The following is a 43,214-nucleotide window of genomic DNA, read 5'->3' as shown; positions in this document are numbered from 1 at the left end:
CCTTGTCGGCGGGCGTGATCAGCTTCTGCACCTCGCCATCGGCGAGCGCGGGCAGTGCGAAGCAGACAACGCCTGCGGCAATCAAGAGGCGAGCGATCATCGGTGCGTTTCCCGGTCGACGGCTGGAACAGCCTGTTTTCTCGTTTGGCATAGAACTTACCCGTTCGCGGCGGCCTGTCATCCGTGCTTAACAGCGGTCAGGTTAAAATCGTGGTTTCGCCGATGCGGATATTGCTTACGGGATCGTCAGGCTGGCTGGGCAGCGCCCTCGCGCCTCGCTTGCGAGCCCTTGGCCACGGCGTCATCGGCCTCGATCCTGTCCCATCGGCGCAAACCCAGGTGATCGGCTCGGTCGGCGACCGTGACCTGGTCATGCGGACGGTCAGGGAAAACCGCATCGAGGCGATTGTCCACAGCGGCGCGCTTCATAAGCCTGACATCGAACTCCAACGAAATGAGGATTTCATCGAGACGAATGTGCGCGGCACGCTCAACCTGCTCGACGCGGCAGTGGTATCAGGCGTTCAGCGTTTCGTTTTCACGTCGACGACCTCGCTGATGATCTCGAAAGCCATACGCGCCGGCTTGATCGGCGGTGCGCGCAAGGCCGCCTGGCTGACGGAAGACATGTCGCCCGAGCCGCGCAATATCTACGGCATCACCAAGCTTTCGGCCGAACATCTTTGCCGCCTCTATCATATCCAGTCCGGCCTGCCGGTGATCGTGCTGCGCACTGCGCGGTTCTTTCCCGAGGCAGACGACATGGCGCATGCGATCGAGCAGTCGGACGCCAACACCAAGGCCAATGAGCTGTTGTTCCGCCGGCTGACCGTGGAAGATGCCGCCGAGGCCCATGTCGCGGCGCTGGAGATGGCGCCACGACTGGGCTTCGACATCTTCATCGTCTCGGCGCCAACGCCGTTCCGGCCCGATGATTGCGAGGCGTTGATTGCCGATGCATCGTCCGTCGTCGCGCACTATTTTCCGGAATTTCCGGCGCTTTATGCGCGAAAGGGCTGGACGATGTTTTCCTCGATCGACCGTGTCTACGACGCCTCGCGGGCGCGGGACAGGCTGGGCTTCGTCTGCAAGACAAGCTTTGCCGATGTGCTTGCCGCGCTCGCAGCGGACGAAGGGGCCGCCTGATCGAACGATCAGGCGTGTGCCGCGGCGCTGGCCAGCTCCGTCGTCAGGTCGCCATAGCCGGTCGAGCGGCGCTCATAGGCGAGGCCGAGCATTCTTGCGGCCTTCTCGGCGACCTTGTCGAGTTCCGGGTCGTCGGTCTGGGCGATATAGACCAGCTTCTCGTAATTCCCGAAATAGTCCTTGATCAGCTCCGGATGCCTGTCGAGGCCGAGCGGCTTCATGAAGAAGGCGTCGAACTGCCGGCACAGGAAATCGGTCATGTAGAACGACATCATGTCGTCGTCGGCGACCTTCGCATAGGCATCCATGCCCTGGTAGAAGGCAAAGCAATGCGGCCCGGCCATGCGCTCGACCCCATGCTTCTCGCAGACACGGTCAAGCAGGCCGCCGGTGCCGCAATCGGCGTAGCCGACGAAGATGTTACTGTAGCCGTCTGCCTTGGCCTTTTCGATTGCCTTGTCCATGGCTGGCGCGATGCGGTCCGGGTAGAAATGGAATTCCGCCGGCAGGCAGGTCAGGTCGAGATGGTCGAGCTCCAGCTGCTCCTTGACGGCCAGAACTTCGCGCGCAATCATCCCGCAGGCGATGACAAGCAGCCTGTCGCGTTGATCGGGTTGTAGTTTTCGCGCAATGCTCATGGAACCAGTCTAACCGATTTTCGTTGCTGTCCCACGAATCTATTTGTTGAGGGAGACACCATTCATGAAACCGCTACGCATTGCGCCGATCGCCCTTCTTGCATGCGCCCTGGCTCTTTCGGCCTGCGCCAACACCGTCCGTGGCGTCGGCAGGGACGTCAAATCGACAGCCAACGCGGTTGAGGACACGGTCGAGAACCCCTGATCCGCAGTCTCGCCAAAACGCATCGCTCTCAAGATAGTTCAAGCGATGCGCGTTAAGTCCTTGTAACATCTGGGAAGGAGAAAGTCGTGCTGCAAGGCGTGGGTCGGTTTATTGTCCATGCCGAATTCGCCCAGATGAGGCCGAAACGCGGACGTCGTGTCCGCCTATTGCAATTATTCTCGTTGGGGCGGGCACGAAAAGTTGACTTTTCGAGCGTGGGATATGCCGTTAATCTTTTTCGGTACCCTCACCAACGAAGCAGGAGCCATAGGATGAAGACCGCTCTCTTAGTTGTCGCCGCTCTGGGCCTTTCGGTATCCGGCGCCGCAGCGGAATGTGTTGGCCACAGTAAAACGACGGCTTCCGTAGATCAGCAGACCAAGACGGCAAGCGTAGATCAGCAAACCAAAGTCGCAAGCGTCGCGAACACGCCGACAACTGCCGAGACGCCGATCCTGAAAAAGGAAGAGGCGAAAGAATCAGAATAGGCGCTTCAACCCGCCCGATCCTACCATAAGCACCCTAGCCGCTAGCGCGGGAGGCTGTCATCGCGGCAGCCAGCGACGTTAAACCGTCTACTAACGGTGTCGTTCTTTGGCGTGACACTGGATGCCGAAGGCCAGTCGAGTGGCTGGCAAGCATGCGCAATGGTTGCGGCCATGCAACTGGCGTTAATGCAACAAACACCTACAGCGTACAGGCCTGGGTGGCGGTGTCGTACAGAAATTCGTAAAAAAGGGCCGGCGCGACGAACGCCGACCCTTCTCAGGCAGTAAGAGCGCTGAGTTTTAGCGTGTCAGGTTCCGACGCCCGTTCCCTCGTTGCAGGTGCCGAGCGGCGAGGCTTCCAACGCGGCGCACAGGCCGGTGAAACGCCCTGTGACCCAGCCACCAATCGCCAGGATCGCAAGTATCGCTGCTGCGGCAATGATGCCGACAAGGATCGAATATTCGACCATGGCAGCGCCTGAATCGTCTTGGCAAAACTGCCGGGCCGTCGTCATGAGTGTGTCCATGGAGTTCCCCTTTTAGACCCGACGTGTCGACGTCGGTCCAGCAAAATGCGCGGGAGCTAATGCATCAGCATCATTCGAACGAGGGACTAGAGCCCGCCTAGAACCCAATTCTGATAAACGGCGGGCAGCCAGTCACCGCATAGCTTGGCGTAGTGAACGTCCCTACGCCCGTGAAATAATGGCAGATTAACCCGTCCGTTGGATCCTTTTCATCGTGGTAGAGAACTGCGGTTGACGTAATCAGCAACCCGCCAATCGCCCCCGCCGCTAGAACTGTCAGCACCCCCAGAGAGACGACCGCTTTCCGCATTTTTTTGCCCGCGACTTGCCTTCAATGCGTTTGTTGGAGTGCAGACGCGCGGCCAAGGTCGGCTTTAGGTGGCGCTGCCAAGCCAACGGCTATTCTAAAGCCGATCTGCCCGCGCCTCATGGCGGGAGTGCAGGTTTTAACCTCACTGATCGAAACCGACTTCATCACAATGAACGGCGACAATCTCAAAGAGTCAGGGCATGACCGGCGCATCGGAATTCTGCTGGATCGAATAGATGTGTTGGCTGGGAAATAGCACAATTAGGCGCTCCGCGAAGGCAATCGCTGAGGCTGAGTGCGCCGAACGCGCCGCAAAGACGGCAAGATTGAAATCGCTTCGCATGGCAACTCAGCGTGACCTGACGGTTTCGTTCCCGGAGGAGCTCGATTGCTCGCTGCTTGTCGCGGCACTGACACAAGGCGAATCATCGGGCCAGCCTTTCAACCGCCTCAATGATGGCTTTGGCAAGGGCTTCGCCTTCATGGACAGGCTCGGAACCGAATAGCACAAAACTGCTTCCTCGCTCGGCAACACCCCGGCTGGGCGGGTCTGTTCAATAGTCATACGAACCAGTTTGAGGGCGGCCCAGGCGCTGCGGATGTTCTCTTGGACTCTATGCTAGCCCGCCATGTCACGCAGCGGCTTGTTGCGCTTCTGGGGCCGGTATTTCTCGACCCGTCTGGTTCTCGCGTACCCGCTTTCGCACTGTAGCGGTGACCGCCACCACGTCACAATACCCCTGTGCCCCGCGCCATGAAATTGAGTCTGGAGCGCGCTAGGGCTTGGTCAAGATGTTGCTAACATGCGGGACAACGCTCTTCGCTCTAGCGGGGCCGGCCCAGCGGCTTGGTTGCGAGGGGGACTGGCAGCTGGAGGCCGCTGGGCCTTGACCACCAGCGAGCTTAAGAGGAGGCGCTGTGCTGGCTGACCAAAACTTGCGCTCAAGGCAACGGAATAGCATCATTCGAACGAACACTGTTCGTAAGTATGTTCCTCATGCCGAACATCGGGGGCGCTCAATCTGCTCAACGGCAGGCCAGCGGACGATGAGCAGCCGCATTTTGCCGTCATGTCGAGAGGCTGACGGAATCTATTGTTCGGTCGGCAGCGGCTCATGGTCGAGGAGCGGCACTTCGCCAAGGTTCCGCTTGTCGAACGTCTGGCCACAAACGGGGGCAGGTAGAACAGCCCGATAGCCAATCGGGGGTGACCAGCGGGCCGCCGGGCCTAACCAGCGGGCAATTGGGTCCGTTCGCCGGGAGCAGTGGGCCGGGCGGCGTTGGAGTCTGCCGCACGAATAAGCTAACAGAGGTTGGGACCGTAGGGTTGGCGTGGTCGCGGAAGCACCGTGCGTCCAATAGCTAGCCGGCCGGCGCCATGCCGACGGCATGCCTATGCCGATCGAGAAATCCAGTGGCGAGCTTGCCGCCGAGGTCAATGGGACAAAAGCGCCGAGGGCACCGCGCCAGTCCCTCGGGAAATTGGCTAAAAAGCTCAGGCCGACGCGCGGACGTTGTGCTTGCGCTTCATGAAGTCCTTGGCGGTTTCGACCGCCACGGCCGCGTCGCGGCAATAGGCGTCGGCGCCGACGGCTTTGCCGAATTCCTCGTTGAGTGGCGCGCCGCCGACCAGCACGACATAGTCGTCGCGGATGCCCTTTTCCTTCATCGTGTCGATGACGACCTTCATATAGGGCATGGTCGTCGTCAGCAGCGCCGACATGCCGATAATGTCAGGCTGGTGCTGTTCGATGGCGTCGAGATATTTTTCCACCGCATTGTTGATGCCGAGGTCGATGACGTCGAAGCCGGCGCCTTCCATCATCATGCCGACGAGGTTCTTGCCGATGTCGTGGATATCGCCCTTGACGGTGCCGATCACCATCTTGCCCTGCTTCGGTGCGCCGGTGGCGGCGAGCAGCGGACGCAGGATGAACATGCCGGCCTTCATCGCGTTGGCCGACAGCAGCACTTCGGGAACGAACAGGATGCCGTCGCGAAAATCCTCGCCGACGATGCGCATGCCTTCGACCAGCGCCTCGGTCAGCACCTTGTAGGGCTCCCAGCCGCGTTCGAGCAGGATCTGAGTGCCTTCCTCGATCTCTTCCTTCAGCCCGTCATAAAGGTCGTCGTGCATCTGCTGCACGAGTTCGTCGTCGGAAAGCTCGGAAAGGATGATCTCGTCGTCGGCCATTTTTAATCCAGCTCCTTGCCGCACAGATGCAATTGCGGGGCCTCAAATATCACGCCAATACCTAACCCGCTACAGGCGTACGTCCATAGCTGATTTGCGACTTCCCGCAAAAGGAAAGCGACTGCAAATCTATTGGAATTCTTGTCGATTTTGCGACAGGCGTTGGCGCTGGCGGGCCGTTTCGAATAGGGTGCATGGCTACGATCCGGCCAGAAGCCGCGATATGCGGCCGTAATAATCAGGCCAGAACAAAAGTCAGGGAAGAACGATCATGAGTGAGAACGCGCCGGTCGACCAGGAAGCGTCAAACGCGCGGCGCGGACGCGCCGCCAGCGGTGGTGCCGCTGCCCGACGGGCGGCGCGCTCGGGTGGCGGCCCCGGCGCCCAGCTCACCTACATCAAGCGCAAGATCAACGTCTATGAGGTGCTGGACGAGGAAGGGCTGGCGCTGATCGAGAAGAACACCGACACGGTGCTCGAAGAGATCGGCATCATCTTTCGCGACGACGCCGAGGCGCTGCAGCTGTGGAAAGAGGCCGGCGCCGACGTCAAGGGCGAGCGCGTGCACTTTCCCAAGGGGCTCTGCCGCTCGCTTTTGAAAACCGCGCCGTCCGTCTATACCCAGCATGCCCGCAATGCCGAACGTTCGGTGCAGATCGGTGGCAACGCCACCGTCTTCGCGCCGGTCTACGGCCCGCCCTTCGTGCGCGATCTCGATGGCGTCAGGCGCTATGCGACGATCGAGGATTTCCGGAATTTCGTGAAGCTCGCCTATATGGCGCCGTCGATCCATCATTCGGGCGGCACGGTGTGCGAGCCGGTCGACGTGCCGGTCAACAAGCGCCATCTCGACATGATCTACAGCCACATCAAATATTCGGACAAGCCGTTTATGGGCTCGGTCACCGCGCCCGAGCGCGCCGAAGACACGGTGGCGATGGCCAAGATCGTGTTCGGCGACGATTTCGTCGAAAACAACACGGTGCTAACCAGCCTGATCAACGCCAATTCGCCGATGGTGTTCGACGAGACCATGCTGGGTGCGCTGAAAGTCTATTCGCGTCACAACCAGGCCTGCATCGTCACGCCGTTCATTCTCGCCGGCGCAATGAGCCCGGTGACGGTCGCCGGCACGCTGACCCAGGTTCTGGCCGAAGTGCTGGCCGGCGCGTCGTTCACGCAGCTGATCCGGCCGGGCGCGCCGGTGCTGTTCGGCACCTTCGCCTCGTCGATTTCGATGCAGTCGGGCGCGCCGACCTTCGGCACGCCGGAGCCGTCGCTGGTTTCCTATGGCGCGGCGCAGCTCGCCCGCCGGCTCGACCTGCCGTTCCGCACCGGCGGCTCGCTCTGCGCTTCGAAGATACCGGATGCGCAGGCGGCCTATGAGAGCGCCAACACGCTGAACTCAACGATTCTCGCCGGCACCAATTTCGTGCTGCATTCGGCCGGCTGGCTCGAAGGCGGACTCGCCTCCTGCTACGAAAAATTCATGATGGACATCGACCAGCTCGGCATGACGCAGAAATTCTCCGAAGGCGTCGACCTGTCGGAGAACGGCCAGGCGATGGACGCCATCCGCCAGGTCGGCCCGGGCAGCCACTATCTCGGCTGTGACCACACCCAGGCCAATTTCCAGACCGCCTTCTACCGTTCCAGCATTGCCGACAATAATTCCTACGAGCAGTGGCTGGCCGAGGGCGAAAAAACCGCTCCGCAGCGCGCCAACGAACTCGCCCGTCGCTGGCTGGAAAGCTACGAGGCGCCGCATCTCGATCAGGGTATCGACGATGGGCTGAAGGAGTTCATCGCCACGAAGAAGGCGTCGATGGCCGACGCCTTCACCTGAAAGGAGCCCGAGTCAGGCGGGGCTAAAGTCGCCAACATCATCCATAAGGAAGTCTGGCGGAGCGCCTTCTCCGATCCGGACAGGAAGGGATGATCCTTGAGCGCAGCATGACGGAACCCATCGCGGCGGCACTTTCCGCCCATGGTCTCATGCTTCGCGGCGGTTTCAATTTTGCAGGGGGCGAGGAAACACTTTCCGGCCTCTCTGGCGGTGCCGCCAAATCCGTGCTGCTGGTGGGGCAGGCGGGCGCCGCGCCATGGCCGCATTTCCTGCGCTGGAAAGAAAGCCAATCACAGGCCGTCGCCAATCCGCTCGACAGATGGTCGCGCGAAGTGATCGGCGGGGTGGCGAACGACTTCGGCGCGCGTGCCGTGTGTCCGTCCGACAGACCGTATCTGCCGTTCCAGCAATGGGCGATGCGGGCGGAGGGGTTGCGGCCGTCGCCGCTCGGCATCCTCATGCATCCGCAATACGGACTCTGGCACGCCTATCGCGGCGCGCTGCTGTTCGAGGTCGAAATAGCGCTTCACGAACCCCGCGGCGCGATTCACCTTTGCGACACATGTGTCGACAAACCTTGCCTGAAATCCTGTCCCGTCAACCCGTATTCTGCGGATGGTTTCGCGTATGAAACTTGTCTGGCGCATGTGCGTGGGCAAAACGGCGCGCCTTGCCGAACCGGCGGCTGTCTCGACCGCAACGCCTGTCCCTATGGCGCTGACTACCGCTATCCGCCACAGGTTCAAGCCTTTCACATGGCCGCGTTCGCGGGTCTGTAGCATCGCCGAATGCCGCACGAAATCTTGAAGGAGGTTGCCTCATTGCGCCTTGCCCTGTTGGCCCGCGTGGATATGTATCGCGCGACAACGTCATCACGGGTCTCCTCAGCGGCACGACACAGGACATGACCATCCGCGACAGCGGCGCTTTCCTCGATGCGCTCGATGCCGAAGGCGTGACCGGACCGGTCGGCACCGTCGGCTATTGCATGGGCGGAGCGCGGGCGCTGAACGCCGCCGCGACCTATTCCGGCCGGATCGTTGCCGCGGCCAGTTTCCATGGCGGCAATCTGGCGAGCGATGCCGCCGACAGCCCGCACCGGAAGGCTGCGTCGATCAAGGCGCGGGTCTATGTCGGCACGGCGGGTGTTGACAGAAGTTTTCCGCCGGAGCAGTCGGCACGGCTGGCCGAAGCGCTGCGCACGGCTGAAGCCGACCATGTCATCGAGAACTATGCCGGCATGGTGCATGGCTGGTGCGTGGCGGACCACAGCGCCTTCGACGCAACGGGCGCCGAGCGCCACTCGAAGCGAATGGCGACGCTGTTCAGTGAAACGTTGGGCTAGCTCGCCGGGGCCGGCGACATAGTCTCGAAACATAGCTCCTGAATACCGGCGGCAGTCGTTTGATCAGGGGCTATGATGCGGGTTTCTCTCGGGAGCAAGATTCTAGGCCTTTGCCTGTTGACCAGTGCGATGGTCCAGCCAGCCTTTGCCGATCAAGCAAAATGTTCCTGCCGCAACCTGCGCAGCGTTCAGGAAGAACTGAAGAACGCCGAGTATGAGGCGATGTTCTTCGCCGATATGGCGGCGAAGCTCAAGGCGGTCGAGGATCCGCTGATCGGGGCGCACAAGAACCCGATCCATCCCGATTCAGACGTTAACATCCAGGACCGATCGTCCAGGGCGCGCGCCGACGTCATGCGCACGTTCAAGCTCCCTCACAACCCGGCCTACGGCTATTCGGGTCCTTTGACGGTGGACATGAAGTTTGGCAGCTGCGAGCAGAAGCCGGCCGATCTTGAGGCGCTGCGCGCTGGCTCGCAGTGCAAGGAAATCGCGGACATCACGTTGGCTCACGAGGCCGCGCACAGGGAGAGATGCGCAAGGGAAACCCCTGCGGTCTACTGGGATAGATTGCCCAGTCAGTTCGCCGCCGAAGAAGCCGAACGTTATAGGGAGCAGTCTCACGCCATGCGGGCACAACTCAAGCGCATCGTGGATGAGGGGACAATCACCGTGGAAGCGAAGATGGAGCCCCGAATCAAAGGTCCGCAGTTCGATGCCACTTATTCGTATGTGACGTCCTCGATCGAGATGGAGGGCAAGAGCTCGCCCGGGTCGGACAGTTGGACGGTGAACGGAAAGGGCAAACAATCCGGCAAGATCAAGAACGCGAAGATTGGCGGCATGACGTGCAAATCGAGCGGGCAACTCAACGATGACATCGATCTGGCTCTGGATACAGATGGCTTTGTCATGAGCCTCGAGAGCAAGTCGTCAGGCCGGCCCGGCGACGTAAAGCTTCGCTGCAGGGGCGGTTTCGGCATGTCGATGCGTCCTCAAGGCGAAGTCGGCAGCGGCGAGGTGTTTGCAGCAGAACGCTTTGCGAGCGAGGCGGACATCTCGCAAGATGTCAGCACGATGCCGTTTGCCAAGATCGTGACACAGGGCGGCATGTCGGTCAGCGGCAAGCACACGGTCACCGTGCGCCTGGTCTGTCCCGGAGAGTGAGGAGCACCCATGGTTGGTGTTCTCGAAGGCGGTTTGTCCTTTTCTTTCCACCACCCCAAGGAACCGCCGCTAGCCTTCGTCCAACAGGCAAATGATGGCGATGATGCTGGATGAAAGCGAAGCCTCCGACGCCGAGTTGATCGGGCGGGCGAAGGGCGGAGACAGGCGGGCTTTCGGCAAATTGCTCGAAAGGCACTATGATTTCGTCTATCGCGCCGCATATCGCTGGTGCGGGAAGAAGGCCGACGCCGAGGATATCGCCCAGGAAGTCTGCGTCCGGCTCGGCCGGGCGATCCGCGACTATCATGGCAGCGGCGCCTTCACCACCTGGCTCTACACCATGACGCTGAATGCGGCACGCGACGTGATGCGCAAGACGGTCCGCGAGACGATCAAGATCGAAGCCTACGGAGCTTACGAGCTGATCACGGGAGAAGCCCCGGCCGAGCCCGAAGATCCGGCCGAGGCGCTTTGGGCGGCGGTGCGGATGCTGCCGGACAAGCAGCGCGACGCAGTGCTGCTCGTCTATGGCGAAGGGCTCAGCCACGCAGCCGCCGCCGAGGCGATAGGCATCTCGGAGACGACGGTTTCCTGGCACATCCATGAAGCGAAGAAACGGTTGAAGACGCTCATGCGTTCAGCCGGGGAAGTGTGATCATGGTCGACGACAACGAACTCAACAGACTGCGCGACATCGCAGCACCGGCACCGGGTACCGACGCGAAGGCGCGTGCCTTCGAGGCCGCCATGCGGGCTTACGACCTGGACGAAAAAACCTCACCCGCCGCCCAAGGATCAGCGAAAGGGCTTCGTCTTACAGAGCGAGCACAAAAGCTCTGGAGCGAAATCATGCGAAAGAAACTCTTCGTCACTCCGGCCATTGCCGGGCTCGTCGCCCTACCGATAGCCGGATACGCCACCATCTACATGCTGCAGGAGCAGCCATTCCATTCCGGTGGCGACGAGAAGATCACCGAAACGCTGGCCGACAAACCAGTGGCTAGGAAGAAAGCCGATGCCGACGCCGAAAGCCGCAACGCAGCCGAGGCGCTTGCGCCGGCATCGCCGCCGAAGCCAGAGTCGGCTGGCGCCGGCGGCCTGGCAAGGCAAGGTGCGCTGACCAGCAATGCGCCTCCGCCGGCGCCGGGCGGCGAGTTCGCACAGGACGGCGGCGCAAGCGCCCCACCGGTCAAGCGTATGGCCGGCACAACAGCCGAGTCCAAACTGATGGTACAACCGCCTATGCCGGCCGACCAGATGCCGTTGCCGGAGCAAAATCGCGACCGCGTCGAGGATTTCAAGAGCAATCCGGTGCGTGCCGCGCTCGAAGACCCGGTCTCGACCTTTTCGATCGATGTCGACACCGCTTCCTATTCCTTCGTGCGGCGTTCGCTCAGGGAAGGTATTGTGCCGCGAGCCGACACCGTCCGCGTCGAGGAGATGATCAACTACTTCCCCTATGACTGGAAAGGACCGGACTCTGCCTCGACCCCGTTCAACTCGACCGTCAGCGTCATGCCGACGCCGTGGAACGAGCACACCAGGCTGATGCATGTCGCTATCAAGGGTTTCGACGCCAAGCCGGCCGAGCAGCCCAAAGCCAATCTGGTGTTTCTGATCGACGTGTCGGGCTCGATGAACGAGCAGGACAAGCTGCCGCTCTTGCAATCGGCCTTCCGGCTTCTGGTCAACAGGCTGAGGCCCGACGACACGGTTTCGATCGTCACTTATGCGGGTGATGCCGGCACCGTCCTCGAGCCGACGAAAGTTTCGGAGAAGGACAAGATCCTCAATGCCATCGACACGTTGATGCCCGGCGGCAGCACGGCCGGCGAGGCGGGCATCAAGGAAGCCTATCGGCTGGCGCAGAAATCCTTCGTCAACGACGGGATCAATCGCGTAATGCTGGCCACGGACGGCGATTTCAATGTCGGCCAGACCGACGACGACGATCTGAAGCGGTTGATCGAAAAAGAGCGCAAGATCGGGGTGTTTCTGTCGGTGTTCGGTTTCGGTCGCGGCAATCTGAACGATCAGATGATGCAGACCATCGCCCAGAACGGCAACGGCACCGCCGCCTATATCGACACTTTGGCCGAGGCCGAGAAGGTGCTGGTCGAGGATGCGTCCTCGACATTGTTCACCATCGCCAAGGACGTGAAGATCCAGGTCGAGTTCAATCCGAACAGGGTCTCGGAATACCGGCTGATCGGCTACGAGACCCGGGCCTTGAATCGCGAGGATTTCAACAACGACCGCGTCGATGCCGGCGAGATCGGTTCCGGCCATTCGGTCACCGCGATCTACGAGATCACGCCGCAGGGCAGCGGCGGCGAGCAGATCGATCCGCTGCGCTACGGCCAGGCTTCGGTGAACAATGGCGGCGTCGCCAACGCCGACGAATATGCCTTCGTGAAAATCCGCTATAAGCTGCCGAACGAGGATGCCTCGAAGCTGATCACCACGCCGGTGACATCAGCCAACGAAGTGGCTGATTTCGACCAGGCCAGCACCGACCAGCGGTTCTCCATTGCCGTCGCTGCCTTCGGCCAGAAGCTGCGCGACGAGGATGCGACCGCGAAGTTCGGCTATGACAAGATCATGGGAATTGCCACTACCGCCCGGGGAGCCGACCCGTTTGGGTACCGGTCCGAGTTCCTCTCGCTGGTGCGCCTTGCCTCGGCGCTTGGCGGTAACCGGTAATCGTGATGACGTCCGATTTTCGTCAGACGGGATCGTTCGGATAGTGGAAACCGACCCACGGGCGGGTGAGGCAGGCCGGCAGGGGAAACCTTTCCGGCCTTTTTCAACATTTGTCAGGCGCGGCTGCGCCGGCGCTCGCGGCGGGCTTCGCTGGTCTCGACGGTGTTGACTGTGGCCTGCTTGTTGCGCATCGGGCCAATGCGCTCGACGATTTTTTCGATGCTCGGGCGATCCGACCTTGTATGCGCATCGAGCGCCTTGCGCATGGCGGCGAGGTGGGCGAACGAGGTGCCGCAGCAACCGCCGACGATCTTTGCGCCGGCATCGACGGCCAGCCTGACATAGTCGGCCATCAGCTCGGGCGTGCCGGAATAATGGATCTCGGCGCCGCGAAATTCCGGAATGCCGCAATTGCCCTTGACGATCACCGTTGCCTCCGGCTTCGCCTCCGTCATGTCGAGCAGCGAAGCGAGGATGTCGGAGGCGCCGACGCCGCAGTTGGCGCCGACACCGAGCGGAGCCTGCGACAAGCCATCGGCGACGCCGTGGATGTCCTTCGGCAACAGCCCCATCATGGTGCGGCCGGCGGTGTCGAAGGAGCCGGTGTAGGTATAGGGCAAGCCGACGCGGATCGCGGCTTCGGCTGCCGCGCGGATTTCGTCCGGCGCCGACATGGTCTCGATCCAGGCGACTTCGGCGCCGCCGGCTTTCAGGCCCTCGATCTGTTCGGCAAAGGCCTCGACCGCCTCGTCATAGGTCATCGCGCCGAGCGGCACCAGCAACTCGCCGGTCGGGCCGACCGAGCCCGCCACGATGACCTTGCGGCCGGCTTTATCGGCGACAGCGCGGGCGATCTCGGCGGCGCGCTTGTTCAGCGCATGCACGCGGCCTTGCGCATGGTGCAGCTTCAGCCGGTGGCGGGTGCCGCCGAAGGAGTTGGTCAGGATGATGTCAGCGCCGGCATCGACGAAGTTCTGGTGGAGACTGGTGATGGTGTCCGGCGCCGTCTCGTTCAGCAACTCTGGAGCCTCGCCCGCCTCTAGCCCCATGGCGAACAGATTGGTGCCGGTGGCGCCATCGGCAAGCAGAACGCCCTTTTCAGCAAGCAGCGCGTCAATTGGATTGGTCATTGGAAATACGCCTTCCGGGGATTCTTTGTCGAGATAAGGATATAAAGAAATCTTTATATGGCGTCAATCAAACAAGCCGTCAAAATCGCATCTCCGCCAGCCTTTGCGTGAAGCTGGCCGCCTCATGCGCGTTGATGTCGGCGGCGCGGATCAGATTGTCGAAATGGCTGGTCAGCGTGCGGACTGGCTGGGTCGCGTTCAGCACCAGATACATGTCGCCGACATAGATGGCGGCACGATAGGGCCCGAATATGGTGTAGGGAATCGAGTAGCGCATCCGCCCGTCATAGAGAAACAGGCGGAAGGTGGGATAAAGGTCGTCGAGCAGCGTCGCCATGTGAAGAAGCTGCTGGTGGCGGTCGGCCTCAGGAAAACGGTCCCAGACGCCCAGTCCGCGCGCAAAGATCTCCAGCGTGTGGCGCGGCATGCAGACTTCCATGTCGGTTTCCGGCCGCCGGTTGTAGTCGATGCGGTACTGCGTCTCACCGGCCTGGGCCTCCCGGCTCTTGTTGGCGATACCAGCCTCGTAGTCGACGAGCGCCTCGGTGCGCAGAAGGTCGGGAATGCCGGCCGGCACGTAACGGATTTTCGTACCGGCGGCCTCGGCATGCCATCTGGCCAGCAGCGTGCGGTCGAAACCGTCGGGCGCTTCCTCGATCTCCAGGCTCTCGCGGATTTCACCGGTGACGCCTTCGTCCTGGCTGAGGCCGAGCAGCCAGTCGAGCGACACTTTGAATTCGGCGGCAATGTTGAGCAGCGTTTCGGCGCGGGGAAGGCGTGTCGAGGCGCCGGACAGCAGCTGCGAAAGCGCCGAACGATCGATGCCCACCGCCGTCGCGAAAGCGGACTGGTTCAAGTCGGATCGTGTCAGGAGCATTTTCAGGCGCTCCCGGAAGATCGTCGATAGGTCGCGTTTGTCCATATCGTCATTCCGGCCGTTGGGAGGAAAAAAATCCGCCTAATCCGTTAAAGTGGCAGTTTAGGCGTAAATGAATCCTCCAATTCGTTTACAATATATAACATCTGCGGCTAAAAATGCGCAATCGCAACATTTTGTGCGCCTTGTCGCGTTGCAGCATCTCGATGCTCCTGACACAATGCTGTCAGGAATCAAAACGATTCCGGCGACTGGAAGGGCAGTGGTCGATCCATGACGAGCATGAATAACAGACGACGCAATGCGCCGGCCATCGAATGGCCGACCGTGTTTCTCGCGTTTTTCTGTTACGGCACCTGGCTTGCAGCCGGCCTATTCCTGTGGCCGTCCTATCCGCTGCTGGCGCTCTTGGTTCTGGCCTTGATGGCCGCGCTGCAATCCTCGCTGGCCCACGAAGTCCTGCACGGCCATCCGACTCGCAATGCGCAGCTCAACGAAGCTTTCGTCTTCCTGCCGATCGGTCTCGTCTGGCCGTTCCGTCGGTTCAAGACCATTCATCTGCGCCATCATGCCGACGAACGGCTGACCGATCCGCTTGACGATCCTGAAAGCTACTACAAGGCGCTGTGCCACCATGACGAATTGCCGCCGGCGATGAAGTTCCTGCTGAAGATCAACAACACCATGATCGGCCGTCTCATTCTCGGCCCATGGCTGTCGTGCATCGGCTTCTTCATCGACGATGCCAAGCAGGTGCTCGCCGGCGACAAGATGATCCGAAAGGCATGGCTGCTGCACGCCGTCGGCCTCGCCGTGGTGCTGCCGGTCGTGCAGTTCGGCTTCGGCGTCCCGCTATGGCTCTACATTCTGGTTCCGGTGTGGCTGGGCCAATCACTGATCTCGATCCGCACCTTCGCAGAGCACCAATGGTCGGAGCATCCGGAAGGCCGCACGGTGATCGTCGAGCGTTCGCCGCTGTCGTTCCTGTTCCTCAACAACAATCTGCATTTCGTCCATCACAAGAGCCCGACGGTGGCTTGGTACCGGCTGCCGAAGCTGTTTCGCGAGCGCCGTGACGAGTGGCTGCGGATGAACAATGGCTACGCTTATCCGAACTATTTGGCGCTTCTCAAGGCTTATGCGTTCAAGGCGAAGGAGCCGATCGTCCACCCGGTGCTGCGGCGCACGCCGGAACCGGGCCGGGCGTTCAAGCCGCGCGTCAGAGCGCGCAGCCTCAATGGGCTAGGCAGTGCGCCGGTGCCCGCCGAGCCGCCGAAAGAATGAATTTTGTGGCATCGCCGGCGGCGATGCCCAGGTGCGCGTCGAATGGTCTCGTCAGTTTCTCAGCGTAACGATCAAAATCCCGGCATGAGCGATTTCGTTGCCGCCTTGCCGATGTACGACTGGCCCGAAATGCGGATCGAGGTTGATGCCCAATGGGCACGGCTGCGTGATGCCTTCCGGCAAAAAGGCATAGACGCGCCGCAGACCATCGCTCGCGTCAATGCCGATTTGCGGCCCGTAGAAGGCGGCATCCGCGACGCCGCCGGAGCGGTTATCGCGCCCGATCCGGCGACGCTGCCGCCGGACGAATTGGATTTTCACGGCCTCTGGGTGCATCCGGCGCTGCTGTTCGCACAGACCTGCTGGGGTCCGATGGAACTCGGCCTGTCGAAGCATGTCCAGGTGATCGGCCAGCCGAATTACGATGCCTTCGAGGGCGGGCAGGGCGAACTGTATTCTAGCGCCATCGTGATGCGGGTAGGTGAAGCGCCAACGGTCGGCTCAACGTCCGATGGCAGCCCATTCATCCCGATTGATATCCTGCGTGGCAAGCACTTTACCTTCAACAGCCTCGATTCCATGTCGGGCATCATCGCGCTGACGCGTGACCTAAAGGCGCTGGGCGATAGCCTTGATATCTTCTCAGAGCGCAGTGAAAGCGGTGGCCACCGCGCGTCGATCGTCGCGATCGCCGAGGGCAAGGCCGATGTCGCGGCCATCGACTGCCAGAGCTGGGCGCTGGCGCGGCGCTTCGAGCCTGTAGCGGAAGCGGTGACGGTCGTCGGTTGGACAACGCGGCGCAAGGGCCTGCCGTTCATCACCGCCAAGGCGACACCGGAGAAAATCGTGGTGGCGTTGCGCGAGGCTGTCGCGGCGCTCGCGTAAAAACAATCAGCCGCCGAGCAGCCGCTCGTCGAGCGGATAGGTCGAAAGCTGCTCGTTGCCGGTTTCGGTGATCAGGATCTGTTCCTCGATCTTGACGCCCTCGTGACCGCCAAGCCGGCCGATATAGCTCTCGACGCAAAGCACCATGCCTGACACAAGCACGCCGTCGGGCGTGTCTTCAGTCCAGTCGATCGCATGCGGCAGCGTCGGGTATTCGTCGGCCAGGCCGACGCCGTGATAGAGCACGCCGTAGCGCGTCGGGAAACAATCGCCGGGCGGCACCGCCGAGCGTTCGACAAGGTCGCGGAAGGACATGCCCGGCTGCATCAGGCGGGTGTTGTGGGCGATCTGGTCGGCGGCGATGCGAAACAGGTCGCGTTGCTCGTTGGACGGCTCGGTGTCGCCGCAGAGCCAGGTGCGCGACAGGTCGGCGCAGAAACCATAAGGGCCGATCAGGTCGGTATCGAAAGCGACGAGATCGCCGGCTTCGATCGTTCTCGACGAGCATTCCTGGAACCACGGATTGGTGCGCGGGCCTGACGTCAAAAGGCGGGTTTCGACCCATTCGCCGCCACGCGCAATGTTGCCGCGGTGGAGTTCGGCCCACAATTCGTTTTCGGAAATGCCTGGCCTCAATGCTGCTTCCATCTCGCCCATTGCCGCCTGGCAAGCGACGATCGACCGGCGCATGGCCAGGATTTCGTCGGGCGATTTGATTACACGCGCATTTTCCATCAGCGCTTCGCCATTGCCGATCGAGATGCCGAGGCGGGCGAGCTCTTCGACGCCTTCGGTATTGATGTGATCGACGGCGATACGACTGATACCGCCGCCATGCTCTTTCACCAGATCGGCGATGCCGGCAGCCCAGCGGCGGACCTTTTTCTCGGTCAACTCGCCGCTGTAGAGATACATCCACGACACTGCCGGCCGCACCTCGTCGACCGCGCCGGAGTGGTCGGAAAGGTGCTCGCACGAAAAATAGTCGAACAGCACCACCGGGCCTTCGGTGGCAACGAAACAATGCCTTGTCGGGTTGTGCGCGACCCAGAGCTGCATGTTGGTCGAGTCGGTCGCATAGCGGATGTTAATCGGATCGTAGAGCAGGGCTCCCGCATAGTCGCGGCGCTTCAGCTCGGCGCGGATGCGGTCGAGCCGGTATTGACGCATGGCAGGCAGGTTGGGGGCAGCAATGCCGGCGGCGTGCCACTCGGCTTCCGCCAGTGCGCCATAGCCGAGCATATGCTGGTTGAGCTCAGCGGCCTTCTGCCGCGACTTCAGGCGCAACGCATCGATGGCGCCCGCTTCGTCCGGCTCGAACGGCATGATCTTGCGATGACGAGGAGGTCGATCAGTCGGGTTCCTGTCCACCCTCGGCTCCTTTGCTAACGCCTTCGTCGGGCGCTGGGGCTTTTTCCGCAGCCGTTTTCTTCAATCTTATGTAGGCGCCGGACCGGGCAGGCTTGTCCGTGCCAGGCAACAGCGGAACCATGATTTGCCTTGGTTGGCCGTCCGGCTCATAGCCGGCTTTTTTGAGCTGCTCCAAAATGACCGGCCGCGGATCGTCGCGGTCGAGCCAGACGAGTACAGCCGGCTCTTGCACCAGCCTGTCGAAATTCGGCACTTCCTGGTCAAGCGCGACCAATTTTTCGTCGACCAACCGCAGATTTCCGACCCATGCACCGTCGGATATTGCGGTTTTCACCGGCCCGTCGGCAGTCAGCTGGCGATAGAGGGCCGGGTAATCCACCCGGATCATCCGCGAGAGACCACTGGTCCCGTTTATCTGGAAGTACCAAGTGGCGGGCGCGAGCAGAACGGCGATGACCGCTCCGGCCGCGATCACCAGGAGCTGGGCGTCCCTGCCGCGTGGTGAAAGTCGTTCCATATAGGCGGCCATCGCCAGCGGCAAGATGACGAGGACCGGCACCAGCCAACGGGCCTTGACCTCGGTCACGCCGGTTGCCAGCACAAGTGTCGCCAGCATGGCCAGGCCGAGCGCCAAGGTACGCCACAAGAGAACTTCCCTGGTCGGAGCTTTGGGGTGACGCTCGGAGAAACGAAACCCCGTCAGCGCGAAAGCCAGCGCGGAAACCAACACCGGCAAGACAGCGAAATTGAAGGTCGCCATGATAAACTTGCCGGCGCCGGTGGCTGCGGCCGTCATGCGCGGCTGCTGTAGGTCTATTCCGAACTTCTCGCCTCTCGCCAGCAAATCGGCAGGATGCATGAGGCTCCAATATGTGGTTGGTGCCAGCACCAATATCGCGACGGCAACGCTGATTGCGAATTTCGGATCGAGGATCGCGCCGCGCAACTCGCGCAGCGACAACACCGCCGCAACAAGGGCTAACACCAGGAATACGTCGTTGTATTTGGCAAGAATTGCCGCAGCCGTTGCCAAGCCAAACAGCGCATAGGCGATCACGCTTCGCCGCTCGATCAGATTAGCCATCGCGAGCAGGAGCAGTGCGCAAAAGCCGACAACGGCGACCGAATGCGACAAGGCCCGCTGCGATTCCCAGGCGATTTGCGGGATTGTGAAAAGCCCGAGCATGGCCGCCGCTGCCGTGGCTTTCGTGTAGCCGAACCGCCGCATGGCGGCGAACACACTGCAGGCGGCGAGGAACAGCACGGAGTATTTGACGAGCTTCAGCGTGAAAATATTGGTGCCGAAAATTTGCGCGGCCAGCCAGTTGATCCATGTATAGAGAGGCGGTTGCGAGCCGCCATACCCAGCCCAAAGATATGGAAGATAAATCAGTTGCTCCGCGTCATCGACGCCGACGCCAGTTCCTGCCCAAGTGGCCAGAATGGACAATATGACGGTTTGCAAGGCCAGATAAGCGGCGACCATGACGATCGCCGCCGGGAAGGGGCCGATCCTGCTCTCGGCAAGCCATTCGTCCCATTTCATCGAATACTTCAACGAGTTCTCATCGCCCGTGCCAGTTGCCGCCGGCTCCGCTAGCACGAAGGCCATGCCCCGCACAATGTGGCAGCCCTGATCGCTTCCGGGGCGGCGGGCTTCAAGTCGAATCGTACCGCCCCTCTAGCTTTTTGTCTGGGCATCGGACCTCTCCAAAATCGATCGCACCCCGGGTCGGGCCGGAGGGCAGGCCTTTGGGTGCGGTGCTCTAGGTCCGCATCTTTTCGCCGCTCGGGTCGAAAGGCGGCTCGACATTGATGCGGGCCGGGCGCCGGCTCCCGAGGATTTCGATCTCGAACAGTCCGGCGCTCTCTTCCCCGGCTAACGCGGCTGGCACATAGCCTTGCGCCATCGATTTCTGGACGTAATGGGCATAGCCGCCGGAGGTGACCCAGCCGACCACGCGCCAGTCGCCATCGACGATGCCGCGCACGGCCGAAGCGCCTTCCGCGGCCCTGGAGCCGCGCACTTCCTTGCCGTTCGTATCGAAACGCGGCGCACCATAGCCGTGCGGCTTTTCCACCGTGCCGTAGTCCCTGCCGCCGACCTTGGCCCAGATCGGTTCGTCGCCCATGACATCGGCGTCCGCGGCATCGACGATGAAAGAGACACGGCGCAGTTTTGGCCCTTCTGCCTGCTCCCTGGCTGCCGCTTCGCGTCCGATGAAGTCGTTCTTCTCCAGCTTGACGAAGCGGTCCATCGCGCCTTCGAACGGCCCGTAGATTGGGCGCAGTTCGCGGAACCAGGTCGGGAAATTCTTCTCCAGTCGCATCGACAGCAGGGCGCGCATGCCGAAATCGACGAGGCCAAACTCTTCGCCGGCATCCTTGATCGCCTTGTAGACGAGGCGCTGGTATGCCGGCGCCATCCAGATTTCGTAACCGAGATCGCCGGTATAGGTGATGCGATTGACCATGCAGGGCGCACCGCCAACCGCCATCTCGCGGAAGTCCATGAAGCGGAAAGCCTTGGTCGAAACGTCCACGTCAACAAGCTTCTGCAGCAGATCGCGCGATTTCGGCCCGGCGATCGAGAGGCCGACCAGTGTCTGGTCGAAGCGGTGGATGCGGACGCTACCATCCTTCGGCAGGTGCTTCTCGAACCAGCGCATATGATACTTCTGCGCCGCCGACGAGCTCCAGATCATGAAGCGCTCTTCACCCGCCTTGGCGATGGTGAAGTCGCCGATCAGCCTGCCGAATTCGTTGAGCATCGGGGTGAGCACGATGCGGCCGGTCTTCGGCATGCGGTTGGTCATCAGCCGGTTGAGGAAATCCTCTGCTGCCGGCCCGGAGACTTCGTATTTGGCGAAGTTGGCGATCTCGGTGACGCCGACCTTCTCGCGGGTCGCACGCACTTCCTCGCCGATCGGCCCGAAATCGTTGGAGCGATGGAAGGAAACGATGTCCTTCGGCTCCGAGCCTTTCGGCGCGAACCAGAGCGGGGTTTCGAGGCCCCATGAGTCGCCCATGACGGCATTGTTGGCCAGCATCGTGTCATAGAGCGGGGTGGTCTGAGCCGGCCGGGCGGCCGGCAGTTCCTCGTTGGGGAAGCGGATGGAGAAGCGGCGCGAATAGTTTTCGCGCACCTTGGCATTGGTATAGCGCAGCGTCGCCCATTCGCCGAAGCGCGCCACATCCATGCCCCAGACGTCGAAGCCTGGGTCGCCATGGGCCATCCAGTTCGACAGTGCCAGGCCGACGCCGCCACCCTGGCTGAAGCCGGCCATCACGGCGCAGGCGCACCAGAAGTTGGTCAGGCCCTGCACCGGGCCGACCAGCGGATTGCCGTCGAGCGCGAAGGTGAAGGGACCGTTGATGATCTGCTTGATGCCTGCCTTCTCGATGCCGGGAAAATGCTTGAAGCCGATCTCCAGCGACGGCGCGATGCGGTCGATGTCGGGCTGCAGCAGCTCATGGCCGAAATCCCACGGCGTGTTGACCGGAGACCACGGCTTGCAGGCCTTTTCATAGGTGCCGAGCAGGATGCCGTTGCGTTCCTGGCGGGTGTAGATCTCGCCCTTGAAGTCGAGCACGCCGATCATCTCGCGGCCGGTCGACCTGTTGAATTCCTCGACCGCCGGCATCGGTTCGGTCAAAAGGTACATGTGCTCCATGGCCAGCAGCGGCAGTTCGACACCGACCATGCGGCCGATTTCGCGCGCCCACAGGCCGCCGCAGTTGACAACATGCTCGGCCTTGACCGTGCCTTGTTCGGTGACGACGTTCCAGGTGCCGTCGACCTCCTGCGTCAGCTCGACGACACGGTTGCGCAGCACGATCTCGGCGCCGAGCTTCCTGGCCGCCTTGGCATAGGCGTGGGTGGTGCCGGAAGGGTCAAGATGGCCTTCGACCGGATCCCACATGGCGCCGACGAAATTCGTCTCGTCCATCAGCGGGAACATCGCCTTGGCCTCGGACGGCGTGATCAGCTCGGTGTCCATGCCGAGATAGCGGCCCTTGGCGTGGGCAAGGCGCAGGAAGTCCATGCGCTCGGGGGTGTCGGCCATCATCACGCCGCCGGTCAGGTGCAGCGAACAGGACTGGCCGGAAAGTTCTTCGATCTCCCTGTAGAGCTGCACCGTATAGGCCTGCAGCTTGGCGACGTTGGGATCGCCGTTGAGCGTATGGAAACCGCCCGCCGCATGCCAGGACGAACCGGAGGTGAGCTCCGAACGCTCGATCAGCATGATGTCGGTCCAGCCGGCCTTGGCCAGATGGTAGAGCACCGAGCAGCCGACGACGCCGCCGCCGATGACAACCGCTTTTGCATGAGATTTCATGAAGATAGTTCCGTTTTTGAAGAGTTTGAATCGAGTGAGCGGGGGGTGAACACAAAGCGGAGAAGGGCGCCGGCTGGAATGATCTCACGCCCTCCCTCTACCCTGTCCACCGGGGGAGAGGTGTCGGGTGACGCTCGACGGAGTGGCGGTCGACTGTTCATCAAACCAATACAGATATTCAAAAATCGGTCGGCGCGCCGCCTTCGGACCGGCGTTTGTCGACGAAGGCGTTGAGCTCCTCGCGGATAGCCGGGTCCATATACGGCTCTTCATAGGAGGCCAACCGCTCCTTCCAGACCCGATTGGCCTTTTCGAGAGCCGTCGGCGATCCGGCCTCCGCCCAGGTCTCGAAATTGCGCCAGTCGGAGATGATAGGCGAATAGAAAGCGGTCTTGTAGCGGTCCTGGGTATGCTCGGTGCCGAAGAAATGGCCGCCCGGACCGACGGACTGGATGGCGTCGAAGCTGAGGGCTTCCTCGGAGAGGTCGAGCGGGGTCAGGAACTCGGCCACCATCTGCAGCAGATCGATGTCCAGAATGGTCTTCTCGTAGGAGCAGCGCAGGCCGCCTTCGAGCCAGCCGGCCGCATGCATCATCAGATTGCCGCCGCCCTGGATGGCGCCCCACAGCGAGAACACGCTTTCATAGGCCGCCTGCGCGTCGACCGTGTTGGCGGCGCAGGTGTTGGAGGTGCGGTAGGGGATGTTGTAGCGGCGGGCGAGCTGGCCGCCGACCAATTGCGCCTTCATATATTCCGGCGTGCCGAAGGCCGGCGCGCCGGACTTCATGTCGACGTTGGAGGTGAAACCGCCATAGCCGACTGGCGCGCCCTTGCGCACCATCTGGGCGAAGGCAATGCCGGACAGCGCTTCGGCATTCTGCTGCACCAGCGCGCCGGCGATGGTCACCGGCGCCATGGCGCCCGACAGGGTGAACGGCGTCACGATGACGACCTGGCCCTTGCTCGACATCTGGATGATGCCTTCCATCATCGGCACATCGAGCTTTAGCGGCGAATTGGTGTTGATGATGGTGAACACCGACGGCTCTTCGAGAAGCTGTTCGTCGCTGATGCCGCGCGCGATCCTGGTAATCTCGATGCCGTCGACATTGCGCTCCTTGCCGAGCGAATAGATGTGGAACACCTTGTCGGTGAGCACGCTCAAATCGCGGATGCATTCGAGGTGCCGGACGGACGGATGGATGTCGATCGGCTCGACCGGATAGCCGCCCGTGCAGTTCAGGATGTTATGCATCTGCGCGAGCTTGAGGAAATTGCGGTAATCCTGCTGATTGCCCGGCCGGCGGCCGCGGTCGATGTCGGAACAATTGGGCGCCGACGCCATCATCGAGATGATCAGATTGTCACCGCCGAAGCGGACATTGTGTGCCGGATTGCGGGCATGGATGGTGAATTCCGACGGGCAGTGTGAAACCAGTTCGAGAATCATGTCGCTGTCGAAGCGCACCCGCTCGCTGCCTTCGCGGACATCCGCGCCATGCGCCTTCATGATGCGCCTTGCCTCGTCGTGCAGCACGTCGACGCCAATTTCCCTCAGCACGCGCAGCGAGGCGAGATGGATCGATTCCAGCTCGTCGTCGGAGACCAGCTTCGTTGGCGTCAGCGGAATTTTTAGCTGACGGAAAGGCGGCTGCTCGAACGCTGCCGATCCGCCGGCGCGCTTTCCCGCGCGGCCGCCGCGACGGGTGCGGTCGTTTGCCAATGCCGGTTCGGCGGGATGAAGGGCGGCGGTCATGATAGTCCTCGTAGCTGCGATAAGTGCGGCGGCATAATGGACCGCCGGCCGTCCCGCCATTGCGGAGGCGGCGACCACTAGGACGAGGGAAGCGACATGACAGCTCCCGGGCTGAAGGCAGCCGACTGGATCACCGGCTTTTGATCTCCTCAGGCTGGCGCAAGCGGTTTTCGTTACCGGTGCTTCCCGGCGCGCTGCTGAAACGCTAATCGTGCAGGTTTCCCTATTGGTGCGGATCATGGACCTGGCGGAAGAGAACAGCGGCGAGACAATGCAGTGGGCGGCGATCACCGGCGTGATCGCCACCGTTTCGGTGTTCGCCATCGCGCAAGGGCTGAGCTATCCGCTGTTGAGCTTCATCCTGCAGCGCCAGGGCGTCTCGCCGGCCATGATCGGCCTCTCGGCGGCAATGACGCCGGTCGGATTTATCGTCTCGTCGCCGCTGATCCCGGCGCTGGCGCGCCGGTTCGGGGCGGGGCGCACGGCGCTCACCTGCGCAGCTCTTTCCGCGATCATGCTGGCGCTGATCGGCTGGACGCAAAATGTCTATCTATGGTTCCCGCTACGCTTCCTGATCGGCGTGGTGACCAATCCACTCTATGTGCTGAGCGAGATCTGGGTGATTGCGTTGGCGCCGCCGTTGCGCCGCGGTCGCGTGATGGGGGTCTATTCCACAGTCATTTCGGCTGGTTTCGCCGCCGGCCCGCTGTGCCTGCTTGCGGTCGGCACCGAAGGCTGGCCGCCGTTTCTCGTCGGCATCGCCGCATTCGTCTTTTGCGGCGCCTGCCTGGCGCTGGTGCTGCGACGGCTGCCGAAGGTCGATGAGGCCGGGCACCGGGTTTCGGTCATGGGATTCATGCCGATGGCATGGCTGCTGTTGTCGGCGGTTGTCGTGGCCGCTGGTTTCGAACAGGCGGTGCTGGCACTGCTGCCGGTCTACGGAGCGCATTACAGCATTGAGGAAACCCGCATGTCGGCGCTGCTGTCGATGATGATCGCCGGCAATATCGCCATGCAGGTACCGCTCGGGCTGCTGGCGGAACGGCTGACGGCGCGTCTGGTCCGATTCATCTGTGTATCGCTAACGCTGCTCGGATGCGTGCTGCTGCCGGTTCTCATCGAGACGCCGCTGATCTGGCCATGCGTCTTTATCTGGGGTGCGGTCTCCTACGGCATCTACACGATGTCGATCATCGAGCTTGGCGAGCGGTTCACCGGCTCGGCACTGGTCGCCGGCAACGCCGCCTTCTCACTGATGTGGGGCGTCGGCGGCATCGCCGTGCCGCCGCTGGCGGGCGGCGCCATGGATATTCTCGGTGCGGACGGCCTGCCGATCACGCTCGGCGCCATTTGCCTGGCATTGGCGGTCACAACCGTATTGCGGGGGCGAGCAGTCTAATACAATTGCGGGGTGCCTTCATTTCCTTGCCATCTGGAAATCGCCCATAAATCACAATTGGCGTGATATTCAGAGGGATGCATCGCGCGTAGATGGTCTCGAATTTCAACGGCACGATCAAAGTCGGGTATCAATCCAACGTCAGACAGTTCCCTGTTCGCAAACACGTCAGGAAATCCTCCGCAGTTGGTCAAAGCGCTTATGGAGACGTCTTGATCCAACAAGTCGTAGCCCAGGAAGGTAAATCCGTTCCAGTCGAGTGAACGCACGTCAACCGACGGTCTTCGGATCACATTGAGGACATTCAAGTCGCCCGGAACCGCCAACTCCGAAAGGAGGAAGTCCAGGTCCACAAAGAAATCGAGCATGTAGTCCTCGTTAACAATATGGGGCCAGTAGCTGTCCTTTACCTCTCCCAGGGCGACCGGCCCGAGCATTCCATCGAGTGAAACGACCTCGCTTAATTGGGTGAGGCCGGACCAGTTGATGTACATGGTCCACGCAGTGCCGCTGAAAGGACCGAACTTCTCTTTCGCAATGTACAGATGTTGCATGAGTTCCCTCGTGGCCTGCGGGCGCCAGGAGGCCCCACCTTAGAGCGGCCAACAGCGCAACGGCTCGTTTTGCGCGTTCCAAGTTGAATATGGGTCGTGGCAAGACGATGTTTGCGACACCGGGCCTTGATGAGTTTATCGGAGACCATTTGACGATGTCGATCACAAAGACGCAGGCGAATTCGGCGGACGAAGATCCCTTTCTCTGGCTGGAGGACAGGACAGGCAAGCAAGCGCTCGACTGGGTTCACCGTCAGAACGAGGCTACAACAGGTGAATTGCAGGGTGATCCGTCCTACCAGACCTACTTCCAAACCGCGCTCGACCTGATGACGGCCGAAGACAACATTGCGGTCGGCTCTGCGCTCAACGGCCACGTCTACAATTTCTGGCAGGACAAGACTAACGTGCTCGGCCTCTGGCGGCGCACGACGGTCGCTTCCTACAAGACCGAGAAGCCGGATTGGGACACGATCATCGACTTCGATAATCTGTCGGCGAAAGAGGGCGTGAAATGGGTGTTCAGCGGCGCCAGCCGGCTTTATCCCGACTTCACCCGCTGCCTGGTCAGCCTGTCGCCGGATGGCGGCGACGCCAGTGAGATGCGCGAATTCGACATCGACACCAAGTCCTTTGTCGAGGGCGGCTTTCGTGCTCCTGCCTCGAAGTCGGGCTTCAGCTGGCTGGACAAGGACACGGTCATCGTCTCGGCTGCCTTCGAAGAGGACGAAAAAACCCAGTCGGGTTATCCGCGCGTGGTTAAGCTTTGGCAGCGCGGCACCAGGCTGGAGGATGCGACGCCGATCTTCGAGGCGCAGAAGCAGGATCTCGCCGCCGGCGGTTCCCTCGAGTTCGACGGCGACAAGCGGCATCTGTTCCTGACCCGGACGCTCGATTTCTTCGCCTCGCACAGCTTTCTGCGTATGCCTTCCGGCGAAAACAGGCGCGTCCCGCTGCCGGACGACGTCACCGACACGGCGCTGTTCAGGGATCAGTTTGTCTTTGGGGTGCGCAGCTCGTGGACGGCGCCGGACGGCACGCTGTGCAAACCTGATGGCCTCTATTCGCTGGACTTCGCGCGCTGGATCGAAACCAGTGCATTGGGACCTGTCGAAACCGTGCTCGAGCCGGCGGATCGTGTCTCGATCGCCGGCATCGCCCGCACGCAGGACCGGCTGTTCATCAGCCTGATGGACAATGTGCGCGGCAAGGTCGTCGCCTGCCAACGCGGCGACAGCGGCTGGTCGCTGCAGCCGGTGGCGCTGCCCGAAAACGGCAGTGTCGGTATCAGCCACGCCGAGCGTTTCGGCTCCAGCGTCTCCTTCTCCTTCACCGACTTCCTGACGCCGAGCTCGATCATCTGGTCGGACGACAATGCTGCCACGCTGGCAACGGTGAAATCGCAGCCGGCGCGTTTCGACGCGTCGTCGCTTGTCTCGGAACAGTTCGAGGCGCGCTCGAAAGACGGCACCATGATCCCTTACTTCGTCGTCAGGCGACGTGATCAGAACGGGCCGGTGCCGACGCTGCTTTACGGCTATGGCGGCTTCGAAGTGCCGTTGCTGCCCGGCTATGCCGGCGCGCGCGGCAGGCTGTGGCTGGAAAAAGGCAATGCCTATGTGCAGGCCAATATCCGCGGCGGCGGCGAGTTCGGCCCGAACTGGCATCAGGCCGCGCTCAAGGCCAATCGCCAGAATGCCTTCGACGATTTCGCCGCGGTCGCGCAAGACCTGGTGAAACGCGGCATCGCCACGCCGGCGATGCTCGGCATCCAGGGCGGCTCGAATGGCGGCCTGCTGACCGGCGTTTCGCTGACCCAGCATCCGGAGCTTTTCGGTGCGGTGATCATCGACGTGCCGCTGCTCGACATGCTGCGCTACACCGAGCTGCCGCCTGGCGCATCCTGGATGGCCGAATATGGGGATCCGGCGAAGCCGGAAGAGGCCGCGTGGCTGGCCGCCTACTCACCTTATCAGCATGTCGAGACCGATGCGGCCTATCCGCCGGTCCTGCTGACGACGTCGACCGCCGACGACCGGGTCCATCCCGGCCATGCGCGCAAGATGGCCGGGCGCCTGCAGGCCGCCGGGCACGGGAAGACGCTGTTCTTCGAGGAGACCGAAGGTGGCCATGGCGGGCGCGGCGATCGCCGGCCGCAAGCAGCACAGGTGGCGATGAAGTATGTCTTCCTGCAACGTGCGCTGAACGGAACGGCTTGAACTGAACGGCTTGAACTGATCGCATCAGGCGGCATAAGGTGCTGCATGGCTCGGATGAAGACATGTCGCGCATTTGGGGTGGCGGTGACGCCGTCGCCGCGCACGCTTCGCGCCGAGCTTTTGCGGCTTTGCGCCCGCATCGGTTATTCACCGCCCGACTTCCTCTGACGAATCCGCCCCGGCAGCAAAATGTCGGATTGGTTCAAGAGGAAAGATCAGACATGACTTACCAGAATTACTCGCTGAAGCAGCTTCAGCAGATCGATGCTGCGCATCACCTTCATCCGTTCACCGATCACAAGGAGATGCGCGAGGCCGGCTCACGCATCATCACCCACGCCAACGGGCCGTTCATCTACGATTCCGAAGGGACGGAAATCCTCGACGGCATGGCCGGGCTGTGGTGCGTCAATGTCGGTTACGGCCGCGATGAACTGGCCGACGCAGCTTACGCCCAAATGAAGGAACTGCCCTACTACAATTCCTTCTTCAAATGCTCGACACCGACACCGGTGCTGCTGGCCAAAAAGCTGGCGGAACTGGCGCCGAAGCACGTCAATCAGGTCATCTACGGCTCGTCCGGTTCGGAGGCCAATGATACGGCGCTGCGGCTGGTCCGCCACTATTGGGCGCTGGAAGGCAAGCCGGAGAAGAACCGCATCATCTCGCGCAAGACGGCGTATCACGGCTCGACCATCGCCGGCACCTCGCTGGGCGGCATGGAGCCGATGCACAAACAGCTCAACGGCGCGGTTCCCAACATCGTCCATGTGATGATGCCTTATGCCTATGAGCTGGCTCTGCCCGGCGAAAGCGACCATGACTTCGGCCTGCGCGCGGCCAAGGCCGTCGAGGATGCCATCCTGGAAGCCGGCGCCGACAAGGTCGCCGCCTTCATCGGCGAGCCGGTGATGGGGGCAGGCGGCGTGAAGATACCGCCGATGAGCTATTGGCCGGAAGTGCAGCGCATCTGCCGAAAGTACGATGTCCTCCTGATGCTGGACGAGGTCATCACCGGCTATGGGCGCACCGGCGAGTGGTTCGCAGCTCAGACCTTCGGCATCGAGCCCGATACCATCACCACCGCCAAGGCGTTGACCTCCGGTTATCAGCCGCTGTCGGCCCTGCTGGTCGGCGACCGCGTCGCGGCGACGCTGGTCGAGAAGGGCGGCGAGTTCAACCACGGTTACACTTACTCCGGGCACCCTGTGGCCTGCGCCGTGGCGCTGAAGAACCTCGAGATCATGGAGCGTGAAGGTCTGGTCGATCGGGTCAAGAACGACACCGGACCCTATTTCGCCAAGGCGCTGCAGGAGCACATTGGCGGTCACGATCTGGTCGGCGAGGTGCGCTCGATCGGGCTGATGGGGGCGATCGAGATCGTCAAAGACAAGGCGACCAAGGAGCGCTTCCTGCCGGCCGGGAGCGCGGCCGTGATCGTCCGCGACCACGCAATTGCCCAAGGCATGATGCTGCGCGCCACCGGCGACACGATGATCCTGTCGCCGCCGCTGATCTGGACGCGCGAGACAATCGACATGGCCTGCGACCGCATCGCCAAGGCGCTTGATCTGGCGCAAGCGGATTTGCGCGAGCGGTAAGATAGACCGATCGCCGGGCATCCTGCAGTCGGACGCCTGGCGTTTGAAAGCCGCATTCTGCCGAAGAGTTCGCCAGGCGAGGTCGGTCGTGAGCGCGGCAGGCCTCCTACACCCTGGAGGAGCCGCTCACCAAGGGCTGCTACGAGGCGATCGCTTCGTCCATCGCCGCGATTTACCTTGTCCGTCAGGATCTGTGTTTACCTGCCCTGGTTGTCGGCCGTTGCGTCGGTGCTGCTACGCTGGGCGTTAGCGCCGTCGCTCTGTTGTTCGGCCCACCCGCCCGGACCGGTCGGAAAGCTCGGCTCTCCTTCCGCCTCTAGGCTCTCGTGGAACTCAGTGGCAGGTCTTCCTGGGTATTCGCGGCCGCTCGACAGGTGCCCTTGATGAGCGGGATGGAGCCCTGCGTCATCGTTGCGGGCATGGTCCGGCGGTTCGGCATAAGCTGCCGTGGCAAACAGAGATCCGGCGCCGATGAAGAGCGCAAATGCGAGAACGTGCTTCATTGTGCTGTCCTCCGGTATTGAAATCAAGATGCAGATAGAGCCCATCCGGGCTGTGTGAAGGGCAGCTTGGAATGAAATTGATTAAGGGGCAGCACCTGCACATCCCCGGCCGTACGGTATGGCTTGCCCGATTTCGGCAATATCGACGATCCGAGCCTCGAGCCGATGATGCCTTCGGCGAACCGCATCGGCCGTCCGCGCAAGGCGATAGGCCGGCGTTTCGATTAGGCGTCGCTTTCGAACACCAGCCTCTCGCGCGCCGCCCGAGTACAGCGTCACTGGATGTGCGGCGTGCTTTTCATCCGCAGTACGGCTCTAGAACAGTTGACGTTGGAACTGCCATTCATCTGGGGAATTGTAAGGTTGGCGAGACTAAGCAGAAATTGTTTTGCAAACGAACCTGTCAGAGCAAGCGAAGCGTCAACCGTAAGCTTTTCAAGATCGCCTGCGCAATTTTCGGTTGCGCTTTACATAATAGGTCAAAAAAACAACCTAGGGAGGCTATCATGATCAGGATTCAGTCAGTTCTATTTTCTATTCTCCTGTTAGGAGTGGCAGGCTCACCCGCGACAGCGGAGGAGGTCTGGTCGCTTGACGGCTTAAAGGCCCCCGAGAGCGTACTTTTCGACACCAAGCGGAACGTCTTCTACGTTTCCAACATTGTTGGCGAGCCCGCCGGCAAGGATGGAGTCGGATACCTTTCGAAAGTTTCGCCTGACGGAAAGTTGCAGACAGCCGAATGGGTGACCGGGTTTAATGCGCCCAAGGGATTGGTGATGCAAGGCGATACGCTTTTCGTCACCGATATCGATCGGCTTATGGCCGTCAACGTCGAGAGCGGTCAGATCACCGGAACGTGGCCCGCAGAAGGCGCTCAGTTCCTCAATGACCCCGCCGTCGACGAGGCGGGTCGCGTCTTTGCTTCCGACATGCTGGCGAACAGGATTTATGTTCTGGACAATGATGCTCTCACCGTCTGGCTTGAGAGCGAGGATCTCCTGCATCCGAACGGTCTGCGCGTCGAAGACGGTCGCCTCCTCGTCGCCGGCTGGGGTCGCGATATCCAGCCGGATTTTTCGTCCAAGATACCCGGCCATCTGATCGCGATCGACCTGAACACGAAGGCTATCTCTGACATCGGGTCCGGCGAGCCTGTTGGAAATCTAGATGGTCTAGAACCGGACGGAACAGGAAATTGGCTCGTTACGGATTGGGTCGCAGGGGCGCTCTTTCGCATTCATCCGGATGGAAAAGTCGAGCAGCTGATGGACCTCAATCAAGGCAGCGCCGATCTGGAATTCCTGGAAGAAAAGAAGCTGGCAATCATCCCGATGATGATGGACGGCAAACTGGTCGCAACTCGATTGGATGGAGCAACTTGAGAAGAGGCTCGCATAGTCCTCTCCCCGATTGGCCGTACAGGGTCATGACTTGCACTATCGAAGGGCCGCATCAGCGGCCCTTTTCACATCTGTGCCAGCTCTTGCGCGATGCCGTTCCGAAACGCAAAAACCGCGCTCCATCGGGAACGCGGCTTTGCCAGATACGCATGGCGCTTCGCCAACAGAACACTTGCGAAACTTACGGGCTCCGGGACGCGAGACCTGATCCGGAGCGCCGGGCGGATGCGATATGCCGCCTCGCACTCCGTTCTACAGGGACATCGTTACCGGGTGGTTATCGATAGTTTAAGCAAATCTAAATTTCCGATGTTTCTCTTGCCGGGAACGGAAAAGCCCGTCGAGGCTTAAAATTACGCCGGGACACCGCGCAGGAAATTTATGATGCCGGAAAAATCGGCACCGGCATGTCCCTGGGCGTTGAACAGCGCATAAAGCTGGGCGGCCTCGGCACCCAGCGGCGTCACCGCACCGGCGCTTTGCGCGGCTTCCTGCGAAAGTTTCAGGTCCTTCAGCATCAGTGCCGCGGCAAATCCCGGCCTGTAGCCATTGTTGGCCGGCGATGTCGGCACCGGGCCGGGCACCGGGCAATAGGTGGTCAGCGACCAGCACTGGCCCGACGAGTTCGAGGCGACGTCGAACAGCGCCTGATGCGACAGGCCGAGCTTTTCCGCCAGAACGAAGGCTTCGGCGACGCCGATCATCGAAATGCCGAGGATCATGTTGTTGCAGATCTTTGCCGCCTGTCCGGCGCCGTCATCGCCGCAATGGACAATGCGGCCGGCCATCGGCTTCAGGATGGGTTCGGCCTTGGCGAATGCGTCCTTCGAGCCACCGGCCATGAAGGTCAGCGTGCCGGCTGCGGCACCGCCGGTGCCGCCGGAAACCGGCGCGTCGATCGACAGCAGCTTATGTTTGGCGGCAATAGCGTGGGCTTTTCGTGCCGATTCGACGTCGATGGTCGAGGAATCGATGAACAGCGCGCCTTTTTTCGCCTTGGGCGCGATGTCCTCATAGACCGACAGGACATGCCTGCCGGCCGGCAGCATAGTGATGACCACATCGGCCTCTTTCACTGCGGCAACGGCATTGGCCATTACGACGACGCCATGCTCCTTGGCGATGACGAGATTCTCCGGCATCAGGTCGAAGCCATGCACGGCATATCCAGCCTTGACGAGATTGGCGGCCATCGGGTTGCCCATATTGCCGAGGCCGATGAAGGCGATGGTGGTCATAATGGCGCTCCGTGATCTGGGTTAGGGCAGTAGGGCAGTAGGCAGTAGGCGGTAGGCGGTAGGCGGTAGGCGGTAGGCGGTAGGCAGTCTATTCGGGCGCAAGTTTGATAATAAGTTGGCGAAGCATTTTTCCGATGCCCTCGGTCGCTAGCAGCATGTGATAAGCTTGATCGTGCGTGGCAAGGCCAATGCGTTCAGCAATCTGGAGGTGTGTCTCGAACTCCTTCAGCGAGCCTTGGGCTATCCTGAGAAATTGCTGATAAGAGCCTGTGTTGTCTCGGCCATAACCTTTGCGATGTTCGCAGGGATAGAATTTGCCGAGCGGCGGATTTGGCTAGTCAACCCATACAATTCCTCCTTTGGCCATGCCTGGCGACAGCCAGATCCATCGCCTGCGGCCATACGATTAGATCCTTGTACGGATTGATCTTGCCGGCCATCTTTTGCCTACTGCCTACTGCCTACTGCCTACTTTCTTACCGCCCAATCAGAGCGCGTGCGATGATGACGCGCATGATCTCGTTGGTGCCTTCGAGAATCTGGTGAACGCGCAAATCGCGGACCAGCTTCTCGATACCGTAGTCGTGCAAATAGCCGTAGCCGCCATGCAGTTGCAGCGCGTCGTTGGCGACATTGAAGCCGATGTCGGTGACGAAGCGCTTGGCCATCGCCGACCATTTCGAGGCATCGGGAGATTTGCGGTCGAGCTTCGAGGCGGCGGCGTAGAGGAAGATCCGTGCTGCCTGCAGCTCGGTCTCCATGTCGGCGAGCTTGAACTGCAGCGCCTGGAACTGGTTGATCTTGGAGCCGAAGGCCTTACGCTCCGCGGTGTAGGCCAGTGCCTTGTCGAGCGCCGATTGCGCGCCGCCCAGCGAACACGCGGCGATGTTGAGCCGGCCGCCGTCGAGTCCGGCCATGGCGATGCCGAAGCCGGCGCCTTCGACTGAGAGCAGGTTTTGCGCCGGCACCTTGCAGTCCTCGAAGATGACCTGGCGCGTCGACTGCATGTGCCAGCCCATCTTGTGCTCGTTGGCGCCAAAAGAGAGGCCGGACGCATCCTTAGGCACGACGAAGGTGGAAATGCCCTTCGGCCCGTCGGCGCCGGTGCGCGCCATGACGATATAGAGGTCGCTGTCGCCGGCGCCTGAGATGAACTGCTTGACGCCGTTCAGCACATAGTCGCCGCCGCTTTTCACCGCGCGCGTCTTCAGCGCCGCAGCATCCGATCCCGAGCCTGGCTCGGTCAGGCAATAGCTGGCCAGCCATTCCATCGAAGTCAGCTTCGGCAGGAAGCGTTGGCGCTGCTCGTCACTGCCGAAGCGGTCGATCATCGAGGCCACCATGTTGTGGATCGAGATGAAGGAGGAAAAGGCCGGGTCGGCGCGCGAAAGCGCCTCGAAGATCAGCACGGCGTCGAGCCGACCGAGCGCCGAGCCGCCGACATCGTCACGGATATAGATGCCGCCGAGGCCGAGCGGGCCTGTCTCGCGGATCACGTCGGCCGGAAAATGCTTGTTGCGGTCCCAGTCGAGCGCGTTCGGCGCGACGCGGTCGGCGGCGAAGGCCTCGGCCATCTCCTGGATGGCGCGCTGGTCCTCGTTGAGTTCGAACTGGCTGGTGCCCGCATCGACAGCGGCGTCCATGGCGTGCTCCCTGATGTTGTCGGCCGGCTGGCCTGTCGTTTTTGGCTTTGCGCGCGGTTCAATCTAGACCAATGATGCCGCCGCGCAAGCCGACCGTCTGCATCCAACCCTGGGAGCGGCCGTGCGCGAATGCGTGTGTGGAGCAAGGCGTGACGACAGATTTCGATGAACTGCTCGAGTGTTTCCATGCCTATCTCGAAAGGTTCGATGATGCGCTGGTGCGCGATGCCGTGGCCCGGATCGGCTGGGCCATGCCGGCGCGTCGGATCGAGCCGCATCCGCTCGCCTGCCTGCGCCAGCTCGACCGTATCGCCGAGCTCGCTCCGGCAAACGCCAAGCCGCTGGCGCGGCTGCTTGCGGAGCGTCGCGGCGAACTGCGCTGGGGGCAGACCTACAGCGAGGCGGATTTCGGCAAGACTTTCATCGACAATTACGGCTGGCTGGAGGTCTTCGGCACGCGCGGCCATTTCGTCAACGACGAGGTCGCGGCCGGTCTGCTGATCCTTGGACCTGATATCGTCTATCCCGACCATCATCATGTCGCCGAGGAGATCTACATTCCGTTGACCGGCGGCACCGAATGGCGCATGGGCGAAGGCGGTTTTCGCACGCGCGAGGCGGGTGAGGTGATCCACCACGCCTCTGATGTCAGCCACGCCATGCGCACCGGCAAGGAGCCGCTGCTGGCGCTCTACATCTGGCGTGGCGGGCCGCTGGCGGCAAAATCCACGATCACCGGAACGACGGTACAGGGCAAGGACTGATGGCCAAGGCGATCATGCTGCAAGGCACGGGCTCCGATGTCGGCAAAACAGTGCTGGTCGCGGGCCTCTGCCGCGCGGCCACGAAACGCGGGCTGCAGGTGCGGCCGTTCAAACCGCAGAACATGTCGAACAACGCCGCCGTTGCCGATATTCCGGGCGACAAACTCGGCGGTGAGATCGGCCGCGCCCAATGGCTGCAGGCGATCGCCTGTGGCGTTGCGCCCTCCATCCACATGAACCCGGTGCTGCTCAAGCCGCAGACCGACATCGGTGCGCAGGTAGTGGTGCAGGGCAAGGTGTTCGGGGAGGCGAGGGCACGCGACTACCAGGCGCTGAAGGGCCGGCTGATGGATGCCGTGCTGGACTCCTGGGCAAAGGTCGGCGAGGGCGCCGATCTGGTCATCGTCGAGGGCGCCGGCTCGCCGGCCGAGATCAATCTCAGGAGCCGAGACATTGCCAATATGGGCTTTGCGACGCGCGCCAATGTGCCGGTGATTCTGGTCGGCGACATCGATCGCGGCGGCGTCATCGCCTCGGTCGCCGGCACGCATCTGATCCTGCCGGAAGAGGACCGGCGCATGATCGTCGGCTATCTCATCAACAAGTTCCGCGGCGATGTCTCGCTGTTCGATGACGGCATCAAGGCGATCGAGACATTCACCGGCTGGCGCTGCTTGGGGGTCGTGCCGTGGCTGAAGGCGGCGGCGCGGTTGCCATCTGAAGATTCCGTGGTACTCGAACGCCTGGCGTCCGGTGAGAAACGCGCGCTGAAGGTAGCCGTGCCGATGCTTTCGCGCATCGCCAATTTCGACGACCTCGACCCGCTCAAGGCCGAACCGCAGATCGAGGTGGTATTCGTGCCGCCTGGTCAGCACCTCCCCGAAGATGCCGGGCTGGTGATCATTCCCGGCTCGAAGTCAACGATCGGCGATCTCCTAAGATTCCGCGAGAACGGCTGGGACCGCGACCTTGCCGCCCACCGCAAGCGCGGCGGCCACGTCGTCGGCATTTGCGGCGGGTTCCAGATGCTCGGCCACGTCGTGCGCGATCCCGACGGCATCGAGGGCAGCGTGACCGAGACCACAGGGCTTGGCCTACTCGATGTTGAAACGGTGATGGAGCCGGAAAAGACCGTGCGCAATGTCAGCGCGCGCTCGGTGCAGTTCGACCTGCCGCTCGAGGGCTATGAAATCCATCTCGGCCGCACCACCGGTCCGGATACGCTGCGGCCGTCCGCCGTCATCAACGGCGTCGATGACGGCGCCATCTCCGCCGACGGCAAGGTATCGGGCACCTATCTGCACGGGCTGTTTTCCGCCGACGCTTTTCGGGCGAAATTCCTGGAAAACCTTGGCGTGAAAGGCGGCGGCATCGATTATCGCGCCGAGGTCGAACGGGCGCTGGACGAGGTCGCAGCCGAGCTGGAAACTCACCTCGACTGCGATGCGATTTTTTCGCTGGCGCGATAGTTACTCGAGGCTGAAGCATGAGGGGGCTATATGCCTCGGTGATTGGTTGAAACGCCCCTCCCGTCGTCATCCTGGGGCGGAGCAAGGAGCGAAGGGACGCGGCGCAGACCCCAGGATCCATGCCGCGACCTCAGAGCGTTGCTGCGGCGCAGAATTCTGCTCCGTTGCGCCCTTCGGCTAAGCCACGGCATGAATCCGCCGCGTCGGTTCGCTCCTGCTTCGCCCTGGGATGACGAAGTGGAGGAGGCTTCGGCCAACCTCGAGTGTCGGCGATGGTCCATTCATGCCTTCTCATCCGCCTTGGGCCAATAGGTGCCAAACGACCAGACATTGCCTTCCGGGTCGCGGCAGATGAATTCGCGGCTGCCGTAATCGCGGTCCGTCAGTTCCTCCAGTATTTCGGCGCCGGCCTTTTTGGCTCTGGCATAAGCAGCATCGGCATCGTCGACGGCAACATAGATCGCTCTGCCGCCACCCGGGCCCGGTGCACCGATCATCTGGCCAAACTTGTCGTCGCGTGCAGTGCCCAGCATGATCATCGAGGAGCCAAAAATCAGTTCGGCGTGATGGACAATGTCGCCTTCGCCGTAGCGGGCATGAACGGCAAAGCCGAAGGCTTCGCCCAGCCAGTCGATCATCTTGGCTGCATTGCGGTAGCGCAACGTGGGATAGAGCCTGGGCGGTTCGACATTTATTGTCATGGCGATCTCCTTCAATTGGATTGTCGATAACCCAGTCTGGGCGAAGGCTGTTCGCACGTCTTGAAGAAATGTTACCACGCGCGCCCATTGGGCGTCGCAAGAGGCGTTTCAGAAGCTATGCCTGGGCGGCAAGCGTCGTCGGCGTTTCGCCGGCAAGGTCGCGGAATTCGCGAACAAGATGCGCCTGGTCGGCATAGCCGCAATCGGCGGCGATATCAGCCCAATCGGATTTGTCCTGCCTTGACAGCCCGAGCGCCCGATTGAAGCGGACGATGCGCGACAGCGTCTTAGGGCCGACGCCGATCGCGTTGGAGAATTTTCCTGCGAGATGCTTGCGGCTCCAGCCCAGCCTGTCGGCGAGCGATGAGACGCGAATGCGGCCGCCCGAGACGATGATCCGGTCATAGGCCCAGGCGATTTCGGCCTGCGTTTCCCGGGCTTTGTCCAGCCGTGCTGCGACGAACGTCTCGACGATGGCAAAGCGTGCGCCCCAACCGTGCGCATTGCCAAGTCTTTCGCGCAGCGCGATGCCTTCAAGTCCGAGCACATCGTCGAGGCCGACCATGCGGTCGGTCAGTTCGCTCATCGCAAGGCCGAAGAAGCGGCGGGCGCCGAGCGGGGTGAAATTGACCTGGACGCAGCAGGCGCCACCGAAGGATTCGATCACCACCGGACCGGCAAAAAGGCCGGCGGCGAAACTGGCGAAGCGGTCGTTGTCGCCCGGATCCTTGCCGAGTCCGATGGCGAAGGGTTCGGCAAAGCTGATGACCAGCGGCACGGTCAGCGATGCATATTCGACGTTGCGGAAACGGCCCGGTACCGTTTCGCGATAGCCGCAGATGTCGGTGACCGCGCCCCGGAGGCAAGGGCCGGACGCACGCCGCACCATATCGAACCGGTCGAGGCCGGGATTTTCATGTCGGCTGCCGTCTTCGCTCTCGGCGGGCATGAGCTTTCCTTCCGCCCAAGGAGTCTAACAGACCAGCTCTCAAAATCAAAAGCGCCTGGCTTGTGGCCGGGCGCTCCGAGTTGCCTGAGATTTGAATACTTAAGCGCCGCGAACCAAGCAGCCGCCAGCAAGCACAATATAAGCGATGAGGACGATCCACACCGCGGCCAGGGGAATGAACGCAAAAACGCCGAGAGCGGCGAGAAGGCCGATGATGGCGATAACAAGGGATATGATGAAAACAAGCTGCGTAGGCGCACTGAGATTCATGTGTGGCTCCTCCGACATGATTCGTACAACCGCATACTATCAGGCGCGCCGTTCACACACCAATCAGCGTGCGCAGCGGGTTCGCCGGATCGGCCAGCAGCTTGATGGCCAGCGCCAGACAGACCATCACCAGCAGCGGCTTGATCAGTTTTGCGCCATTGCGGATGGCGAGGCTGGCGCCGACGCGGGCGCCGAGGAACTGGGCGACACCCATCATCAGGCCGATCTTCCAGTAGACGACCCCGGCAGCAGCGAAGACGATGAAGCCGCCGATGTTGGAGGCGAAGTTGAGCAGCTTGGTATGCGCCGTCGCCTTGAGCACGCCGTAACCGGCTAGGGTGACGAAGGCCAGCATGTAGAAGGAACCGGCCCCCGGCCCGAACAGGCCGTCATAGAAGCCGACAACCGGCACCAGGATCAGCCCGAACAGGAACGGCGACAGGCGCCGGGCGCGGTCGACGTCACCCATGTTGGGCTTCAGGGCGAAGTAAAGGGCGATGGCGATCAGCAGGACCGGCAGAAGAGCGCGCAACAGGTCGCCCGGCACGAATGTCGCCAGCAAGGCGCCGAGAGCACTGCCGGCAAGCGCCAACAGGGTCGAAGGCAATTGCCGGCGCAAATCGACATGGCCCTTCGCGGCGTAGTGGATGGTCGCCGAGCCTGAGCCGAACATGCCCTGCAGCTTGTTGGTTCCCAGCGCCTCGACCGGCGAGAAGCCGGCGAGCAGCAGTGCTGGAATGGTGATCAAGCCGCCGCCGCCGGCAATCGAATCGACGAAGCCGGCAGCGAAGGCGGCGGCGCCGAGAATGACGACGGTCTGGGTGAAAAAATCGAACATCGGATGGTTGCGGGAGGGGGTTCCGGCCAGCGGGAAAATATGGCGCGTTCGAAACCACAGCCGACCCGTTTGCGCAAGACCGATTCCGCGCTACCTATTCGCAACGAATCGGAAAGGGACGCTGATGGCATTCGCTTTGCTTGACCAGATACGCTCGATCTTCGACGGCGACCCCGGCGTGCGCAAGGTTGCGGACGATCCTGTGCTGTCGGCGGAACTGCTGATGCTGTTTCGCATGATCCTGGCCGACGGCACCGTCAGCGAGAGCGAAATGGCCGCCTTCAGGCGCATCTGCCGCGAAGCCTTCGGCATCCCGGAAGCCAGCATTGACAGCGTCATCGAATACCTCAACGAGTTCGGCTACGAGACCAACAGCTCGCAAGCCATCGCGCAGTTCCGTGACCTCGATGTTGAGAGGCGCAGCCTGCTTGCCCGCCATATGGCCGAGATCGCCAAGGCCGATTCGCAACTTGCCGGGACCGAGATGCAGCTCTTGCGCCGCACGCTCGACTTGCTCGACATCAGCCCAGCCGATGTAGTGAAGGCCGAAGAGTGAGCCTTTCTGAACGGTCGGCGGCTCACCCCTGTTCCTGTAACCGGCGCGCTATTGCCCGGTGCAGGTCCGGAGCGGCGGTGACGAGCGCCTTGGCGGCTTCGGACTGCGGATGGTCGAGAACCTCGCTCGTCCTGCCGCGCTCGACGATCCTGCCGTCATACATGACCATCACCTGATCGGTGATGGCGCGAGCGACGGTCAGATCGTGAGTGATGAATAGATAGGCAACGCCGAGCTTCTGGTTGAGCTCGGCGAACAGATCGAGAATCTGGGCACGGATCGAGACGTCGAGCGCCGAGACCGGCTCGTCGGCGACGACCAGTTTGGGGCGGGTGATGATGGCGCGGGCGATCGACAGGCGCTGGCGCTGGCCGCCTGAAAATTCGTGCGGATATTTGTCCATGTCGCGTGGGCTGAGACCGACCTCGTGCAGGGCCTTTGCCACCATCTCGCGCCGCTCTGTATTCGTCGGCTTCTTGTCCAGGACATGCAGCGGCTCGGCGACCAGTTTTTCGACTTTCTGGCGCGGGTCGAAAGAGCCGTAAGGGTCCTGGAACACCACCTGCATGTCGCGGCGCGCCGGCTTGAGCTCCGCCTCGCTCTTGCCGGTGATGACCTCGCCGCGAAACCGGATCGTTCCCGATGTCGGCCCGTCCAGCGCCAGGATCATGCGGGCAAGCGTGGACTTACCGCAGCCGGAACGCCCGACCAGCGCCACCGACTGGCCGGGATCAATCGAGAACGAGACATCGTCGACGGCGCGGATCGGAGCCGCCTGCTTCAGCAGCGACGGTCGACGTCCCGAATAATCCCGCGTCACGCTGTCCACCTGAAGAAGGGGTTTGGCACCCTGGAGCAGGGGGGTGTCTTGGCCGACCTCATGTGTCCTGGCACGCGCCGGCACATGCATCGAGGCCTGCGCCAGTTGTCGCGTGTAGGGATGAAGCTGTTCTGACAAGGTGCGCGCCGTGTCGCCGGCCTCCATCACCTCGCCATGGCGCAGAATGGTGATGCGATCCGCCATCTCGGTCACCACCGCGAGGTCGTGCGAGATCAGGAGCAGTCCCATGCGATTTTCCGCGACCAGGTCGCGCAACAGGTCGAGGATCTGCGCCTGCAGCACGACGTCGAGCGCCGTCGTCGGCTCGTCGGCGATCAGCAGCTTGGGTTTCAGCGCGCAGGCAATGGCGATGACGACGCGCTGGCGCTGGCCGCCGGAAAGCTCGTGCGGATAGCGCGACATCGGGAATTTGGCTGAGGGCAGGCCGACCCGGTCGAGCATCTTTCGCGCGCGGTCCTCGGCGTCGGCGCGGCTTGCCCTGGTGTGCCAGCGGATGCCTTCGGCGACTTGCTCGCCAATGGTCTTGACCGGGTTCAGCGCCGTCATAGGCTCCTGGAACACCATGCCGATGTCGTCGCCGCGCAGCGCGCACATCTGGTCTTCGCTGGCCGCCAGGATGTCGATGCCGTCGAAGACGACGCGCCCGGTGGCGCGCGCCGACCAGGGCAGAAGCCGCATTACCGTCAGCGCCGTGATCGATTTGCCCGAGCCGGATTCGCCGACCAGCCCCATCACCTCGCCGGGCGCGACGAAGAGCTCGACATCCCTCAGGATCGGAGTGTCGCCGATGCTCAACGAAAGGTTCTCGAGTTCGAGCAGGCTCATCGCTGCCGCCGCGACCGGGGATCGAGGATGTCGGCAATACCGTCGCCGAGCAGGTTCAGGCCAAGCACGGTGACGACGATCGCCGTGCCTGGAAAGACCGCCATCCAGGGCGCCGCCACCATGCGGGTCTGCGCATCGAACAGCATCCGGCCCCAGCTCGGCATCGGTGGCTGTGTGCCGAGCCCGACATAGGAAAGCCCGGCTTCGGCCAGGATGCCGAGCGCGAACTGGATGGTGCCTTGTACCAGAAGCAAGGTGACGATGTTGGGCAGCACATGTTCCACTGTGATCAGTGTTTTGCCTTTGCCGGCGGCGCGCGCGGCGAGGATGAATTCGCGCGGCCATATCGCCAGCGCGCCGGCCCGGGCGACGCGGGCGAAGACCGGGATGTTGAAAATGCCGATGGCGATGATGGCGTTGAGCGCGCCCGGCCCGAAGATGGCGGTGATCATGATCGCCGACAGCAGGGCAGGGAAGGCGAAGACGAGATCGTTCAGCCGCATCACCGCTTCGTCGGCGATTCCGCCGCGCGCCGCAGCGAAGGCACCGAGCGGCACGCCGATGCCCATGCCGATGCCGACCGCCACCAGCGCCACGGCGATCGAATTGCGGGCGCCGACCATGATCATGGAAAGAATGTCGCGGCCGAAATGATCGGTGCCGAACCAGTGCGCCGGCGAGGGTGCCTGGGTCTTGTCGGCGACGATCAGCCTGGTGACGTCAAAAGGCGTCCAGAACAACGAGACGATGGCGACCGCTGCCACCAGCGCGGTGATGACGAAGCCAGCGAGGAACGAGCGGTTGGTGAAGGCCTTGACGAGGATGTCGGCAAAATTTTCCCCTGGAATGTCGAAGCGCAGCGTCATCGGCGGCTTCTCAGGCGCGGATCGACCACCGCATAGGAGAGATCGACAAGCAGGTTGACCGCGATGACGGCGGCCACCAGCAGCATGACGACGCTTTCGACGACGATCAGGTCGCGCTGGGTGATCGCCTGGAACACCAGCCGGCCAAGGCCGGGCAGGTAAAAGACGTTCTCGATGATGATGGTGCCGGCGAGCAGGAAGGCGAACTGCAGGCCGAGAATGGTCAGCACCGGGATCATGGCGTTGCGCAGCGCGTGCCGCCACAGCACCGCGCGATAGGGCAGGCCCTTGGCGCGGGCGGTGCGGATATAGTCCTCGTTCAGCACTTCGATCAGCGCCGAGCGGGTGACGCGGGCGAGGATCGCG

Annotated in this window: 38 protein-coding genes and 2 pseudogenes; 19 read left to right on the top strand and 21 right to left on the bottom strand. The window is 62.0% G+C overall.

The window, feature by feature from the left end:
- The first annotated feature begins 222 nt into the window (after positions 1 to 222).
- The gene (locus tag EOA78_RS21270; RefSeq protein ID WP_127316834.1) at positions 223 to 1,146 is read left to right on the top strand and encodes an NAD(P)-dependent oxidoreductase; all 924 of its coding nucleotides are present in this window, start codon (positions 223 to 225) and stop codon (positions 1,144 to 1,146) included.
- Between the two features lie 8 nt (positions 1,147 to 1,154).
- Here the strand turns inward: EOA78_RS21270 and EOA78_RS21265 are convergent, their stop codons facing one another.
- Positions 1,155 to 1,784 (bottom strand): DUF1638 domain-containing protein, encoded by a 630-nt coding sequence (locus EOA78_RS21265; protein WP_127316833.1) that lies wholly within the window; start codon positions 1,782 to 1,784, stop codon positions 1,155 to 1,157.
- 64 nt (positions 1,785 to 1,848) lie between these two features.
- Here EOA78_RS21265 and EOA78_RS21260 point away from each other — a divergent pair, with 64 nt between their 5' ends.
- Both EOA78_RS21260 and EOA78_RS21255 read left to right on the top strand, forming a co-directional pair.
- Positions 1,849 to 1,989 carry an entericidin A/B family lipoprotein gene (locus EOA78_RS21260; protein ID WP_127316832.1) on the top strand — a complete coding sequence of 47 codons (141 nt, stop codon included), beginning with the start codon at positions 1,849 to 1,851 and terminating at the stop codon, positions 1,987 to 1,989.
- Between the two features lie 272 nt (positions 1,990 to 2,261).
- Positions 2,262 to 2,477: a hypothetical protein gene (locus EOA78_RS21255; RefSeq protein WP_127316831.1), complete on the top strand. Its 216-nt coding sequence runs from the start codon at positions 2,262 to 2,264 to the stop codon at positions 2,475 to 2,477.
- Positions 2,478 to 2,785: 308 nt separating this feature from the next.
- On the opposite strand, the gene EOA78_RS21250 is transcribed toward EOA78_RS21255, so the two are convergent.
- Positions 2,786 to 3,004, bottom strand: a complete 219-nt coding sequence (locus tag EOA78_RS21250) for a Flp family type IVb pilin (protein WP_029351922.1) — start codon at positions 3,002 to 3,004, stop codon at positions 2,786 to 2,788.
- Positions 3,005 to 3,655: 651 nt separating this feature from the next.
- Between EOA78_RS21250 and EOA78_RS36090 the strand changes: the two genes are divergently transcribed.
- Positions 3,656 to 3,820 carry a hypothetical protein gene (locus tag EOA78_RS36090; protein ID WP_164783860.1) on the top strand — a complete coding sequence of 55 codons (165 nt, stop codon included), beginning with the start codon at positions 3,656 to 3,658 and terminating at the stop codon, positions 3,818 to 3,820.
- 989 nt (positions 3,821 to 4,809) lie between these two features.
- Here the strand turns inward: EOA78_RS36090 and EOA78_RS21245 are convergent.
- Positions 4,810 to 5,508, bottom strand: a complete 699-nt coding sequence (locus EOA78_RS21245) for a B12-binding domain-containing protein (RefSeq protein ID WP_127316830.1) — start codon at positions 5,506 to 5,508, stop codon at positions 4,810 to 4,812.
- 271 nt (positions 5,509 to 5,779) lie between these two features.
- On the opposite strand from EOA78_RS21245, the gene EOA78_RS21240 reads away from it, so the two are divergent.
- The 6 genes and pseudogenes from EOA78_RS21240 to EOA78_RS21215 all read left to right on the top strand — a co-directional run bounded on the left by EOA78_RS21240 (position 5,780) and on the right by EOA78_RS21215 (position 12,569).
- Positions 5,780 to 7,354, top strand: coding sequence for a trimethylamine methyltransferase family protein (locus tag EOA78_RS21240; RefSeq protein WP_127316829.1), 1,575 nt, complete (start codon positions 5,780 to 5,782; stop codon positions 7,352 to 7,354).
- Positions 7,355 to 7,461: 107 nt separating this feature from the next.
- On the top strand, positions 7,462 to 8,133 hold the full coding sequence (locus EOA78_RS21235; protein ID WP_245477627.1) for a hypothetical protein: 672 nt from the start codon (positions 7,462 to 7,464) through the stop codon (positions 8,131 to 8,133).
- Positions 8,134 to 8,225: 92 nt separating this feature from the next.
- Positions 8,226 to 8,699: pseudogene (locus EOA78_RS21230) on the top strand (dienelactone hydrolase family protein); the annotation flags it as partial.
- Positions 8,700 to 8,816: 117 nt separating this feature from the next.
- On the top strand, positions 8,817 to 9,866 hold the full coding sequence (locus EOA78_RS21225) for a hypothetical protein (RefSeq protein WP_127316827.1): 1,050 nt from the start codon (positions 8,817 to 8,819) through the stop codon (positions 9,864 to 9,866).
- Between the two features lie 94 nt (positions 9,867 to 9,960).
- The gene (locus EOA78_RS21220) at positions 9,961 to 10,521 is read left to right on the top strand and encodes an RNA polymerase sigma factor (protein WP_127316826.1); all 561 of its coding nucleotides are present in this window, start codon (positions 9,961 to 9,963) and stop codon (positions 10,519 to 10,521) included.
- A gap of 2 nt (positions 10,522 to 10,523) precedes the next feature.
- Complete coding sequence (locus EOA78_RS21215) at positions 10,524 to 12,569, top strand: VWA domain-containing protein (RefSeq protein WP_127316825.1); 2,046 nt, start codon at positions 10,524 to 10,526, stop codon at positions 12,567 to 12,569.
- A 113-nt stretch (positions 12,570 to 12,682) separates the two neighbouring features.
- Here EOA78_RS21215 and bmt read toward each other — a convergent pair whose 3' ends face one another.
- Together bmt and EOA78_RS21205 are read right to left on the bottom strand one after the other, a co-directional pair.
- Positions 12,683 to 13,699: a betaine--homocysteine S-methyltransferase gene (gene bmt / locus EOA78_RS21210; protein WP_029351901.1), complete on the bottom strand. Its 1,017-nt coding sequence runs from the start codon at positions 13,697 to 13,699 to the stop codon at positions 12,683 to 12,685.
- A 79-nt stretch (positions 13,700 to 13,778) separates the two neighbouring features.
- On the bottom strand, positions 13,779 to 14,621 hold the full coding sequence (locus EOA78_RS21205) for a helix-turn-helix transcriptional regulator (RefSeq protein ID WP_029351899.1): 843 nt from the start codon (positions 14,619 to 14,621) through the stop codon (positions 13,779 to 13,781).
- Between the two features lie 228 nt (positions 14,622 to 14,849).
- On the opposite strand from EOA78_RS21205, the gene EOA78_RS21200 reads away from it, so the two are divergent.
- Positions 14,850 to 15,860 carry a fatty acid desaturase gene (locus EOA78_RS21200; protein WP_164783862.1) on the top strand — a complete coding sequence of 337 codons (1,011 nt, stop codon included), beginning with the start codon at positions 14,850 to 14,852 and terminating at the stop codon, positions 15,858 to 15,860.
- A gap of 84 nt (positions 15,861 to 15,944) precedes the next feature.
- On the top strand, positions 15,945 to 16,745 hold the full coding sequence (locus EOA78_RS21195; RefSeq protein ID WP_127316824.1) for a PhnD/SsuA/transferrin family substrate-binding protein: 801 nt from the start codon (positions 15,945 to 15,947) through the stop codon (positions 16,743 to 16,745).
- Between the two features lie 6 nt (positions 16,746 to 16,751).
- Here EOA78_RS21195 and EOA78_RS21190 read toward each other — a convergent pair whose 3' ends face one another.
- The 4 genes from EOA78_RS21190 to EOA78_RS21170 all read right to left on the bottom strand — a co-directional run bounded on the left by EOA78_RS21190 (position 16,752) and on the right by EOA78_RS21170 (position 24,212).
- Positions 16,752 to 18,071 carry a Xaa-Pro peptidase family protein gene (locus EOA78_RS21190; protein ID WP_127316835.1) on the bottom strand — a complete coding sequence of 440 codons (1,320 nt, stop codon included), beginning with the start codon at positions 18,069 to 18,071 and terminating at the stop codon, positions 16,752 to 16,754.
- Between the two features lie 25 nt (positions 18,072 to 18,096).
- Positions 18,097 to 19,728 (bottom strand): glycosyltransferase family 39 protein, encoded by a 1,632-nt coding sequence (locus EOA78_RS21185; protein WP_127316823.1) that lies wholly within the window; start codon positions 19,726 to 19,728, stop codon positions 18,097 to 18,099.
- A gap of 154 nt (positions 19,729 to 19,882) precedes the next feature.
- On the bottom strand, positions 19,883 to 22,456 hold the full coding sequence (locus EOA78_RS21180; RefSeq protein WP_127316822.1) for an FAD-dependent oxidoreductase: 2,574 nt from the start codon (positions 22,454 to 22,456) through the stop codon (positions 19,883 to 19,885).
- A gap of 178 nt (positions 22,457 to 22,634) precedes the next feature.
- A complete protein-coding gene (locus tag EOA78_RS21170) occupies positions 22,635 to 24,212 on the bottom strand; it encodes a trimethylamine methyltransferase family protein (protein WP_127316821.1) in 1,578 nt (525 codons plus the stop codon).
- Positions 24,213 to 24,450: 238 nt separating this feature from the next.
- On the opposite strand from EOA78_RS21170, the gene EOA78_RS21165 reads away from it, so the two are divergent.
- Positions 24,451 to 25,611 (top strand): MFS transporter, encoded by a 1,161-nt coding sequence (locus tag EOA78_RS21165; protein WP_127316820.1) that lies wholly within the window; start codon positions 24,451 to 24,453, stop codon positions 25,609 to 25,611.
- Here EOA78_RS21165 and EOA78_RS21160 read toward each other — a convergent pair.
- Complete coding sequence (locus EOA78_RS21160) at positions 25,608 to 26,165, bottom strand: hypothetical protein (protein ID WP_127316819.1); 558 nt, start codon at positions 26,163 to 26,165, stop codon at positions 25,608 to 25,610. The two genes, EOA78_RS21165 and EOA78_RS21160, sit on opposite strands and share 4 nt — an antisense overlap.
- Before the next feature lie 149 nt (positions 26,166 to 26,314).
- Here EOA78_RS21160 and EOA78_RS21155 point away from each other — a divergent pair, with 149 nt between their 5' ends.
- Together EOA78_RS21155 and EOA78_RS21145 are read left to right on the top strand one after the other, a co-directional pair.
- A complete protein-coding gene (locus tag EOA78_RS21155; protein WP_127316818.1) occupies positions 26,315 to 28,384 on the top strand; it encodes a prolyl oligopeptidase family protein in 2,070 nt (689 codons plus the stop codon).
- 221 nt (positions 28,385 to 28,605) lie between these two features.
- Positions 28,606 to 29,985 carry an aspartate aminotransferase family protein gene (locus EOA78_RS21145; RefSeq protein WP_127316816.1) on the top strand — a complete coding sequence of 460 codons (1,380 nt, stop codon included), beginning with the start codon at positions 28,606 to 28,608 and terminating at the stop codon, positions 29,983 to 29,985.
- A gap of 197 nt (positions 29,986 to 30,182) precedes the next feature.
- Here EOA78_RS21145 and EOA78_RS21140 read toward each other — a convergent pair whose 3' ends face one another.
- Positions 30,183 to 30,488, bottom strand: coding sequence for a hypothetical protein (locus tag EOA78_RS21140; RefSeq protein WP_127316815.1), 306 nt, complete (start codon positions 30,486 to 30,488; stop codon positions 30,183 to 30,185).
- A 506-nt stretch (positions 30,489 to 30,994) separates the two neighbouring features.
- Here EOA78_RS21140 and EOA78_RS21135 point away from each other — a divergent pair.
- On the top strand, positions 30,995 to 31,870 hold the full coding sequence (locus tag EOA78_RS21135) for an SMP-30/gluconolactonase/LRE family protein (RefSeq protein WP_127316814.1): 876 nt from the start codon (positions 30,995 to 30,997) through the stop codon (positions 31,868 to 31,870).
- Between the two features lie 371 nt (positions 31,871 to 32,241).
- On the opposite strand, the gene mmsB is transcribed toward EOA78_RS21135, so the two are convergent.
- From mmsB to EOA78_RS21115, 3 genes and pseudogenes are all read right to left on the bottom strand, one after another.
- Positions 32,242 to 33,126: a 3-hydroxyisobutyrate dehydrogenase gene (gene mmsB / locus EOA78_RS21125; RefSeq protein ID WP_127316813.1), complete on the bottom strand. Its 885-nt coding sequence runs from the start codon at positions 33,124 to 33,126 to the stop codon at positions 32,242 to 32,244.
- A gap of 88 nt (positions 33,127 to 33,214) precedes the next feature.
- Positions 33,215 to 33,566: pseudogene (locus tag EOA78_RS21120) on the bottom strand (four helix bundle protein).
- 36 nt (positions 33,567 to 33,602) lie between these two features.
- On the bottom strand, positions 33,603 to 34,769 hold the full coding sequence (locus tag EOA78_RS21115; RefSeq protein WP_127316812.1) for an isobutyryl-CoA dehydrogenase: 1,167 nt from the start codon (positions 34,767 to 34,769) through the stop codon (positions 33,603 to 33,605).
- Between the two features lie 149 nt (positions 34,770 to 34,918).
- Here EOA78_RS21115 and EOA78_RS21110 point away from each other — a divergent pair, with 149 nt between their 5' ends.
- Together EOA78_RS21110 and EOA78_RS21105 are read left to right on the top strand one after the other, a co-directional pair.
- The gene (locus EOA78_RS21110) at positions 34,919 to 35,533 is read left to right on the top strand and encodes a dimethylsulfonioproprionate lyase family protein (RefSeq protein WP_127316811.1); all 615 of its coding nucleotides are present in this window, start codon (positions 34,919 to 34,921) and stop codon (positions 35,531 to 35,533) included.
- Positions 35,533 to 37,002: a cobyric acid synthase gene (locus EOA78_RS21105; protein WP_127316810.1), complete on the top strand. Its 1,470-nt coding sequence runs from the start codon at positions 35,533 to 35,535 to the stop codon at positions 37,000 to 37,002. Before EOA78_RS21110 ends, EOA78_RS21105 begins: the two co-directional genes overlap by 1 nt.
- A 281-nt stretch (positions 37,003 to 37,283) precedes the next feature.
- Here the strand turns inward: EOA78_RS21105 and EOA78_RS21100 are convergent, their stop codons facing one another.
- The 4 genes from EOA78_RS21100 to EOA78_RS21085 all read right to left on the bottom strand — a co-directional run bounded on the left by EOA78_RS21100 (position 37,284) and on the right by EOA78_RS21085 (position 39,760).
- A complete protein-coding gene (locus EOA78_RS21100) occupies positions 37,284 to 37,703 on the bottom strand; it encodes a VOC family protein (protein ID WP_127316809.1) in 420 nt (139 codons plus the stop codon).
- A 115-nt stretch (positions 37,704 to 37,818) separates the two neighbouring features.
- A complete protein-coding gene (locus tag EOA78_RS21095) occupies positions 37,819 to 38,652 on the bottom strand; it encodes an AraC family transcriptional regulator (RefSeq protein ID WP_127316808.1) in 834 nt (277 codons plus the stop codon).
- Positions 38,653 to 38,751: 99 nt separating this feature from the next.
- The gene (locus EOA78_RS21090; protein WP_084831397.1) at positions 38,752 to 38,922 is read right to left on the bottom strand and encodes a hypothetical protein; all 171 of its coding nucleotides are present in this window, start codon (positions 38,920 to 38,922) and stop codon (positions 38,752 to 38,754) included.
- A 52-nt stretch (positions 38,923 to 38,974) separates the two neighbouring features.
- Complete coding sequence (locus tag EOA78_RS21085) at positions 38,975 to 39,760, bottom strand: TSUP family transporter (RefSeq protein WP_127316807.1); 786 nt, start codon at positions 39,758 to 39,760, stop codon at positions 38,975 to 38,977.
- Positions 39,761 to 39,884: 124 nt separating this feature from the next.
- On the opposite strand from EOA78_RS21085, the gene EOA78_RS21080 reads away from it, so the two are divergent.
- A complete protein-coding gene (locus EOA78_RS21080; protein ID WP_127316806.1) occupies positions 39,885 to 40,316 on the top strand; it encodes a TerB family tellurite resistance protein in 432 nt (143 codons plus the stop codon).
- A gap of 22 nt (positions 40,317 to 40,338) precedes the next feature.
- On the opposite strand, the gene EOA78_RS21075 is transcribed toward EOA78_RS21080, so the two are convergent.
- From EOA78_RS21075 to EOA78_RS21065, 3 genes are all read right to left on the bottom strand, one after another.
- Complete coding sequence (locus tag EOA78_RS21075) at positions 40,339 to 41,982, bottom strand: dipeptide ABC transporter ATP-binding protein (protein ID WP_127316805.1); 1,644 nt, start codon at positions 41,980 to 41,982, stop codon at positions 40,339 to 40,341.
- Complete coding sequence (locus EOA78_RS21070; protein WP_127316804.1) at positions 41,979 to 42,848, bottom strand: ABC transporter permease; 870 nt, start codon at positions 42,846 to 42,848, stop codon at positions 41,979 to 41,981. The genes EOA78_RS21075 and EOA78_RS21070 overlap by 4 nt, the downstream gene beginning before the upstream one ends.
- Positions 42,845 to 43,214: ABC transporter permease (locus EOA78_RS21065; protein WP_164783861.1), on the bottom strand; the 370-nt coding region annotated here is incomplete at its 5' end. The genes EOA78_RS21070 and EOA78_RS21065, both read right to left, overlap by 4 nt.

Source organism: Mesorhizobium sp. M5C.F.Cr.IN.023.01.1.1, from assembly GCF_003997585.1.
GTDB lineage: Bacteria > Pseudomonadota > Alphaproteobacteria > Rhizobiales > Rhizobiaceae > Mesorhizobium > Mesorhizobium wenxiniae.
This window is presented reverse-complemented; position numbering and strand designations above follow the sequence as displayed.

Coding starts and splice junctions, on each gene's coding strand:
- EOA78_RS21270 (WP_127316834.1), top strand. CDS start 223: ATGCGGATATTGCTTACGGGATCGTCAGGCTGGCTGGGCAGCGCCCTC.
- EOA78_RS21265 (WP_127316833.1), bottom strand. CDS start 1,784: ATGAGCATTGCGCGAAAACTACAACCCGATCAACGCGACAGGCTGCTT.
- EOA78_RS21260 (WP_127316832.1), top strand. CDS start 1,849: ATGAAACCGCTACGCATTGCGCCGATCGCCCTTCTTGCATGCGCCCTG.
- EOA78_RS21255 (WP_127316831.1), top strand. CDS start 2,262: ATGAAGACCGCTCTCTTAGTTGTCGCCGCTCTGGGCCTTTCGGTATCC.
- EOA78_RS21250 (WP_029351922.1), bottom strand. CDS start 3,004: ATGGACACACTCATGACGACGGCCCGGCAGTTTTGCCAAGACGATTCA.
- EOA78_RS36090 (WP_164783860.1), top strand. CDS start 3,656: ATGGCAACTCAGCGTGACCTGACGGTTTCGTTCCCGGAGGAGCTCGAT.
- EOA78_RS21245 (WP_127316830.1), bottom strand. CDS start 5,508: ATGGCCGACGACGAGATCATCCTTTCCGAGCTTTCCGACGACGAACTC.
- EOA78_RS21240 (WP_127316829.1), top strand. CDS start 5,780: ATGAGTGAGAACGCGCCGGTCGACCAGGAAGCGTCAAACGCGCGGCGC.
- EOA78_RS21235 (WP_245477627.1), top strand. CDS start 7,462: ATGACGGAACCCATCGCGGCGGCACTTTCCGCCCATGGTCTCATGCTT.
- EOA78_RS21220 (WP_127316826.1), top strand. CDS start 9,961: ATGGCGATGATGCTGGATGAAAGCGAAGCCTCCGACGCCGAGTTGATC.
- EOA78_RS21215 (WP_127316825.1), top strand. CDS start 10,524: ATGGTCGACGACAACGAACTCAACAGACTGCGCGACATCGCAGCACCG.
- bmt (WP_029351901.1), bottom strand. CDS start 13,699: ATGACCAATCCAATTGACGCGCTGCTTGCTGAAAAGGGCGTTCTGCTT.
- EOA78_RS21205 (WP_029351899.1), bottom strand. CDS start 14,621: ATGGACAAACGCGACCTATCGACGATCTTCCGGGAGCGCCTGAAAATG.
- EOA78_RS21200 (WP_164783862.1), top strand. CDS start 14,850: ATGACGAGCATGAATAACAGACGACGCAATGCGCCGGCCATCGAATGG.
- EOA78_RS21195 (WP_127316824.1), top strand. CDS start 15,945: ATGAGCGATTTCGTTGCCGCCTTGCCGATGTACGACTGGCCCGAAATG.
- EOA78_RS21190 (WP_127316835.1), bottom strand. CDS start 18,071: ATGCCGTTCGAGCCGGACGAAGCGGGCGCCATCGATGCGTTGCGCCTG.
- EOA78_RS21185 (WP_127316823.1), bottom strand. CDS start 19,728: ATGGCCTTCGTGCTAGCGGAGCCGGCGGCAACTGGCACGGGCGATGAG.
- EOA78_RS21180 (WP_127316822.1), bottom strand. CDS start 22,456: ATGAAATCTCATGCAAAAGCGGTTGTCATCGGCGGCGGCGTCGTCGGC.
- EOA78_RS21170 (WP_127316821.1), bottom strand. CDS start 24,212: ATGACCGCCGCCCTTCATCCCGCCGAACCGGCATTGGCAAACGACCGC.
- EOA78_RS21165 (WP_127316820.1), top strand. CDS start 24,451: ATGGACCTGGCGGAAGAGAACAGCGGCGAGACAATGCAGTGGGCGGCG.
- EOA78_RS21160 (WP_127316819.1), bottom strand. CDS start 26,165: ATGCAACATCTGTACATTGCGAAAGAGAAGTTCGGTCCTTTCAGCGGC.
- EOA78_RS21145 (WP_127316816.1), top strand. CDS start 28,606: ATGACTTACCAGAATTACTCGCTGAAGCAGCTTCAGCAGATCGATGCT.
- EOA78_RS21140 (WP_127316815.1), bottom strand. CDS start 30,488: ATGAAGCACGTTCTCGCATTTGCGCTCTTCATCGGCGCCGGATCTCTG.
- EOA78_RS21135 (WP_127316814.1), top strand. CDS start 30,995: ATGATCAGGATTCAGTCAGTTCTATTTTCTATTCTCCTGTTAGGAGTG.
- mmsB (WP_127316813.1), bottom strand. CDS start 33,126: ATGACCACCATCGCCTTCATCGGCCTCGGCAATATGGGCAACCCGATG.
- EOA78_RS21115 (WP_127316812.1), bottom strand. CDS start 34,769: ATGGACGCCGCTGTCGATGCGGGCACCAGCCAGTTCGAACTCAACGAG.
- EOA78_RS21105 (WP_127316810.1), top strand. CDS start 35,533: ATGGCCAAGGCGATCATGCTGCAAGGCACGGGCTCCGATGTCGGCAAA.
- EOA78_RS21100 (WP_127316809.1), bottom strand. CDS start 37,703: ATGACAATAAATGTCGAACCGCCCAGGCTCTATCCCACGTTGCGCTAC.
- EOA78_RS21095 (WP_127316808.1), bottom strand. CDS start 38,652: ATGCCCGCCGAGAGCGAAGACGGCAGCCGACATGAAAATCCCGGCCTC.
- EOA78_RS21090 (WP_084831397.1), bottom strand. CDS start 38,922: ATGAATCTCAGTGCGCCTACGCAGCTTGTTTTCATCATATCCCTTGTT.
- EOA78_RS21085 (WP_127316807.1), bottom strand. CDS start 39,760: ATGTTCGATTTTTTCACCCAGACCGTCGTCATTCTCGGCGCCGCCGCC.
- EOA78_RS21080 (WP_127316806.1), top strand. CDS start 39,885: ATGGCATTCGCTTTGCTTGACCAGATACGCTCGATCTTCGACGGCGAC.
- EOA78_RS21075 (WP_127316805.1), bottom strand. CDS start 41,982: ATGAGCCTGCTCGAACTCGAGAACCTTTCGTTGAGCATCGGCGACACT.
- EOA78_RS21070 (WP_127316804.1), bottom strand. CDS start 42,848: ATGACGCTGCGCTTCGACATTCCAGGGGAAAATTTTGCCGACATCCTC.